The following is a 57,408-nucleotide window of genomic DNA, read 5'->3' as shown; positions in this document are numbered from 1 at the left end:
GCGTGGAGTGTCCGGGCGCCCGGGGCTTTTGGTGTGCCTTCAAGGCGGCGACACGCCGCACAGTCACCGCCGTGAGCGCACACTCAAAGCCGCTGCCGCACAGCAGAAGCGGCGCTCAGTCCGGTCTGCGAAAGCGCACGATGTCGTGCCATCGATTGCCGCTCGCTTGCACGAATTCGAAGTTCTCGGGCTCGACCAGATCGCGCAATTCCCGCACGCTCATTCGGTCGGGATCGCTAAACCCTTCGGCGAACACGAGTTGCCCTCCCGGCTTCAGCACCCGGCCCAGGGAACGTATGCAGGCCGGCTTGTCGGGCACCTCGCCGATCACCGCGGCCACGAACGCGACGTCGAAAGTGGCTTCCGGGTAGGGAAATCCGTCGCTCGCTTCCCCGGTCGTAAAGCCGACGTCATGGAATCCGGCCCGCTCGAGCTGCCGCCGCGCCTTGTCCAGCATCTCGGGTTGGAGGTCGAACAGGTCGAGTCGGCCGTAGGTGAGACGCCGGGCGATCTGCACGCTGTAGAAGCCCGGGCCAGGCCCGACTTCCAGCACGTGCTCGGTGCCGGTGAGGCCGATGCGGTCGACCCTGCGTGCCGGGTTGGACAGCGCCCTGCGGATCGGATTGTTGAGCAAGAATGCCGCCTGATGCGGATAGGGAGCGGCGCCTTGGTGGCGGAGCTTGTAGAGCAGAGGATCCATCCAGGTCGTCGACATCACGCCTCCTAACTCGTCGTCGAAGTTAGGGTACCCTAAGTAAACGGTCAGCACTAGCCCGTCTTCGGAGCCTCACAAGTCGATGTCAGGCGTCCGACTTCGGTCACGCCATGGATCCGCACCGTTCCACCCGTCGCGTGGTGCTGCTGTTGCCAATCGTTAATCGCTTGGTGCGCAGCGTAATCCAAGTAGCTCACCAGCAGATGCACGGTCACCGTGGTGCGCTCGGGGACCGATGCCAGCACGCGAGTCAGCCTGGGCAACGCGAGAAACGTGCACGCACCCTCGACAACGACCCGCCATTCGTCGCCCACGTACGTCGCCTCGACCTTGGTCCAGATCACCCGCCAGGCGGTCAAGACGATGGCCAGGGCGAGTCCGATCATCACGCCGTGCAGCAGGTTGAGGAACACGACCGCGACAATGGTCACCAGATAAACGGTCAAATGCCCTGTCCTCATGGCTGTTTCAATATGCGCCGGCTGCAGCAGCTGGATGCCGATGACGATGAGCAGGCCGGCGAGAGCCGCGGCCGGAATCTGCTCGACCAATTCCGCAAACGGGATCGCGAACAAAAGGATCCACAAGCCGTGCATGATCGCCGAGGCGCGCGTCTTGGCCCCCGCGTTGACATTGGCCGCGCTTCGCACGATGACACCGGCGATGGGAAGTCCGCCGGTCGCGCCGGACACGATGTTGGAGGCGCCCTGCCCGATCAGCTCGCGGTTGAAGTCGGTGCGTGGTCCGTGGTGCATCCGGTCGATCGATACCGCCGTCAGCAGGCTCTGCACACTGGTGATGAGTGTCACGGTAATGATGCCGACGACGACCGCACCCCAATTTCCATGCGGAATGGTCGGCAGCCGAAGCGCTTCGGCCACCGAGCCGTCCAGCTCGATCCGGGAGACCCGGAACGGGAAGATCAGCGAGACAGCGGTCACCAGCACGATGGCGACCAGCGGTCCGGGAACCGCGGTCACTTTGGGAGGAGCCCAGCGCCAGGCGATCAGGATGCCGATCACCAGCATTCCCAACAGGACTCCGGGCCGATGCGCGTTCACGATTTGTTGTGGCAACTCAACGACATTGCGCCAGGCCGTGCTTTTCGACTCACCGCCGAGCAATACATGGGCCTGCTGAAGTGCGATCGTGATGCCGATGCCAGCCAGCATCGCGTGCACGACGACGGGCGAGATTGCCAGGGCGGCACGCGCAACCCGGCTGAATCCCAACAGGACTTGCATGGCGCCGGCCACGGCGGTGATGAAGCACGTTATTCCCCAGCCGAATTCACCGATCAGGTCGGCCACCACGACAGTCAGCCCAGCGGCGGGGCCACTGACCTGCAGCGGCGAACCACCCATCGCACCGCCCACAATTCCACCCACGATCGCGGCGATCAACCCGGCCAATACTGGCGCATCGGATGCGATCGCGATGCCCAGGGACAGCGGCAGGGCGACCAAGAAGACCACGAGTGAGGACGACAAGTCGTGCCGAAGCACCGGGCGCAACCGGTCTCTGCGTGACGCAGCATGCTCGATAGTTCGTCCTTCGGCCTGTTCGATGAGTGGCATCGGTACCTCGCTGGTTGGGTTTGCGCGGGCGACGCTGCGGTACCGCTCCCACCTGCGATAGCTGACGTCGACGTAACAGGCTGATACACAGGCGATTACGCTCTGTCGCCAACTCCGTTGTTTGGCTGGGACCGCCTGGCTTGCATTTCGACGGTATGTGCGACGTCAGCGCGGGTCAACCGGACCAGCCGGTCGCATATGGAATGCAAATTTTTGGCTCGCGCTGTGACGAATTCGCGATTCACCGCAACAATGAGACTTCAGCTTGCACTAAAACGTGTGGCCTGCTGCATATTTCATATCGTTGATTCAGCAAGGGCCGCGGCCGTCACCTGCCAGCCTGAGCAGAAGTCGGGTTCCGCCCAGCGGGCTGGCGTGCAGGGAGGCGTTGCCGCCGTGCAATTCTGCTTGTTGGGCAACCAGCGCCAGCCCTAGCCCGGAACCCGACCGCGATGCCGTCGAGCCGCGGGAGAAGCGTTCGAATACCGCGGTACGTTCGGATTCCGGAACGCCCGTGCCGTTGTCGTCGATCGCGATTTCGACGCCTTCAGCCGAACTGCTCACGGTGAGTTGAATATTGGTGGCACCACCGTGCTTGACGGCGTTGGCAATCGCGTTGTCGATCACCAGCCGCAGACCCGTCGGCAACCCCACCATCAAGACGGTGGGCGACGGCACCAGCGAGACCTCCACGTCGGGGTAGATGCGCAGCGCATCGTGCGCGGCACGATCCAACAGCTCGGTGATGTCGAACGGCACAAAGTCGTCGACGGTGGTCAGCTGTCCCTGCGCGAGTCGCTCCAGCGCCGTCAGCGTTGCCTCGATGCGGCTCTGGGTTCGGATGACGTCGCCGATGATCTCCTCACGCTGCTCGGCGGGCAGCTCGAGAGTGGACAGGACCTCCAGGTTCGTGCGCATGGCGGTCAGCGGGGTGCGCAGCTCGTGTGAAGCGACCGCGGCGAAGTCGCGGGCAGACTCGAGTGCCGCCTTGGTGCGTTGCTGTTCGTTGCCGATGCGGTCCAGCATCTGCTCGACCGCATCGGCGATCTCGACGGCTTCCCGCACACCGCGGACCTGAACCTCGTCGGGACTGGACTGTGCGTTGATAGCGCGGGCTTGCCGGGCCAGTAGGACGAACGGGTTGACCATGATCAACGAGATCACCCACCCAACCAGCAGCGTCGCCGTGATTACGCCGGCGCAGATCAACAACACCCGCAGATGCTGCTGGTTGATCCGATGCTGCGCCTCGGCCAGTGGTGCGGCGAGCGCGATCGCGACCGGACCAGCGTTGAACGTGCGGACGCGGTATTGCACGCCGTTGATCGTGGTGTTCGCATAGCCGTTGGCGAGTTTGGGCAAGACGATGTCGCTGGGCACGGACACGGTCAACGCCCCGATGCGCGCGGTGCGCACCAGGTTGCCGTCCGGCGTGGGCCGATCGGGACTGTTTTGGTGCGGGCTGTTGAGCAGTGTGTTGATGTCACCGAGGCTGCTCACGGAGTCCAGCCTGCGGTCGAGCTGGCTGTATTGCTCGTTGGTGATACCAATCCAGACCCACGCGGCCAGGGCGAGGGCAAAGCCGATCACTCCCAATTGCGCAACGATGACGATGGTGCGCAACGACAAGACCCGCATCGGCAGTCGAATTTTTCTCAACGCGCGAATGGTGGGCTCCCTTACTGAGCTAGTACTGCTTCGCGACCATCATGGCCCATTGCTCGTTCGCCGGACCGCTCAACCGCGGGACACCGAAAGACAGGTTCCACCGTGCATCTGAAATATGCTGCAGCGCAACGCTACTCGATTCAGACCAGGTTCAATTCGCTCGGTAACCCCGCACTGCAAGCGGCCTCGGCGAGCAGCTCCCCGAGCAACGGCCCGAACTTCATCAGGTTGTTGCCGACGAAACCGACCACGCGGCCGCGGCGGACCGCCTTCCATCCATCTCCGCCCGCGTCGAGCCACGGCGCATGCACCGTGAAGCAATCCACCTGCCCCACTGGCGACAGCGACGGAAAGAGCGCACGCACCCCGGCCGCCTCCGGTATCGGCTGACCGAACGCCCACCGGCCGGTGCTGCCCAGTGGCAGCCCGTAGCCCTCGGGTGCCGCCAGGCAGGCGGCGCCGGTGGCGTCGGCGCCCTCGTACGTGTAGCGCGTGTGCGGGGTGAGCTCGACGTCGAGCGGGCCCAGCAGCTCCGGTGTCTGTGCTCCCACGCACACCAGAACCTCATCGCCCCGCGTCACGGTGCCATCCGCGAGACGGACCGAGCCGTCGTCGCCGAGCGAAACGACCTGGCCGCGCCTAATCTCCACCCGCGCCGCCAAGGCGCTCAGAGCACGGCGAGTGCGCAGGCTGCCACCGAGCGGATCGAAGATCCCGGCCCCCCAGGGCGGCGTGACAAACGGTATCCGGGCCTGGATCTGGTCGCGGTCGAGCCACGAGAATTCGGCGCCGGCCTCCGTCATCGCCGCGGCGGTCTGCTCGGGTGGGGCCGCCGCGACGAAGCCTTCGGAACCGAGCAGCCGCCCCACGCCGAGCTCGCTCTCCCACCGCTGCCAGCCGGCGCGGGCCCGGATGGCGAGCCGGCATAGCGCGGGGCGCTGATGGGCGATGCGGAAGATGCGCGCCAGACCCGCGGACAGTTCGGAGAACGGTTCGCCGCGTTCGAACACGACCGTCGGCTCTCCGCGCTTGGACAACTCGTAGGCAGCAGCGAGACCACATATGCCGGCACCAACCACAACGATCACGTAAACGCCTCCCCCACAATCGGATTCATCGCACCACCTCGCGATGGCCGGCGTCGAGCCGGCGGGTCCAGCCCCGCGCGTCGAGATGTTCCAGCAACGGGATCGCCACCCGTCGAGTGGTGTTGAGTGCTTGGCGCGCTTGGCTGGTGGTGAACGGCTGCGCCAACTGCGCCAACTCCCGCATCGCCAGGGCCGGCGCATTAGGCAGCAATACGACGCCGTCGCGCAGCCGCAGCACCCGCCCGGCGCGCTCGGCCGCCGCCAGCTCGCGGGCGGACAGCTGCAGCGCCGCCAGATCGTCGGCCTCCGGCGCATCGAAAGGCTCGGCCCGCAGTCGCGCTTCCAGTTTGCCCACGGCGGCCTCGGCCTGACCGAGGTCGTCGCGAGCGCCGGGCACCCGGATGTGGCCGCCCCGCTGCTCCAGTCCCGCGTCGCGGGTGACCCCGTCGAGCAGCGACTCGTCCGGCAGGGCCAGCAGGTCACGTGCTGCACCGCGAGATAGCCCTTCTGCCAACGGGTCTCGATCATGCAGTTCCTCGACCGCGGCGCGCAGCCGCTGCTGCCAGGCCTGGTACGTCGCGGCGTGCACCCACCAGCCGTCGAGCACCCGCACGCTCTCGGGTATCGCGGATGACACGAACCCCAGCCGGCTCAAGTGGCTCTCGCGCACCGCGCCGCGGCGGGCCACCTCGGCGCCGACGTCGCCGGCCGCGTCCATCGCGCTCAGCACCGCGGTCCGACGGGTGCCGTCGCCGCGCCGCCGCAGCACCGGAGGATCGGCGTCGAGCACCAGGGCGCCGCCCAGGACCCGCTGGCCGCCCGGGTCGCGCAGCACCAACCGGTCGCCGAGCACCAGCGGCAGTGGCCGGTCGAGCGTGAGCCGGCCATGGTCGTCGTCGAACGGCCGCAACCGCGCGGGCACCGCCGCGGTGCCGACGTGCACGACCAGCTGGGCCGCAGCCTCGGTCAGCGGGCCGCCGGTGGTGCGGCGAATATCGAGCGTGCCGGTGCTCGCCCACGCCCCAGGGGTGACCAGCGCGCTCCCCCGTTGGATGACGTCGCGCGGGACGCCACGCAGGTTCAGCGCGACCCGGGCCACCGGTCCCAACCGCGGGTAGGGCTCGCCGCGGCTCTGCAAACCGCGGATGACGACCGCTTGCGGCCGGTCCGCGCCGAGCACGTTCAACCGGTCGCCACGCGCCAGGGTGCCGGCCGCGAGCGTGCCGGTCACGACGGTGCCCGCGCCCGTGATCGTGAAGGACCGATCGACCCACAACCGCACCCGAGCGGTGGTCTCGGGTGCGGGCAGCTGCTCCACGACGCGGTCGAGGGTGGCACGCAGTTCGGTCAGCCCGGTCCCGTCGACCGCGGACACGACGACACCGGGGGCATCCCGCAGCCCGGTGCCGGCCAGTTCGTCGCGCGCCTGCGCCAGCACCCCGCTCGCACGGTCCGGCGCGCGGTCGGCACGGGTCACCACGATCAGGCCGTACCGGATGCCCAGCGCCGCGAGCGCGTCGCGGTGGTCACTGGACTGCGCCTGCCAGCCCTCGTCCGCGGCGACGACGAAGCAGACCACCGGCGTGGGACCCAGGCCCGCCAACGTGTTGGCCAGGAAGCGCTGGTGTCCGGGCACGTCGACAAAGGCCACCTCGCGGCCCGACGGCAGGGTGGTCCAGGCGAAGCCCAGGTCGATGGTCAGGCCGCGGCGTCGCTCCTCCTCCCACCGGTCGGGCTCCATGCCGGTCAGCGCACGGATGAGCGTGCTCTTGCCGTGATCGACGTGGCCGGCGGTGGCCAGGACGTGGGTGCTCAGCGGTCCGCCTCGGCCGTTTCGGTTAACGCGGCGCGTACCGCTGTCAGCAGACGATCGTCGTCGGATTCGGGGATGCAGCGCAGATCCAGCAGGCAGGCGCCGTCGTGCACCCTCGGCAGCACCGCGGGCTCACCCGCGCGCAGGGCAGCCGCCGCGGATTCGGGGAGGCGGACCGCCCAGCCGGGCAACGGGACGCCGGGGGCGCCGCCGCCACCGACTCGGCCGTCGTGCGCGACGACGGAGGCGCCGACCGCCTCGGCCAGACGCCGCGCGCGGGCCCGCAGTCGTTCGGGATCGGCGTGCAGGGCCTGGGTCACCGGAGAGGTGCCGGCCCGGACCGTCGCCTCCAGCGCGGCGAGGGTGAGCTTGTCGGCTCGCACGGCGCGCGCCAGCGGATGCCGCGCCATCCGGGCGACCACATCGCTGCGGCCGAGCACGATGCCCGCCTGCGGGCCGCCCAGCAGTTTGTCGCCGCTGGCGGTGATCACGTCGGCACCCTCGGCCAGCGCGGTGGCGGCGTCGGGCTCCTCGGGCAGCAGCGGATCGGGCGCCAGCAGCCCGCTGCCGAGGTCGACGACCAAGGACACGTGCTTCTCGTCGGCCAGCGCCCGCAGCTGCGACACCGCGACGGCGGAGGTGAACCCCTCCACCCGGAAATTGCTCTGGTGCACCTTGAGCACACATCCGGTGTGCGGCCCGATCGCGTCCGCGTAGTCCTTCAAGTGGGTGCGGTTGGTGGTCCCGACCTCACGCAGGCGGGCGCCGGTGGATGCGATCAGGTCGGGCAGCCGGAATCCGGCACCGATCTCGATCAGCTCGCCGCGACTCACCACGACCTCGCCGCCTGCTGCGAGCGCGGTGGTCGCCAGCACCAGCGCGGCGGCGCCGTTGTTGACCACCAGCGCGTCCTCGGCGACGGGGCAGACATCTAGCAGCGCCTGGCGAAGGGCGACCGCGCGCTTCGAGCGGGTGCCCGTCGCGAGGTCGAGTTCCACGTCGACGTAGCCGCTCGCGGACACCAGTGCCTCGATCGCGCTCGCGGCCAATGGCGCCCGGCCCAGGTTGGTGTGCACGACGACGCCGGTGGCGTTGAGCACCGGGCGCAGCTTCGTGTTGCGATGCGCGGCCAGCGACGCCAGCACCGCGTCTTGCACCTGTTCGGGCGCCAGGTCGCCGCGGCGGGCCCGGTCCTGAATGTCGCGCACCACGTCCCTGACCGCGTGCTCGCCCAGCCGGCTTCGCGCCTCCTGCACCGGCGGAAGCGAAAGCAACTGATCCGTGCGCGGAATCAGGCGGCGCGGGTCGACCTGTGTCACGTGCCTCCTCGCGTCCAGGGCTGGCGGAGGCGGACGGGAATCGAACCCGCCAGACCGAGATACTCGATCTCACCGGTTTTGAAGACCGGGGGGACCACCAGGAACCCAAACGCCTCCATGCACAAACTAGCGGGGTCAGCGCCGATACCGACGAGCCCGCCCGGGTTGCCCATCCGCCACGGTGGCCGCCGCCGGGTCCGGGGTCAAAGTGGCCACCGCCGTCGGCGGGGTCGAAGTGCCCGCCTCCGAGCGACAAAACCGCCGGGCGGCGTTGACTGTGCGGCGGTAGGAGTTGGGTGTGCGGATGCGGCGGCCTCACCCGGCGTGTCGCCGCCGTGGGCGCACATTCGACGCCAGGAACGCACCCGCGAGCATCAATGTGACGACGTTGATAGTTGTCGCTATGAGGCGGGCAGATGGTGAGCCCGCCCGCTCCTCGTAGGCTCGTGACATGACCCAGACGCAGACCCGGCTGACCGGTTATGCGCACGGCGGTGGCTGTGCCTGCAAGATCCCGCCCGGCGAGCTGGAAGAGGCGGTGCGCGGCCTGGCCGGACAGACTCACGGCAATGTTCTGGTCGGACTCGACGACGGCGACGACGCGGCCGCGGTCTTGGTCGGCGACATCGCGGTGCTGTCCACGGCGGACTTCTTCACGCCGGTCGTCGACGACGCCTACGACTGGGGTCGAATCGCCGCGGCCAACGCGCTCTCCGACGTCTACGCGATGGGCGGGCGCCCGGTCGTCGCCATCAACCTGGTCGGCTGGCCGCGCGATGTACTGCCACTGGAGCTGATGACCGAGGTGCTGCGCGGCGGGCTGGCGGTGGCCTCGGAGGCCGGCTGCCCGGTGATCGGCGGCCACTCCATCGACGATCCGGAGCCCAAGTACGGCATGGCGGTGACCGGCGTGGCCGACCCGAAGCGGTTGCTGCGCAACGACGCCGCCGAACCCGGGCTTCCGTTGACCCTGACCAAACCGCTCGGGGTCGGGCTGCTCAACAATCGGCACAAGCAGACCGGCGAGGTGTTCCCGGAAGCGATCGCGACGATGGCCCGGCTCAACCGCGACGCCGCCGAGACCGCGGTGGCAAACGGCGTGCACGCGGCCACGGATGTGACGGGCTTCGGGTTGCTCGGCCATCTGTACAAGATGTGCCGGGCCTCAAAGGTGGGCGCGGTCATCGACCGCGGCGCGGTGCCGGTACTCGATGCCGGCCGAGCGGCGCTGCGCGACGGGTTCGTCTCCGGCGGGTCTCGGCGCAACCTCGATTGGGTGCGGCCGCATCTGCGTCCCGGCCCCGGCGTGACCGAGGATGATCTCCTGCTGCTCGCCGACGCGCAGACTTCGGGTGGCCTGCTGGTGGTGGGCGAACTGCCCGGTCACCCGGTGATCGGGCATACCGTCGCCGGCGAAGGCATCGAGGTGCGCTAGTTAGCTTTAACGGGCGGAAGTGATCGAGTCGTCGGTGATGCCGGCGGCGCGGCGCGCGGCCAGTCGGCGCCGCTGCGGCTCCATCGTGTAGCGGGGGTCGCGAGCCGATTCCTTGCCCGCCTCGAAGAAGCCGAACCTCAACATCGCCGACGCCGTCAGCAGCGTCAAACCGGACAGCGCGGCGACATCGCGGCGGTGCCCGCCGAGCAATGCCCCCAAACCTCCTGCGGCGGCAAGTATTTCGCTTGTCTGTAGCAGCCAGCCGGGCCTGCCGTGGTGCAGCGGCTCTCTGGTCACCGGATCCATCCGGGACTCCGTGAACCTGGCCGAGATCAGATCGCCGACCGCACCGATGACCGCCAGCTTGCGCGCCGGCCCGGCCTCGGAGACCGGGGTGGTGATCATCGCCAATCCCGAGGCGGCCAGGCTCGCGGAGCTGACGAACACGAACGGCAGATCCCGGTATGCGGCATTCCACGTCGGGGTGGCCGTGTCGGTGAGCAGCACCGCGGTGTAGACGGCCAGTGGTGGCGACAGCACGGCTGCGCCCAGGCCGGCCGGTGCCTCCGCGGCGCGCAGCACGGACCGCAACGGGCCCAACGGAATTCGTTCGCCCGTCATCTGATCGATTTCGGCGACCGCCGCTATTCCGATGGCGGCGCTGAACGAGCTGAGGATCCACGAACCGATGCTCATCGGAGAGGTCAGCTTGACGGTCCGCAGCATGTTGACGAAACGCTCGGGCCGGCCCAGGTCCTTCACCAGCGCGACCGCCCCCAGCGACACCGCGATCAGCGCGGACAGTCTTGTGTTGCGGCGCAACTTCTTTCGACCGGTGAGCTGAGCACCGGCGGCGAGCAGGCCGGACCCACCCGCGACGCCGCCCAAGAACAGGTAGGCGGCCACTTCGTGGCCCCAGGGCGCGGGCTTGACCACCGGACGGCCGTAATACGAGGTGAATTCGGCCTCGGGGACCATCGGCATTTCGCGCGAGCCATCGGAACCACTGCCGCCTCCCCGACGGGCGCCACGTTCGCCTTTCCTACGCCGCTTGCCCCCCTCGGGTTCTGGCGGGCGGAAGCTGTCGAATTCCGAGGTGCTCACCGGCTACTCCAGAACGCCAGCACAGCCGCTCCGGCCATGCCGACCGCAGCCATCGTCGCCCGCTTGAACATTGTCGGCAGGTCGGCGGTGCACACCCGCGGATCCGGCGGCAGACCGTAGACCTCGGGTTCGTCGAGCAACAAGAAGACCGAACCGGTACCGCCGACACCGTCGTGCTCGTTGGCGCCGTAAAGCCTTGCCTCAGTGCGTCCTTCGGCATGCAACTGAGCTACCCGCTGCCGCGCTCGGTCCACCAGGTCGTCGTGATCGCCGAACTTGATCGACGTCGTCGGACAGGTTTGGGCGCAGGCGGGTATCTGGTCCTCGATCAGGCGGTCGTAGCACAGCGTGCACTTTTGGGCGACACCGGTGACGAACTCCTCCTGCGGACGGCCCGGCCGGTCCACCGGCGTCGCATACGTGCCGTCGCTACGGCGCTCGACCACGCCGAAAGGGCAACCCGCGACGCATGTTCCACAGCCGTTGCACACGTCGTGCTGGACCACCACGGTGCCGAACTCGGTGCGAAATAACGCCCCGGTGGGGCAGACGTCGAGACAGCCCGCGTGCGTGCAGTGCTTGCAGACATCGGAGGACATCAGCCAGCGAAACTCCGGGGTGTCAGGCGGTTTCGAGTCGGCCGGGACGTCCGCAGCACCCGGGACGGCGGGCATGCCCAGGCTCACCAACGCGCGGCCGGATTCGCGCGCCTCCTCGATGCGGTCGCGGCCCTGCTCGATGAACGCCACGTGCCGCCAGGTGCTCGCGCCCAGCGAGCCGGTGTTGTCGTAGGACGATCCCAGCAGCTCGAGGTCGCCGTCGCGCGGGTTGCGATTCCACTCCTTGCACGCCACTTCGCACGCCTTGCAACCGATGCAGATCGAGGTGTCGGTGAAAAAGCCCTTGCGCGGCTTGGCATCTCCCCACCCCGCATCGGCGGCGGGGTCACTCGGACCGATCAGCTGGCCCCTGAACTTCATTGGCCTCCCTTCCCGTCCTGCTCGCGCTCGATGCTCTCCCAGACAGCTTCGCTCACTCGGATATTGTCCGTCTCCACGGTGACGCCCGCGCGCGACTGGTACTCCTCGATCAACCGCAGCAGCTCCTCGCCCTGCGGCCGGCGGCCCGGCCTGATGTCGCAGGAGCCGGCCTTGGACTCCTGGATCTGCACGTTCGGATCCAGCGTCAAGCCGAGCAGATCGTTGGCGGCGTCGCCGCTGACCACCGCATCGCTGCCCACCCCCCAGTGGTACGGCAACCCGATCTGATGCACGATATGGCCGCCGATGACCAGCGGCTTCATCCGTTCGGTGACCAGCACCCGCGCCTCGATCGCAGCGCGCGGCGAGACCAGGGTGGCCCACCCGTAGGGCTCCAGGCCGCGTTCGGCGGCCAGCTCCGGGGACACCTCGCAGAACATCTCCGGTTGCAACTCCGACAGGTAGGGCAACCAGCGGCTCATACCGCCGGCGGTGTGGTGCTCGGTGAGCCGGTAGGTGGTGAACACGTACGGGTACACGTCGGCGCCGGGGTCGCCCGCGCTGGGTGCGCTCAGATTGTCCTTGCGCGGGAAGGTGATTCGCGAGGGGTTCTGCTGCTGCGGGTAGAGCGCGTTGGCCACCGGCGACTCCTGCGGCTCGTAGTGCGTGGGTAACGGCCCGTCCACCACACCCTTGGGCGCGAACAGCCACCCCTTGCCGTCGGCCTGCATGATGAACGGGTCATCGCCCGCGAGGGCGTCCGGGCCGCCGACGTCTGGGTCCGGCCGGCTGCCCGGCGCCCGGTCGGCCACGAAGTCGGGCACGTCGTGACCGACCCAGCGCTGCTGCTCGGGGTCCCACCAGATGTAGCGCTTGCGCTCGCTCCACGGCTTGCCGTCGGGGTCGGCCGAGGCGCGGTTGTACAGAATCCGCCGGTCGAGCGGCCACGCCCAGCCCCACTCCGACTGGCTGGGTCCGGTGCCGCCGTGCGGCACCCGCCGCGCGGCCTGGTTGACACCGTCCGCGTACACACCCGAGTAGATCCAACAGCCGCAGGACGTCGACCCGTCGGCAGCCAGTTCGGTGTACCCGGGCACCGGCTGGCCGGCTTTCGGCCCGGTCAAGTAACAGCCACTGATCTCGGCCAGCACGGCGGTCGAATCGGGCTCGCCATGCTCATCGGTGGGATAGTCCCAGGTCAGATCCAGCAGAGGCCGGTCGCGTTCATCGGTGGAGCCGGCCAGCCGCTGCCGGATCCGTTTGCCCAGCTCGAAAAAGAACTGCAACTCGCTCTGGCAGTCGCCGGGCGGGTCGACGGCCTTGTGCCGCCACTGCACAAGGCGTTGGGTCTGGGTGAAAGAACCGGCCTTCTCGACGTGCGTGGCCGCCGGGAAGAAGAACACCTCGGTTTCGATCTCCTCGGTTTTCAGCTCGCCGGAAGCGATCTCGGGGCCGTCCTTCCAGAAAGTGGCCGACTCGATCAGGTTGAGGTCGCGCACCACCAGCCATTTCAGGTGCGACATGCCCATGCGTTGCATCCGGCCATGCGCCGATCCGACGGCCGGGTTCTGTCCGAGCAGGAAGTACCCGTCGACCTCGTCTTCAAGCATCGACATGACCGTCTGATACGTGCCGTGCGGTCCGGACAGCCGCGGCAGGTAGTCGTAGGCCCAATCGTTGTCCTCGCGGGCCGCGTCGCCCCACCATGCCTTGAGCAGGCTGACGATGTAGGTGTCGGCGTTGGCCCAGAAGCCTTTTTGGTTCTTCGGCCCGACCGCTTCGATGTACTCAGCGAAGGTGTCGTGCACCCCGGCCTTCGGCATCGACAGGTAGCCGGGCAGCAGGTTGAACAGCGTCGGTATGTCGGTAGACCCTTGGATGGTGGCGTGGCCGCGCAGCGCCATGATGCCACTGCCGGGGCGCCCCACGTTGCCCAGCAGCAGCTGCAAAATCGTTGCGGTGCGGATGAATTGGGCGCCCAGCGTGTGCTGCGTCCAGCCGACGGCGTACGCGAAGCAGGTGGTGCGCTCTCGGCCCGAGTTGGCGACGAGCGTGCGTGCAAGGTAGTCGAAATCTTCGATGCCGATGCCGCAGACGTCGCGCACCATCTCCGGCGTGTACCGCGCGTAGTGCCGCTTGACGATTTGAAAAACCGTCCGCGGATGCTGCAGGGTCTCGTCGCGCAGCACGCGAGCGTGCGGTAACGGCGGACCGCCGCTGCCGTGTACGTCGCCGGCGGCGCGGGCTGAGGCGCTGGCGCCGTGCTCGTGGCGGCTTTCTTGCCCTTCCTGTCCGGCGTAGGCCCACGTCGACGGGTCGTACTGCCCGGTCTCGGGATCATAGCCGGAGAACAGACCGCCCAAATCCTCTGCGTCGCGGTAGTTTTCGTTGATCAGGGTGGCGGCGTTGGTGTAGGCCACCACATACTCCTTGAACCACTTGTCGTTGCTGATGACGTAGTTGATCAGCGCGCCGAGTAGCACCACATCCGAGCCCGCCCGAATCGGGATGTGTTTGTCCGACACGGCCGAGGTGCGCGTGAAGCGCGGATCAATGTGAATCAGCTTCGCGCCACGCGCCTTTGCCTCCTCGACCCACTGGAAGCCGACGGGATGGCATTCGGCCATGTTGGAGCCCTGGATGATGATGCAATCGGCGTTGGCCATGTCTTGCAGTGATTGGGTGGCGCCACCGCGCCCGAAGGAAGTCCCCAGACCGGGAACTGTGGAGCTGTGTCAAATACGAGCTTGGTTCTCGATCTGGATCGCGCCGGCGGCGGTGAAGAGCTTCTTGATGACGTAGTTCTCTTCGTTGTCCAGTGTGGCTCCGCCGAGCGCAGCGATCTTCATGGTGCGCCGCAGGGGATGACCCTTCTTGTCGATGTCCTGCCAGGCGTGCCGACGGGCCTCGACGAAGCGGTCGGCCACCATGTCGATGGCGGTGTCGAGATCGATCGACTGCCATTCGGTCGCGCGCGGGGCGCGGTAGAGCATCTTGGTCTGCCGCCTCGGCGAGTTGACCAGCTGCTCGCTGGCCGACCCCTTGGGACACAGCCGGCCACGCGAGATCGGTGAGTCCGGATCGCCCTCGATCTGGACGACCTTCTCGTCCTTGACGAAAACCTTTTGGCCGCAGCCGACCGCGCAGTACGGACACACGCTTTGCACGACGCGGTCGGCGGTCGTGGTGCGTGGGGCCAGCGCACGGGTGTGCTTGGAGGTCACCGCCGGCCCGCGGCCGAACGCGTCGGCCGAACGCAGCTGACGGATGACGGGCCATTCGAGAAAAATCTTCGGCGAGGGCAGCTTCGAAGCCATGACTTGAAGCGTAGTGGTGCACGCGATCGATTACCCGGCGGGAATCGGCGCGGTTTTGCACCGCGCCTCCTACGATGTTTGCTGTGATCAGCGACCACACCCGGGCTACCGACGCCGATCGCAACAACGCCTGCCAAGCGCTCGACGCGGCACTCGGCGACGGCCAGCTGTCGACAGAAGAACACCGCCAGCGGGTGAGCGCCGCAACCAAGGCCACCACCCTGACCGAATTGCAGTCGCTGCTTTCAGACTTGCAAATCCATCACACCCCGGTCGCACCGGCGGGCCCGACACCGAAAGTCGGTAGCCGGACCATCTGGATCGCGGGGGCGGCGGTCTCAGTGCTCTTACTGCTGGGCGCCGGTTTCGCCGTCATGCAGTGGAACAGGCCGTCGGGCACGTCTGCACCGAACGTGACCACGACGTCGCCCAGCATCGGCTCCGCGGGCAACTCCGCGAGTGCGGCACCGCAGCCGCAGCAATTGCTGAGCTTCGCCGGAATGACGGCCCTGCTGGCGCAGATGCGCACCCAGTTCGGCGACACGCTCGGCTACCAGCTGAACGTCTACCAAGACCAAGCGGTGGTGATGCGTCCGGACACCGCCAACGCACGCAAGGTGGTCACGTGGGTGTACCGCGACGGCAGTTGGATGAACCTCGGTCCCACTCCTGCCGCCTTGCCGGACTCGGCAGTGGGTGACCTTGCCAAGTTCGACGTCCAGGCCGTCCTCGCCGTCGTGCAGCAGGCACCGCAGACGCTGCACATCTACGACGCCAACCGCATCTATTTGACGGTGGAATCCCACCGGGACGGACCACTGAGCCTGCGCATCCACGCCTCCGACGGGCCGCTGGGCGGGACGATCGCGGTCGGCACCGACGGCAGCGTCACACAGGTCTCACCTCCGGCCCGTTGACCCAGGGTGCCCGCCTAGGTAATCGACGCCGCGTAGATCTGCGCGATGTTCGATCCGAGCTTCTCGTCGAATTCCGCGTCGCTCTGCTGAGCGGTCAGTCCCTCGGTCAACGCCCGCGAGAAGCTGGCGATCAGTCCGTGATTGCGGGCTAGGATCTCGCAGCTCTCGGTGAGGCTGTAGCCGCCGGATAGCGCGACCACCCGAAGCACCCGGGGGTGCTCGATCAGCGACGCGTAGAGGTTGTCCTCGTCGGGCAACGTCAGTTTGAGCATCACCTGCCGGTCGCCGGAGAGCTCGTCGAGTTTCGTGTGCAGCGCCGCCACCAGCAGACCGTCCGCCGTGGGCTTGTCCGGGCTTTTGATGCTGACCTCGGGCTCGACGATCGGCATCAATCCGCGCTCGGCGATCGTGGCGGCGTACTCGAATTGCTGGTCGACGATGGCGTTGATGCCCGCCTCGTTGGGCTCTTGGATGAACGAGCGCATCTTGGTGCCGAATATGCCCTTTTCCACGGCCCGATCCAGTAGTGAATCGAGTTTGGTCATCGGCTTCATCAGCTGGACACCGTTCTCGGCATCAGCGAGGCCCTGGTCGACCTTCACAAACGGCACGATGTGTTTCTGCTTCCACAGATAGGCCGCGGTGTCTTCGCCGTTGATGGCCCGGTCCATGGTCTGTTCGAACAGGATCGTGGCCAACACCTTGTCGCCGGAAAAACTGGGGCTGGCCATCAGCCGCTCACGCATCTCGTGGATGAGGTTGAACATCTGCTCGTCGTTGTCGTATGCGTCCTGCTCAATCCCATACAGCTTCAGAGCTTTTGGCGTACTGCCGCCGCTTTGGTCCAGCGCGGCGATAAAGCCACGCCCCGACGCCATCGCGTTGCGTTGTTCTTCGTTCACTGCGTTCCTTCCATCGTCGCCTGATCCGGGTCCGCGGCCCGCCGCTGGGAACCCCCAGGTCCCAGCATTGCGCACCGCAACCCCTGCGCCTACAGACACTTCGACTCCTGGCGGGACACCGCGCAGCGGCGATGTGAGCAGACCTGTTGACTGAGGCGATCGGCATATGTGACGATTTCGTCATAAACAGTCATACGAAAGAGCGGCCCGGCCGGCAGCGAGGAGATTCCCAATGAGCAAGGGGCGCAAAGATGTCGCTCCCACCTACCGGCATGACATCTACAGCCGCGCCGCCGTGCTCGACCCCTACCCGCACTACCGGCGACTGCGCGACGCCGGCCCGGTGGTCCGGCTGCACAGGCACCGGGTCTACGCACTGCCGCGCTACGCCGAGTGCAAAGCCACGCTGCGCAACGACTCGGCGTTCATCTCCGGACGCGGCGTCGCGCTCAACCCGTTCAGCAACCGACTATCGCGCGGCACCACACTCAACAGTGACGGCACAGAACACGATCAACGCCGGAAGCTTCTTGCTCACCGACTGCTGCCCAGGGCACTGCGCTCGGTTAGCGAAACCATCGAAAAGATGGCGGATACCGTGGTCGACGCGGCGATACGACGCGGCACCGTCGACGCTGTCGCCGATCTGGCGACGGCCCTGCCTCTTGCCATCGTCCCCGATCTCGTCGGCTGGCCCCGCGATCAACGTCAGCATCTGATCGAATGGGCCGGCGCCACATTCGATGTCCTCGGCCCACTCAATTGGCAAGCCGCGAAAGCGATTCCACGCAGCCTGCAGATGTTGCTGTTCGCCCGTCGAGTGGTGCGGCACCGCAACGTCCTGAACGGAAGCATGGCGCATGAACTGCTCTGCGCCGCCGACGCCGGCCAGCTCAGCTACGACGATTGCTCAGCACTGATGATCGATTACATCGCCCCATCCCTGGACACGACGATCAGCGCCATCTCCAACGCCCTGTATCTGTTCGGTACACACTCCGATCAGTGGCGCCTGGCGAAAGAGGACCCCGGGCTGATCCCCAATGCCGTCAACGAAGTGATCCGCTACGAATCGCCGCTGCGCGCCTTCGCCCGCCAGGTACGCCACGACACCGAGATCGCCGGCACGCCGATACCTGCCGGATCACGAGTTCTGGTCATGTACGCCTCAGCCAACCGTGACGAGAACGAATGGGACAGACCCGAAATCTTCGACATCCGCCGCGACGCCGGCCGCCACATCGGTTTCGGCCACGGAACCCACGCCTGCGCTGGTCAGGGACTCTCCCGGATGGAGACCGCTGCCATTCTGCGCGCCCTGGTGGAACGGGTGGACCGTATCGAAGTCGTCGGACAACCCGTCTGGGCAGTAAACAACATCATCCGCCGGCATCGACACCTTCCGCTCAAGCTGATACCGGCCTGAACATTTCGGGCCGCCGGATCGACACCTCGACCGGGTAACGGTCGTGGTGCATGCGACCGGAAACGCGTTTGCCATCGTTGTGGTGAGTGAGTACTCTCTCACCATGCCCGATTCGGGACGCGATCGACTGCTGGCGGAGGCGCTGAAGCTCTTCGCCGCCAAGGGCTACGCCGCGACGTCTGTCGCCGACATCCAGCGGGCGTCCGGCCTCGCCCCCGGATCGGGAGCGTTGTACAAGCACTTCGCCTCCAAGCGCGAACTGCTGGAGGCGGCGGTGACCCAACGGATCGACAGCATCGTCGCCGCCCGAGAGCAGTTCGACGCCGGGCAGCCGGGCAGCGTCGAGCAGGCGGTGCGTACCGCCGGGCAACTGATCTGGAGCAACCTGAACCAGAGCGAGGATTTGCTCAAGGTCATGCTGCGCGAACCCGAGGAGCTCGGCGATCTCGACGAGAAGACCTGGCAGGTCATCACCGACAACGCCTATCAGCGGTTCGCCGACGAGCTGGCCGCGTCCAATCGCTCCGGCCGTACCAGCATTCCGGATCCCGAGGCCGCGGCGGCCGTGGCGATCGCTTCCCTGTCACACGCGGCGACGCTGCAGGCGCTGTCCGGACGGTTGCCGGGCAACGTCGACGTGGATCGCTATTTCGAAGCCTGGGTCAACCAGACCGTCAGCGTCCTCGCCCAACACACCAACCCCAGAAAAACCTGAAAATCCAAGCATGTCAACCTCTTCCAGGAGTAGAACCATGACTTTCTCACTGCAACTGAGCGACGACGTCATCGAGGTGCGCGATTGGGTGCACCAGTTCGCGGCCGAAACCATCCGCCCCGCCGCGGCCGAGTGGGATGAACGGGAGGAAACCCCGTGGCCGGTGATCCAGGAGGCCGCGAAGGTGGGCCTCTATTCCCCCGACTTCTTCGCGCAGCAGGCCGCCGAACCCACCGGCCTGGGCTTCCTCACCGCGTTCGAGGAGATGTTCTGGGGTGACGCCGGCATCGCGCTGTCCATCATGGGGACCGGCCTGGCCGCAGCGGCGTTGGCGGGCAACGGAACTCCTGAGCAGCTCGGACAGTATTTGCCCGAAATGTTCGGTACGCCCGGCGACCCCAAGCTCGGTGCGTTCTGTTCGTCGGAGCCCGACGCGGGTTCCGACGTCGGCGCCATCCGCACCCGGGCCCGGTTCGACGAGGCGACGAACGAGTGGGTGCTCAACGGCACCAAGACGTGGGCAACCAACGGCGGTATCGCCAACGTGCACATCGTGGTGGCGTCGGTCTATCCGGAGCTGGGCACCCGCGGACAGGTGTCGTTCGTGATCCCGCCGGGGACCAAGGGGCTGTCGCAGGGGCAGAAATTCAAAAAGCACGGCATCCGCGCATCGCACACCGCCGAAGTGGTCCTCGACAATGTCCGGTTGCCCGAGGACTGCATTCTCGGCGGCCGCGAGAAATTCGAGGCCCGGATCGCGCGGGTCAAATCCGGCGCCTCGGCGGGTGGCCAGGCGGCGCTGAAGACCTTTGAGCGTACCCGGCCGACTGTCGGCGCGATGGCCGTCGGCGTCGCCCGCGCCGCCTACGAGTACGCACTCGAATACGCCTGCCAGCGTGAGCAATTCGGCCGCAAGATCGGCGAGTTCCAGGCGGTGGCATTCAAGCTCGCCGACATGAAGAGCCGGGTCGACGCCGCCCGCCTACTGGTGTGGCGGGCCGGCTGGATGGCCCGCAACAACCAGAACTTCGACTCCGCCGAAGGCTCGATGGCCAAGCTGGTCGCGAGCGAGGCCGCGGTCTACGTCACCGACGAGGCCATCCAGATCCTGGGCGGCAACGGGTACACCCGCGACTACCCAGTGGAGCGGATGCACCGCGACGCGAAGATCTTCACGATCTTCGAGGGGACCAGCGAGATCCAGCGCCTGGTGATTTCGCGGGCCTTGACGGGGCTGCCGATCCGTTAGGTTTGACAGCATGAAACGTGCGGTCGCGCTTATCGGATATCTCGTCGTTGGCTGGTGCGTGGGAGTGCCCGTGGCCGCCGCGGACAATCCCGTCTGCACGGCGTCGCTGTGCGCGTTCTTGTCTCCGTCGCGCAACATCAGCTGCGAGGTCAACTACAAGCGCGACCCCGGTCTCCCCGACGAGGTGTATTGCCAGACCTTCTCGCCGGAGCAGTCGGCGCACCTGTCCCCCGGCGGGGTCGTCACCAGCTGTAAGGGCGTTTCGTGTGTCGGCAATCCGGGGGAGAACACGCCGACCCTTGCCTACGATCAGACCGCGAGTGTCGGTCCCTTCAGTTGCACGTCCAAACCGGACGGAGTGACCTGCACGGTCTCCGGTGGCAAAGGGTTCACGATCTCCAATGCGGGCATCACGTCCATCGGCTGACCGTGTGCGCTTTTCGTCCTTTCTTCGCCCCGAATTGTCCTGACTCGAACGACCTCCGTCACCGGCTCCGTAATCCTTTCCGACAGTGATTTCGACGGAAGGGCCACAGTCATGCCCCGTGGGGTGTCGACCAGAGTCGGGCTTTACTTCGGAGGGCTACAGCTCGTTTTCGGGCTGACGTGGGTGGGATACGTCATCTATCTGCCGCAGCTGGCCGCGCAAGCCGGCATCGGTGCCGGCGTGGTCGGCTGGCTGCTGGTCTTCGACCAGATCATCTTCGCGTGCTGCGACTGGGCGGCCGGTGTCGCCGTCGACCGGGTGAGCGGGGTGGTGGGCCGGGCGGGCAAGGCCATCGCGGTGGTGACGGCCGTCTCGGCACTGGCCTTCCTGCTTCTGCCCCTTGTGTCACGTTCTGGCGCTTATACATTCGTTGCGTTGATCGTGGTGTGGGCGATTAGCTCCTCGGCTCTGCGCGCGCCGCCGCTGGCTCTGCTGGGCCGCTACACACCCGAGGGGCGGCAGCCCTGGGTCACGTCAGTGTTCGTGGTGGGGGCCGGCCTGGCCACGGCGTCGACACCGTTTCTTGCCGGACGGATCGCGGCGTACGACCCGCGGATCCTCTTCGGCGCAGCGGCCGTCTCCGTCTTCGCGGTCACCTTGTCGATCGTTTGGGCGGAAAAGAACCTCATCCGAGACGCCGCGCCCGTCAAGGATGCACCCGCCGAATTCCGAGTCGGCACCCTGCTTGCGTTCTTGACCGCGGTGCTCGCGGCGCAACTGGGATTCCAGGTCCACTCCTCGCTGAACGCCGCGCGCCTCTTCGCTAAATACGCTGACCCCAGCGCACTTCCAAACTTGTTGTCGCTGTTCTGGATCGGGTTCGCGTTGTCAGCTCCGCTGGCGTCATTACTGGCCAAGCACCTCGGCGGGGTGGTCGCCATGATGGGCGGCACGCTGGTGGCCGCCGAATGCGCCGCTGCCAGCGCAGTGGCCACCGACGTGGTCTCACTGGCCGTAGCCCAATTCGTCTGCGGCGCAGCCTGGGCCGTCGTGATGGTCAGCGCGGTTGTCGCGGGCTTCGCGATCGGCCGCCGTGGTCGCGAGGGCACCGCGGCCGGTGCCCTGTTCTCGGTGATAGCGGTCGCCACGATCGCGCGCATCGCGCTGGTGACGGCACATTGGGATCGCGGTGCGGCGGTGGCGTCCGCGTTGCCGTGGTTGCCCACCCTGTCGTGGCTGGCCGCGGCGGTGCTCATGCTGCCGGTGCTGCGGCGGATGCGGCGGCCGGTTGGGCCTGCGACGCAGGCCCACGCCATGATGGCGGAGTGACCACCGAGCTCCGGGTCCTTGACAGCGAGGACGACCTCATCGCTGCGCTTAACGTCTTTCGCGTCGCGATGGTCGGTTTTCCACCGATATCCGATCTGCCCCCCGGCCAGATCACCAAGATGATCGACCCCGGACGGATGGTCGGGGCGTTCGTCGGTGGACAACTGGTCGGCACCGCATACGCCGTGACGAACAGGTTGACCCTGCCCGGCGGAGCTGCCGTAAGCCATGCCGCGGTGACCGATGTCGGGGTGTTGCCGTCGTTTACCCGGCGGGGCATCGCCACCGACCTGATGCGTCACCAGCTAACCGACTTCACCTCGCGAGGTGAAGTGGTCGCATCGTTGCGCGCGTCGGAGGCCACGATCTACGGGCGGTATGGCTACGGCGTGGCCAGCGCGATGCAGAGCACGCAGGTCCAGACCGCACGGGCGGCGTTTCGTCCCGGAGTCGCGACCGGTGGCCCGGTGCGACTTGTCGGCGCCGCCGAGGCCTGGGAAATACTGCCTCGCATATACGACACGAATCGCCCATCCCGGGCGGGGACCATCGACCGGCCCGGAGTGTGGTGGGAGGGCGTGCGGCTGCGCACCGAATTATCCTCTGGCGCTTGGTATGTCGCCGTACACGGCGAGCCGGGCGACGAGTCGGGTTTCGCCCGCTACCGTCCCGTCGACACCGACAGGTGGTTTGTCAGCGAGCAGCGCACCATCATGGTCGAGGATTTCTTCGCGCCCACCGCCGAGGCCTACCTGGGACTGCTGCGCTTCCTACTCGGGCTGGATCTGATTGACCGGGTGACGTTTTGGATGCTGCCGCTCGATGATCCGCTGCCGTCGCTGTTGGTCGATCGCCGGGCGGTCAAGGTGACCGCGGTGCATGACGAAACATGGCTGCGAGTCGTCGACGCGGAACGTGCGCTGGCGGCGCGCTCCTACGCCGGTGACGGCGCCGTCACCATCGCCGTCAATGACCCCCTGCTGCCGAAGAATTCGGCCAACTACACCATCACCGGCGGTGGGGCCGAGGCCACGACCCGGGCCGCCGATCTACACGTCGGGATCGAGGGGCTGGGTGCGGTGCTGTTGGGTGGCACGACCTGGCGCAGTCTTGCCGTGGCGGGGCTGGCGCGGGCCGAGGATCCGGCGCTGCTGGCCGTGGCCGACCGGTTGTTCGCCGTTCCCGAAGCACCCCATGCGGGAACGTTTTTCTGATCAGTCTTGGAAAACCGTGACCGGGTAGAGGTTGTGGCTGCCCTGGAAGCCTTTCAATTCGGTCTCGTACGGTGCGCCGAGCTCGATACCGGGTGCGCCCTCGATCGCGTCGCGCACCGACTCGCTGACCAGGATCTCCCCGCCATCGGCCTGTCCGGCGACCCGCGCCGCCATCGCGACGTTGCGCCCGAAAAGATCGTCGCCGCGCCGGACCGACGGTCCGAGGTGCATGCCGATCCGGACGCGAATGCCTTCGGTGTCTACGAGCAGGGCGCGTTGCACACCGATGCCGCACAACACGGCCTGGCCGGGATCGGCGAAGGCGATCATGAATCCGTCGCCCTGATTTTTCACCACATGACCGCCGTGGTCGTCGACGAATTTGTGGATGAGCCTGTGGTGTTGTTGCAGCACCCGCACCCATTCGCGGTCGCCCAGGGCCTCGTTGTGGGCGGTCGAATCCTCGATATCGGAGAAGGCGATCACGACGTCACCGTCGGCGGTGAGCCGGGCGAGGTCGGGCCGTTCCACCTGCGCCCAGCCGGCCAGGTCTTCGACCGAGTTGCGGACCGTCGCGCCGACGCCTTTGGTCAGTAGCGAATCTGCCGTCTTGAACGCGGTCCTGATCGCCAAGGGCGCGACGCCGCGTCGGCGTCGACGGCGACCGCTGCTGCGCCGGCTGCGTTCGATCGCGGCGCGTGCGCCGCTGAGCTGGCGTCGCGACACGATGAGCAGCACGCCGAGCGTGATCAGGCCGCCGAGTTCGGCCACCGCGACCACTGCCAGCACCACCGTCATTGGGCCGAGTATGCCGCAGCGCTTCGTCAGCGGTTTTCGGCTGACCTCTGGATCACCAGACGAACGCCGGCCACCACCAGGTCGGGCTGGTGGATTTGGATGAAGTGGTCGCTGTCGGTCGCGATCAGGTGCGGTGTCTGCGGCCGCAGCGCGATCAGATCCGACGCGCCGTCTCGCCAGGCCCGCTCCAGGGTGGCGCTCTGCTCATCCGAGACGCTGCCGGGAACCGCGAACGGCTCGGTCCTCGTCAGCACGACGGTGGGCACCGGCGGGAAGGGACGGGCGTCGGCGACCTGCGCAACGCTCTTGTCGATATCGATCACCTCGAACGAATCCACATTCGCGAACGCTGCCAACGGATGATCCAACTGTTGGCGGTAGATCGGCCAGTCCGATCCCATCAGGCCCGGGATCTCGACGGCGAAGGCATCGACGAACGCGCATGCCCGCACCTGGTCGGGATAGGTCTGCGCGTACAGGCGGATGAACAGGCCACCGAGCGAGTGCCCGACCAGAATGTAGGGACCCGGCAGATGTGCGGCGGCCAGCAAGGCATGCAGATCTTGGACGACGTCTTGGGCGGTTCGCGGCATCGCAACCGGTGAACTGCGGTCGCTGATGCTGGGCGGGTCGGGATAGCGCAAGGTGCCGGGCCGGTCGTAGGCGCACACGCGGTGGTCGTCGGCCAGGGCGGGCAGCACGCCCGGACCGGCGGCTGGGGCGACCACCTCGGACTGATTCCACGGATCCGACGAATTGTGATAGCCAGATTCCAAAATGATTGTCGGACTGCCCCTTCCGTGACACTCCAGATAGAGGTGGCGGCCGTTGCCGATCTCGATCGGACCGGCAAAGTCGCCGCCGCCGCCCGACCCTGATGCAGCGTGGTCCTTTGCGCCGCATCCCACCAGCGCGACCAGCACTACGATGGCCGACAGGAATCTATGGGCGCGATCTGCGATCTGCATCGCGCCATTGTGCAGCTAAGCCGGCCGTCCATAGCGGAATTCCGGGCAAGATCCTGCGCGGCGTTTCGCGCCCTAGGTGCCGGCGATGCTGACCCGGATGACCTGGGAGATGATGCATAGGTGACGGTCGAGAAGACGAGCGACGTGCTGCGTATCGGCGACAGCTTCGAGCCCACCTTCGAACAAGAGCTGGCGGCCCGCTACGAAATTCCCTTACTCCCAAGCGGACCGCAGCGCGCCGAGTTCCTAGCGCGACATGCGACGCAGATTCGCGTGGTGGTGACGTCCGGCCGCTACGGCGTCGACGCCGAAACCATCGCAGCCCTGCCCAATCTGGAGGTGATAGTCAACAACGGCGCAGGAGTGGATTTGATCGACCTGGCTGCGGCCGGGCAACGGGGTATCGGCGTGAGCAATACTCCGGATGTGCTGTCGGACACCGTTGCCGATACCGCGCTGGGCCTGATCCTGATGACACTGCGGCGATTCGGCGCGGCCGACCGCTACGTGCGAGCGGGCCGGTGGGCGAGCGAGGGACAATTCCCATACGCCAGAGACGTCAGTGGCCTTGCGATCGGCATCTTGGGATTGGGCCGCATCGGATCGGCCATCGCTACCCGGTTGCTCGGATTCGACTGTGCCATCGCTTATCACAACCGGCACCGAGTTGACGGATCGCCGTATCGTTATGCTCAGTCGCCGCTCGAATTGGCCGAATCGGTCGACGTGCTAGTCGTGGCCACGACGGGCGACGACCAGGCTCGTCATCTCGTCGACCGCTGCGTCCTTAAGGCGTTGGGTCCCGAGGGCTATCTGATCAACATTGCTCGCGGAAGCGTCGTGGACCAGGACGCGCTAGTGGAGTTGGTCACCGCCGGCGCGCTGGGCGGAGCGGGCTTGGATGTGTTTGCCGATGAGCCCAATGTTCCTGCGGCGCTTTATGATTTGGACAATGTGGTGCTGTTCCCGCATATCGGTAGTGCGACAGCCCGCACCCGACGGGCCATGGCGCTGCTGACGATCCGCAACCTCGAGACCTACCTGGACACCGGCGAGCTGGTGACACCGGTATTGCGCCGCCGCGGATGACCCACTAGCGCCGCCGCACCAGCCGCTTCTCCACCGCGGCCAAGGCACCGTCGGTCAATTTGCCCAGCGCGGCCAGCAGGACGATGGCCAACAACATCACGTCGGTGCGGCCGGTGTTTTGGCTGTCCAGCAGCAGGAACCCGAGGCCCTTTGAGGACGCGATCAGTTCGGCGGCGACCACGAACAGCCACGCGTTGGCCAGGCCCAATCGCAGCCCATTCACCAATTCCGGTGCCGCGGCGGGCAACATCACCGTGGCCAGCAGTGCCGTGCCACGCCGACCGTAGGCCCGTCCAACTTCGAGTAGGTGCGGGTCGACGTGGGAGAGCGCGGATGCCGTCGTCGTGTAGACGGGAAAAAACGCACCGATGGCGACCATCAGAATCTTCGGCGTCTCATCGATGCCAAACCACAAGAGCAGCAACGGAACCCAGGCCAGCGAAGGCACGGTTCGGAACGCCGCGACAGTCGGCGCCAGCAATCGGCGCACGATTGCCGACAGCCCGACCAGGGAACCCAGCGTGAGCCCCGCGGCAGCGCCCGCAAAATAGCCGAGCAGCACCCGAGAACCGCTGGCCTGCAAGTGAGTCCACAGTTCGCCACGCCGCAGCAGTCCGCCCAGTGCCGACACCACGTCACCGGGAGGAGGAAGCTGGCTAGGCGAGAAGAACCCCGTGACCGCGGTGGCGAGCTGCCAGATCACCAGCAGCAGCACCGGGACAATCAGTCCCACTAGCGCCAGCGGCAACCTCGCCAGCCGGCCGGATCGCGACGTTAGTGCGCTTGCTGAGCGAATTTCGGCTCGATCAGCGTGCTCAGCGCGTTGCGGCCCGCGTCGTCGGACTTGATATCGGAGTCGGCTACCGCCAGCGGCTCCACCCGCGTCAGTACCGCGCGCACCTGATCCCCCGGCACCGAGTCGATATCCACCAGTGTCCGGGTCAGCTCCTCCTGCGCCACGCTCAGCGCTATGTTCGCCTGCGAGGCCAACAATGCCGCCAATTGATCGGGGTGTGCTTTCGCCCACTTCCGGGCCTCCTCATAGCTGTTGACGACCGCCTGGAGCGCTTCGGGGTGATCGGCGATGAAATCCTCGCGAGCGTCCAAGACGCCGTAGGTGTTGAAACTCGGGTTGCGGTAGATGAAGCGCGAGCCCTGTTGCTGGCTGGTCTGCGCGATGAACGGATCCAATCCGGACCACGCGTCGACGTTGCCGCGTTCCAACGCGGTCTTGCCGTCGGCATGCTGCAGATTGACGATCTCGATATCGCTCGGTGAAAGTCCCGCTGTGGCAAGCGATTGCAACAGGAAGAAATACGGGTCGGTGCCCTTGGTGACGGCCACCTTCTTGCCCTTGAGATCGGCCACCGAATGAATCGGCGAATCCTTGGTGACGACCAGGCCCGTCCACTCACCGCCGGCGTAGAGGTCGACAACCTTGATCGGCGACCCATTGGCCCGCGCGACCAATGCGGCGGACCCAGCGGTGGATCCGATGTCCAGCGCTTTAGACCGCAGCCCCTCGTTGGCCTTGTTGCTGCCGGCCGAAAGCACCCACGTGACGTTGTAACCGCGGTTTTCCAGCAGGTGCTGGTCACGCACCACCAGACTCAACGGGTTGTAGTAGGCGTAATCCAGATGGATGTCTCTCGACGCGCTAGGACCCGCGTTCGAACCGCAGCCCGCCACCGCGATGACGCCGGCGATCACCGAAATCGAGCTCAGGTAACGACCTTTCATCATGCCTTTGCCTCACTGCTTCGTCGGGGTACACCGAGCTCGTCCAACAATTGCTCCCGCAACGCGGCGACCCGCGGATCCCCGCGGTCGCGCGGTTTGGGTATGGCGACGTCATGCGTCGCGGCAATACGGGCACCGCCCGAGTCGTCGGCGCGCAGAATCAGCACTCGGTCGGCGAGGATCACGGCCTCGTCCACATCGTGGGTCACCAACACCGTTGTCGTGCCTGCCTCTTGCTGCACCGCATCGAGTAGGTCCTGCATCCGCAGTCGCGTCAGCGCATCGAGGGCGGCCAGCGGCTCGTCCAGTAAGAGAACGCGCGGGCGTCGCGCCAGAGCCCTCGCGAGGCCGGTGCGCTGCGCCATACCGCCGGAGACTTGTCGCGGATAGTGTTTGCCAAACTCGCGCAGCCCGACTACCTCGAGCCAGTGTTGTACTGCACCAATACCTTTCGCACGTGCCGTGCCTGGCGGCAGCCCATACGCCACGTTTGCGGCCAAGGATCGCCAGGGCAGCAGCCGCGGCTCCTGAAACACCACCGCGCAGCGTGGGTCGATGCCGCGCACCGCTTCGCCGTCGATCTCGATCCGTCCCCCGGTAGGACGGTCGAGGCCGGCGATGAGCCGCAAAAGTGTCGACTTGCCGCTGCCCGACGAGCCGAGCAGCGCGACCACCTCGCCCGGCTCGATTTCGATGTCGACCTGGTGCAGCACGGTATGGGCTCCGAACGTGCGGTCGACACCACGAAGGGACACCCGGGCCGGCACCGGATCGGTCGACATCACCCGCGCAGCCTAGGAATCGCTGTGACAGACCACCAGGTTTGCTTCGGGCATGATTCAAACCCCGCCCCGCTGGGCAGTCTGCGGGTTGACAACTGTCGTTGTATCGCAAGTCGGAATAACCGCTCGAGCGGCGCCGTCTGTGGACGAGGTGCAGCGCTAATTTTCGCGGCGCGCTTCAAAAGCAGAACGCTGTGGCCGATATCACCGCGACACAGTTCGTCCATCATCCGAGTGCACAGACTGGGGAGGAATTCGTGTGCAGGTCAAATGTGGCAGTGCCGCGCCGGGTGCACCACGCGACGGTCGAACCGCATGACGAACGCGGTGAATCCAGTGGATCCGCACCATTGTTCGCCTCGGTGCTGGTGGTCCTGCTGGCAACGGGGTGGGCGGCCAACCATTTCGCCGGGTTGATCCCCGCGCTGAGCGATCACCAGCATCTCCATCGGACCACGCTCGACGCGATCTTCGGGATCTACGCGGTCGGACTGCTGCCCGGCCTACTCATCGGCGGCCGGCTCTCCGATGTGCTGGGACGCCAGCCGGTGGCGTGGGCGGGGTCGGTCACCACGCTGGCCGGCACGGTCGCGATGCTGCTGTCGCTGCATTCCCCGGTCTTACTCGGGGGCCGTCTGGTGGTCGGGGCCGGAGTCGGGCTGGTAGTCAGCTCGTGCACCGCCTGGGCTTCGGACATGAGGGGGCCGGCGGGCGCCGCGGTTGCCGGCGCCGTCCTGACGGCCGGTTTCGCGGTGGGCCCGTTCGCATCTGGCGTGATGGCCTCGGTGGGGCCATCCGGGCTTTGGGAGTCGTTCGGATTCGCCGCCGCGCTGGTCGTGCTCGCCACGGTCGTCGCGGTGGTGTCAGCCCAGCGCGCGAATGTCGCCGCACCGGTAGCGGTGTCCGGCCAGGATCAGACCGCGTCGGCACGCCCCGATATCGCGCGAGCGTTGAGCTGGGCGCTACCCCTGTCGCCATGGGTGTACTCCTCGGCGACTCTGGCCTTCGTCACCGTCCCCACCCATGTGCACACCGGGCTCGCCGCCCCGCTGGCCGCGGGAACCGCCGCGCTGATCACCAACGGCGTCAGCGGCACCACTCAGCTGATCGCCCGTGCAAGGCAGTGGGGCCCACAAGCCGGCACCGTCGGCGCCGTGCTGGCCGCGCTCGGCTACGCAGTGACCGCTGCGGCACCGTCGACCATGCCGCTGGCCGTGGCGTTGTCGCTACTGGTGGTGCTGGGCTGCGCGTCCGGCCTGCTGCTCCGCGAGGGCCTGATCGACTTGGAAGCCGCCGCACCGCAACACTTGCGCGGTGCCCTCACCGGAACGTTCTACACGGTCAGCTACATCGGCTTCGGCCTGCCGATGCTGCTGAGCACCATCGGGTCCGCGAAGGCCGCCGCGACCATCCTGACGGTGATGGCGGTGCTGGCGTTGGCGACCGCCGCGGCACGGGGAGTGCGGCTGCGCCGAAACAGCCATCGGCAGAACAATTTTCGCCCTGTGTGATCACTACAGTGCCAGCGCTTGGCGCAGCACCGCGATCTTCTCCACCTGTTCGCGCTTCGATATCGCCGCGTCCTGGATCAACATCGATCCGTGGAAAGTTCCTGGGAATAAATGTAATTCGATGCTCACCCCGGCCGCCAGCATGGTCGCCGCGTAGGCGACGCCTTCGTCACGAAGCGGGTCGAAGTGCATAACCGCGACATACGCCGGCGGCAGACCGGCCAGGTCGGTGGCACGAGCCGGCGCGGCATAGATCGGCACGTCGTCGGTTCCGGCGCGACCCACGCCCAAATAGCAGTCCCAGCTGACGATCGCGCGCGGGCGGCTCCACAGCGGGGTGTCGATGAAGTCGGTCATGCTCGACGTGGCGAGCCGGTCATCGAGTTCGGGCACCGACAGGAACTGGAACGCGATGTGCGGGCCGCCGCGGTCGCGCGCCAACAGCGCCAGCGCCGCACAGAGTCCGCCTCCGGCACTCACCCCGTGGATGGCGATGCGTTGCGCGTCGATGCCCAATTCGTCCGCGTTTTCGGCCATCCAGACCAGCCCGGCGTACACGTCCTCCAGGCCGCCGGGGAACGGCGTTTCGGGTGCGAGCCGGTAGTCGACAGACACCACGACGACGCCGAGTTCGCGGGCAAGGAAGACGTTCGAGCCGTGTTCGGTGTCGAGGTCGCCGGCGATGAACCCGCCCCCGTGCACGCTGTACACCGCGGCCGGGGCGCTGCGTTGATCGGGCCAATAGATGCGGATCGGAACCGCGGGATCGCCGTCGCGACCCGGGATTTCCCGGTCCTCGACCCGCAGTCCGGTGGTGTCCGGCACCGGAAGCGCTGCGATCAGGTCCGACATCGCCGCCCGAATGGCCAACGGGTCGTCACCCGGCAGGTCGGGCAGATACGGAAGCGCCGCAGCAATTTCCGGGTCGAACGCATACGTCGTCATGGGCACTCCTGAATCGATCGACGACAATGTCGTTCGTTAGTTTGACCCGCCGATCGGCATCTGGCTAGATCGCTTGCGCGCTCGTGGGCAAGCTGTGTATCTCGGCGCGCGCTACCTCGCCGCCCGAATGGAATGAAGTCGAGGACCGAGCGGTTCGTACATATCAATGAAGTTTCTGCTGATTACGCTGATCACGCATGTGCCGGACCCGGTCTCAGGTGAGAAGAAGAGCCCGGCGGCTCGGTTGCGCGATGTGCTCGACAAGGCGGTGCTGGCCGAGGAGCTGGGTTTCGACGGCTTTGCGGTAGGCGAGCGCCACGAAGACCCGTTCATCTCCTCATCGCCGCCAGTCGTGCTCAGTAACATCGCGGCGCGGACCTCTAAAATCGGCCTTTTTACCGGGGTTACCACGTTGAGCCTGCTCGACCCGGTTCGCGCATTCGAGGACTACTCGACGCTCGACAACCTGTCCGGCGGGCGCCTGGAGCTGATCATCGGCAAGGGCAACGGGACGGCACAGGCCCAGTTGTTTCACGTTACGGCCGAGGACCAGTGGGACCGCAACCGCGAAGGCTATGAGCTGTTTCGCCTGCTGTGGGAGCGCGAGAACGTGACATGGTCGGGCAGGTTCCGGCCGCCGCTCGTCAACGCCAAGACCCTTCCCCGGCCGCTGCAGAACCGGATTCGGATCTGGCACGGCAGCGCCACCAGCAAGGACTCCGTCGACCTCGCGGCTCGTCACGGCGATCCGATTTTCTCCGCCAATGTCGTCAACCCCGTCGAGCCCTACGCGGAGCTGGTGTGCCATTACCGGCAGCGATGGGAGTTCTACGGACACCGGCCGGAGGATGCCCTGGTGGGCGCGGGGACCGCGGGGTTCTACGTCACCCGAACCTCGCAGGAAGCAGTGGCGGCCTACCGGCCGATGTTCGAGGCCCGCCTGGCATTCGCGCGCCGCGCGGGGGTACCGGTGGTGTTCGACTCCATCGAGGATTTCGTCGAACGAAGCTCGGCATTGGTGGGCAGCCCCCAGCAGGTGATCGACAAGGTCGGCAGATACCACGAGCAGCTCGGGCACGAAGTGATGCACCTGTCCGCCGACACCGATGGGGTGACGGCTAGCCAGCAGCGTCGTAGCCTTGAGCTGTTTGTGTCCGACGTCGCTCCGGTTCTCCGCGAGCGGATTCCCAGTCGGCCACTGGCGGCCCAAACGGCTACGAATGTAGTTGTCGGATAACTACTTCCACGCGAAGACCGGCTGCTCCAGCCCGTCGACACGGTCATCCCGGCCTTCCAGGCCCAGCCAGCGCAGCTGCAGCAGCACAGCCCCGGTAGGCGCGTGGATCAGGTCGTTGCCCAGCGGGATCTGCACGACCGGTCGCGGACTTTCCGGAATGGTGATGAACCGCGGCGAGTCCTCGCGCTGCAGTTGGTGCAGGCCCACGCGGTAGACCGCCACCACCTCGTCGGGCGCCGGATGAAGGTCGAGCCGGCCACCGCCCCAAATCACCACCGGCGTGATGACATATCCGGAACGAGTCGGGTAGTCGTCGAGTAGTCCCAGCACGGTCGAGTCCGGCAGGTCGATCCCGACTTCCTCTTGCAGCTCACGCAGCGCCGCGTCGACCACCGTCTCCCCGGGATCGAGTCGGCCACCGGGAAGCGCCCATTGCGCCGCATGCGAGCTGAGGCGAGAAGTTCTGCGGCACAGCAGGAATGACGCACCACCGGACACGTCGACCATGCGGCCGTCCAGATCGGCGGACGGCATCGGGCGGCCGGCGTTCCAGTCCTGGACGGACACCGGGTCGACCCGGTCCTCGCCGACCTCCGAATCGACCAACACCACGGCGACGGCGGCGTGCCGCTTGCTCGGGTCCGTCACGATGCGACGATCGTGGCCCGCGACGTTGCGGCGAACCCGTTCGCGCAGTGTCTCGTCATAAGGAATGGTCACGTCCGCAGCCTAAGCCGAGAGGTTTCTCACATCCGACGGCCGGTGCTGCAAGGTATAGTCTGCTATATCCAGCATTCGGCGGTGCCCGTCGACAATCACCTTATCCGCGAGGCGGCCTTGACGACGCAGTTCTCGACCACTCGAGCGACCGCGACGGTGGTCGTGGTTTCCGCTGCGTCGTTTTTGGCCAGCCTGGACCTGTTCATCGTCAACATCGCCTTCCCCGAGATCCGTGGGGCTTTCGGTACGTCCGATCTCGGTGCGATGTCCTGGATCCTGAACGCCTACACCCTCGTCTTCGCGGCGTTCCTGAACCCCGCCGGCCGCCTGGGAGACCGATACGGCCATCGCCGAATCTTCTTGTGCGGGCTGGCCGTATTCACGGTGGGATCGGCCGCCTGCGGGCTGGCCGGATCGTTCGCCCTTTTGGTGGCATTCCGCGTGGTGCAAGCGTTCGGCGCCGCGATGCTGATGCCGAGTTCGCTCGCGCTGCTGATGGCCGCTGTGCCCGCGGCACGGCGGGCTGTTGCGGTCAGCACATGGTCGGCGGTGGCCGCCATGGCCGCGGCGCTGGGTCCGCCGATCGGGGGTCTGCTGGTCGAATCATCTTGGCGTTGGATATTTTTCGTCAACCTGCCGGTGGCGGTGCTGGCCCTGGTGGCCGGTCTGCGGATTCTCACGGAAACCGCTGCGACAGGTAGCGGGATGCCTGACCTGTTCGGCGCGCTGAGCCTGGTGTTCAGCGTCGGGGCCTTGGTGTGGGCCCTGATCGAGCTGCCCGTACCCGGTTCCAGCACCGGCAAGGTCGCGATCGCGGTCGCCGGCGCCGGATGCGCGTTGGCACTGGCGATCTGGCGCTCGCTGCGTCATCCCTCGCCGGCATTGGATCTGGGTGCCGTCCGTGTGGTCCCCATGTGGTCGAGTTGCCTGGCGCTGTTGCTGTTCGCCGCGGCGTTCGGTGCGATGCTGCTGGGCAGCGTCATGCTGCTCACCACGGTGTGGGGCAAGGCACCCGCCGCCGCCGGCTGGTGTTTGTCACCCGGTCCCGTGGTCGTGGTGCTTGTCTCGCTGACGTTCGCCGGCCGGCTGATCGGCAGGTTCGGCATCGGCGCGGTCGCCGCGACAGGCGCCGCGCTGTATACGGTCGGCATCGCCGTCTGGCTTTGCCGGGTGGGTCCCGAGCCGCACTACCTCGCGGATTTCCTTCCGGGCCAATTGTTTACCGGGGCAGGTGTCGGCCTGGTCATGCCCAGCCTTTCCGCCGTCAGCGGTCTGGCCCTGCCGTCACACCGATGGGGTGCCGGGTCGGCACTGACGAATACCGCTCGGCAGTTGGGCACGGTGTTCGGCACCGCCATCCTGACGATGATCTACCAGCCCGGCATCGATCTGGCCGCCATCCGGCGCGGCTGGGTGTTCATGGTCGCCGCCGCCGGCGCTTCGGCGCTGATCGCCGTCGCGCTGGCAGTCTGGTGGAAGACCGAAAGCGACGGCTTGACGGCTGCCGCCGACGTCGGACACCATGACCGCGAGGCGCAGAAGGCGGGAAGTTGCAATGGCTGACATCACCATGTTGATCCTCGACGACCACGACTGGTTCCGCGAACAATTCGCCAAGCTGGACGAGCTGCAAGCCCAGACGCCGCCCAACCTGCGCGCACTCGCGCGAGTCTGGCGCCCACTGGCCGACAAGCTCGACGTGCATGCCTATCTCGAAGAGAAGATCTTTTATCCGCAACTGCTCCGACGCGGAGGCGACGACCCCGAAGGCGAGACGCTGGATGCCATCGGTGATCACAACGACATTCGGGGCGGCGTGCGCGACGCCAACGCCGCGTCGGTGGGCACCGAATCGTGGTGGGCCGCGGTGGGCCGCACCCGAGTCGCCAACGACGACCACATGGCCGAGGAGGAACGCGAAGGCCTGGCGGACTTTCGCCGCAATGCCCCGATCGGACTGCGCGAAGCGCTCGGGCGGCAATACAGCGAATTCATGACCCGGCACCCCACCACCAAGGGAATCGAAATCGTCGACCGTGACCCCGAGGCCTATGTCGAGGGCATTGACGATGCCCAGCCGGCGAAGCCACAAGACTTCTCATTGCGCATCGGCAGTTTGAAAGGGCAATAGGCGCAGCGATTTCAGTTCTGCCGGCCCGCTAGCTCGGCGACGAATCGATCGACGAAGCCCTCCACCGACCATGCGCCGGCGGGACGAATGACGAATTTCGTCAACCCCGCATCCAGATAGCCGTCGAGTTGGCGGTGCAGCTGATCCCACTGCGTTGCGATCAGGTCGGCGGGATCGACGTCGGGACGACGCCGGCGAGCCGCCGCGACCAACTCCGGCGACAACTCGCCATCGGCCACACCCAATGAGATGCCGAAGTGATCTGGCTCGATCTGGCGGCCCGCCTGCTCGGCGGCCCGCTCGATCGCTTCGCGTCCCGCCCGCGCCTCGGCGGGGGTGAGAAAGCTGCCCAACCAGCCATCCGCCAGGGTACCGATGCGGCGATATGCCGCCGGCGCCGAACCGCCCAACCAAATGTCCAGTGGTGGAACCGGTTTCGGCATGATCGCCGCCCCGCTGACGGTGAAGTACTGGCCGTGATAGCTCGCCGGGTTGTCGGACAGCGCCCAGCGCAGCACCCGCAGTGACTCGTCGAATACCGCCGCGCGCTCTCCGTCCGGGACCGCGAACAGCTCACGCTCGGCCGGAATCGCCGAGCGCAGCCCGAAGACCGGAAGAACCCGCTTGGGCGCGATAGCCGCCAACGATGCGAGTTGTTTGGCCACCAGCACCGGATGGCGGCCCGGCAGCACCGCGACCGAAGTGCCCACCTTCAGCTCAGTGGTGCGGGCGAGCGCATAGGCCATCCCCACCATCGGATCCACCGTGGGGGCATAGACAAGTTCGGAGAACCACAGCGAGTCGACGCCGCTGCTCTCCACATGATCGACAATGCCGGCGAGTTGATCCGGCGGACTGTCCGCGCCAAGTCCGACCCCGAAGCGAATCTTCACCCGCGCCTCCCTGCGCTCTTGGCCCACATGCGTATCGCAACGCGGCGACGCCGCGGTTTGTGCCCTCACCGGGCCTCGGCGGTCCTGAGATAACGCCGCTGTCAGGCGGTGGCAAACTTCTCGGCCAGCTGGACAGCCTCCTGTTGGATCCGCCCGAACTGGGCGGCCATCGCCTCGGACAGCGCCGTCGCACCGGACAGCGGACGCACCATCACCATGAAGTCGTCGATCAGGCCGTCCTCGTCGAAATGCAGGAAGTCGCAGCCGGTGATCTTGACGCCGGGCACGCCGCGAAGGCCGGTCTCGAAGATCAGCGCATGGTCGCGGCCGTCAGCGCCCGCGATCTCGCGGACGTAGTGGAAGTCCTCGAAGATCCGCAGCACGCCCCGCAGAATCGCCGCCGTGATCGGCTTGCCGACATAGGGCTTGAACGCCACCGGGCTGGTGAAGACCACGTTGTCGGACAGCAATGCCTGGATGGCTGCCTCGTCGCGGTCTTCGACCGCCCTCCGGAAGGGATGCATCAGATCATGGTGCCGGATTCACCAGGTAATGCACGAACACGGGTCGCAGCCATTCGATGAGCCTGGTGTCGTCCATGCCGGCCAGCGACGGCATGCACAGTATGTAGCGGGCTGTCGCGAGGCCGAGAAGTTGCGATCCCAGCAGGGCGGCGCGCTCGGGAGCGCGATCGGGGACCACCGCCGATAGCGCCGGGGCGACCTGATCGACGAACATCGCGAGCAGCGCGTCCGCGGCGGTGCGGTTGGTCGCCGCCGCGCGCAGCAGTGGCAGCAGCGGCCCGTCCGGTCCCCAGACGCCGATGAATAGCGGCAGCAGCAGATCGGCGATGCGCTCGGGGGCAATGCCAGTGAGGTCGGGAAACTTGACGTCGAATCGGGAGGCGGCCGCGAAAAGCTCTGCCTTGCTGCCGAAGTAGTGCATGACGAGCGCCGGATCGACCCCCGCCTCCGACGCCACCGATCGGATGGTGGTTCGTTCGAAACCGTGGTTCCCGAATTGCGAACGCGCCGTCGTCAGGATCGTCGATCGGGTGGCCTCTGCATCGCGGGTTCTGGGCGCCATGGGGAAAGTGTATTCAACAACTGTTGACATAGCACGCGCCCCGGCCTAACGTTTGACTTCAACAACTGTTGAACGGGGGTGCGGCCATGGCCGTCACAGCAATACAGATCGGACTCGATCCCGACCTCATCGACTACTCCTCACCCGACTTCGCGCAATTCCCAGGCCTGACGCGGGAGAAGCTGCGCGCCGCAAACAACGACAACGTGACCGCCCTGCGCGACGCGGGCTACGAAGTCGACAACTGCCTGATCGACTTCGGCGATGCCGGTGCCGACAAAGCCCGCGCCTGGCTCGAGGCCAAGCGGTACGACGCCGTGCTCATCGGTGCCGGCGTGCGGTTGATCGCCAACAACACGCTGCTGTTCGAGTCGATCGTCAACGCCGCACACATCACGGCGCCCGGCTGCCGCTTCGTCTTCAATCGCGCAGCCGTTGCGACGCCCGACGACATCCGCCGCTGGTACCCGCACCCGGAAGCAGTGGCGCGATGACCGTCCACCAGGTCGATGTGCTCGTCGTCGGCGCCGGACCGACTGGACTGACCGCCGCCGGTGATCTCGCTCGCGCAGGCCGTTCGGTCACCGTGCTGGAGCGGTGGCCCACGATCAACCCGTCCAGCCGGGCCTTCGCCACGATGGCCCGCACGCTGGAGGTCCTCGACGCCCGGGGGGTCGCCGCGGATCTCCTCGCGCGTTCGCATCAGGCACCGGGCGTCACGATTTTCGGCGGTGCCCGCATCGACCTCACCCACCTCGACTCGGCGTATCAATTCGCGATGATCACGCCGCAGACCAATGTCGACCGGGCGCTGGCCGACTACGCCGTCGCGCAGGGCGCCGAGGTTCAACGGGGTGTCGAAGTCATCGGCCTCGAGCAGGACGATGACGGCGTAACGGTGACCGTGCGACCGCACGGCGACGATGAAGGTCCGCATATCCGTTGGCGGGCAAAGTATTTGATCGGTGCCGACGGCGCACACAGCACGGTGCGCACATTGGTCGATGCGGACTTTCCCGGGCGCACGATCCTGTCGTCGATCGTCCTCGCCGACGTATTGCTCGCACACGGGCCCGCCGGGCGCGGCCTGACGCTGGGCAGTACTCGCAACGAGTTCGCGTTTCTGGCCCCCTACGACGATCGCGATGCCGGTGGTGCGTGGTACCGCGCGATGGTCTGGGATCGCAAGAATCAGCAACCCGACAACGTGCCCGTCGACTCATCCGAGATCGGCGGCATCCTGGCCCGGGCGATAGAACCCGACCCTGGCTTGCTCGACGTGGGCTGGAAGTCCCGATTCCATTGCGACGAACGCCAAGTCGCGCAGTATCGGCATGGACGAGTGTTCCTGGCCGGCGACGCGGCACACGTGCACTCCCCGATGGGCGGTCAGGGCATGAACACCGGCATCCAGGACGCGGCCAACCTCGCGTGGAAGATCGACGCGGTGCTCGCCGGCGCGGACGACGCCGTGCTGGATACCTACCACGAGGAGCGCCATCCGATCGGCAAACGAGTCCTGTTGCAGTCCGGCTTGATGGCCCGCGGCATCAAGCTCCGCCAGCCGGTCGCACGCGCGATGCGAAACCTATTGGCGCCCAAGGTTCTTAGCATTCCACGCGTGCGTGACGCGATCGCCGGGAGCTTCGCCGGAACCACGTTGCGGTATCCACGCCAGAAAGGCGAAAGTTCGTTGGTGGGCAGCCGCGCCACGCAGATTCCGTTGCGGCACGGCAGGCTCACCGAGCTGCAACGCCTACCCGGGTTCGTCTTCATTCGCGAGCGGGGTGCGGACCCGGTCGACGCTGCCGGACTCGCACAGGTCGAGCGGGCCGACGACGGGCCTGCGGTATTGGTGCGCCCCGACGGCTACATCGCCTGGGCGGGTTCCTCGGCCGACCGGACCGCGGGCGCCGAGGCGCTCGCCCGTTGGACGGGCCGTGAACTAGTTGGCCGTCAGTCGATTCCGGCGACCCCCACCAGTTCTGCCAGCTGCTCGGCCGAATAGAGTCCGGGGCCCTGGCCGCGCAGCACCGTGGCCCGGGCCGCGCGGGCTATGGCGGCGTTCAACGGCGCTTCGATCCCGTGCTGATGAGCGAGCCGAACGATCTCGCCGTTGAGGAAGTCGGTCTCCAGGTTGCCGGTCTGGCGGCTCAGCGATTGCCAGGTGGAATTGCTCGGTCCGCTGTTCGATCCGGGCACCGGCCGTATCATCGGCCCGTCTGCCCGGGTGGCCGTCGAGACCTCGAACGAGATGGATTCGATTCCCGCATGCCGCAATACGTTTTCGCCTTCGCGCCGCAGCGCGGCCACCACCTCGCCGGCCGCGTCGACGGTGAGTGCGCCCACGGCGTTGCCGAGGTTGCTCAGCAGCTTGTTGTACTTCCAAGGGGCGACGTCGTCGGGCGTGCGGACCCGGATCCCCGCCGCGGTCCAGCATTCCGCAAGGGCCGCCAGTAGGTCGGTGTCCTGCTGCGTGCGCAACGTCGCGGGCCACCGCGCGATGTGGAACTGCCCGACCACCGGCCACGCTCGCACGATGACCACACCCGGTTCGAGGTGCACGGCCGGCAGCCACACGCAGATTCCGAATACCCGGCGAAAGTAGCGCAGCGCTTTCTCTTCTGCGGCAACGCCGTTGAGCGCGGTCATCGCCGGCAGTCGCTCACCCGCGGTGCCACCGCCCGCGCCATGGACGGGTTGGTCGACCCATTCCTGCAGTGCCGCATCGAGTTGCTGGGTCTTGGTGGCGAACACCAGGACATCACCGTCGGTCAACCGAATGTCCTCGGGTCGTCGCGCCGTGCTGACCACGGTAGGGAAAGTGCCGTCGGGCGTCTTGAGGGTGATGCCCTCGGCGGCCAAGACCTCGGCATGCCGGCCGCGCGCGACCAACACCGTGGGGATACCGGCGCGGGCCAGCACCCCACCCACGGTGCCACCGATCGCGCCGGCGCCGACGATCACGTATCGGCGGTCGACTTCCGCAGACAATTGGCCCCCCCCTTCCGTCGGCTCCCTGTTTTCCTGCGCGAGGTTACGTCGGCTTGCTGGGAGCCGGGTGAGCATACGAGAGCGGGCCTCCGCCGGAGGTTGTTGGCACCCCGCGACCAACAACCTCTGAAGAAGGCCCGCTCCCTCTTTCCCTCAGTGGTCTGCAGCATCCTTCGGTCGGCGGCGGCCGAGGATGGCCTCGGTCCAGGCGCGGTTCTCGCAGTAGATCGACGCGTCGGCCTGCCGGCGTTTGCCCTTGCCGGCCTGTTGTCCGTGACCATGCGCCCCTAACGGCGGCACGCCCATGCCGCCTGCGCCCACCGCGCCTCCCCCACCCGGCATCCCGCGGCCCAGTGCGGTGGGCGGAAGTGCTGCCGGCGCCGGCCGGAGGCCCCCTCCTCCTTCGGCCGGCGCCTGCAGTGGCATCGAGGGGACCGATCGCAGCGGCGGTATGCCGGCGCCACCGGACGACGCGGGTTTCACGCCTGCCGGTTTCGACGGGTCCGGCACCGTGGTCGGTGCACTGCCCAGGGTCGCGCCGGTCGGCGTCGCGGCCGTTCCAGCAGACGGCATGCCACCCAGCTCCGGCAGGGTCTCGCCCTGCGGAAGGTCCCCGTAGGGAGATTCGGGATAGGGCGTTTCGGTGCCAGGACCGGCGTCGTAGGCCCCGGGGTCGATCGGCGGCACGACGGCACAGGCTGCGGGAGCCATCGGCGGACTGATCGGCGGCAGCGGCAAGGCGGCCCGCTGCTGGTATTCGGACAGCACCTGTTCGGACTTCTCCTGCAGCGCCGCGTACTCCTCTTCCAGCACGGGCTTGAGGTCCGACCACTGCATCTTCCAGGGATAGGTGGTCTGCCACTGATACCAGAGGTAGTCGAGGTCCTCGACCTGCTGCACCGTGGGATGCTCCGGAAGTGCCCAGCCCTGCGTCGATACGACACCACGAGCCTGGGTCGCCATCAGCCCGCACAGATCCGCCATTTGGTACAGCCACGCTCGCTGCTGGTCGAAATTCGCCTCGACCGCGTAGCGCGCGTCGCCTTCCCAGGATTCGAAGGGCCGGAATCGATACGCGGCCTCCAACAGCGCCCGCTGATACGCGGTCCACGCATCGGCGAAGCTGGTGAACGCCACGCCCTGATCGGGTTCGCCGATCTCCTGGGCCGCCTCTTTGACGTCGCGGTACGGCGCTGTTTCGCCCGCTGCCGCGATCTGTGTGTCGGACAGCGGTGGCGGCGCGATGCTTTTCATCTGGGTCCCGGTCGTCGCCGCCGACACGGACTCATCGCCGCTGTCGACGGCTGCCGCGGCACTGGTATCGACCTCTTCATAGGCCTTGGCGGCATTGCGCAGGGATGCGGCCAGAGCTTCCCACTCTCGTTGGCCGGCTTCCAGGTAGATCCGCATGTTGTCGGCGGACAGTGCGAGTTGAGCCGCGGCTGTGATCACCATCGGTAGGACGCACGGGGCCTGGGGGTTGTCGGTGGGCAGGCCCGGGATCGGGGCCTGCAGCTCGTCGGCTCGGGCCGTCAGCTCCTCGTACTCCACGTTCAGCGTCTGCGGCTGTGTCATGGCAGATGGTCCCCTCGGAGTTTCGCTTTGGTGTAGTCAAGTGACTACGATGATAGTGTAGACATATGACTACACGCGGCGCAAGCCCCGATGCAGCTCCCGTTCCGACCGGCCGTGCGGAGGTGACAGCCGCGATCCTGGACAGCGCGGCAGAGATGTTCGCCGAGCGTGGACCCGGGGCTGCGTCGATTCGCGACATCGCAGCCAGGGCCCACGTCAACCACGGCTTGGTGTTTCGCCATTTCGGGACAAAAGAGAAACTCGTCGCTGCCGTGCTCGATCACCTGGCCGCGAAACTGGCCACCCTGACCGACGGCGAGGCGACCCCGGAGGAGAGGGAGGCGGCCACCTCGATCCACTTGCGGGTCATCGCGCGCGCCCTGCTCGACGGGTTTCCTGCGGGCAAACTGCAGTCCAGCTTTCCCGCCGCCGCCCGGCTGCTCGAAGGCATTCGACCCGAGCACGAGAGCGAAGAGAGCGCCCGGCTCGGCGCTTCACACGCGATCGCCCTGCTGCTGGGTTGGCAGTTGTTCGAGCCGTTCGTGCGCGCGGCCACCGGACTGCAGGATCTGTCTCGCGAGGAGTTGCGCGAATCGATGTTCGCCGAGATGGCCAGGCTGGCCGAACCACACTGAGGCCCGCGGCACCGTCGTCTCGAGATTCGGCAACGGGGGATGCTCGGTAGGCTGAGTGGGCGTCGAAAGCCCCGAGGAGGCGCCGATGTTCCGCACCGTTTGGGCGAGTTGACATGAGTCAGACAACGCCGGCCGCGACCGATCGGCTCGCGCAGCTGCCGCTACCACCTGGCCCACGGGTGCCCGGCGTGGTGCAGACCGCACTGTTCTCCCATCGGGATCGCATCACGCCGTGGCTGCGCAAGCACTACGGCGACGTCATCGCGGTCTCCGTCCTGGGCCGGCCATCCGTCCTGGTGTGCAGTCCGGAGCTCAATCGGTCCGTGCTGAGCGGCGAGCCGACGACCTTCCACGCGGGCGAAGGAAGAATTCAGGGGATTCGGAACGTGATGGGCGAGGGCTCGGTGGTCACCACCGACGAAGCCGCTCACCAACGGCTACGCAAACTGCTGGTGCCACCCTTCAACGGCGCCGCGCTGCGCGGCTACCGGGACATGATGAACGAGCTGGCCGCCCGGGAAATGAGCCGGTGGCCGGTCGGCACCCCGTTCGCCGCGCAGCCGCGGATGAACGCCGTGACGCTGGAGATGATGCTGCGCGTGGTCTTGGGCCTGCGGGAGGGGCCCCAACTGGATGCGCTTCGTGTCCCGTTCTCGCGACTCGTCTCCGCATCCATGGCCGTATACGCCGGCGAGGTGGTCCCGCAGTTGCAGCGGTTCGGGCCCTGGAAGCGATTCCGTCAACTGCGGGAGCGCATCGACGAGGCGCTCTACGCGGAGATCCGCGAGCGCCGCAGCGCCGGCAACACCTCCGAACGCGGTGACGTGCTATCCCAATTGATCGCCACGCAAGTAGACGGAGACCGGCTCTCCGATGCCGAGCTGCGCGACCAGATGGTGACCCTGCTGCTGGCCGGCCACGAAACCACCGCCATCACGCTGTCGTGGACCCTGCACGACCTCGCGCATGATCAAGCGCTGCAGGACAAGGCCATTGCGGCCGTCGACACCGGCGACGACAAATACTTCGAGGCGGTGATCAAAGAGTCGATGCGGCTGCATCCCGTGTTCTACGCCGTCGCACGACGCCTGACCCACGACATCGAACTGGGCGGCTACCGCGTCCCCGCCGGATACACCGTTTTCGCTGGTATCGGCCCGGTCCAGTCCGACCCCGGACAGCACGCCGATCCGCACGCCTTCCGGCCCGAACGGTTCTTCGACGGCTCTGCCACCGCCTGGAACTGGTTGCCGTTCGGCGCCGGTGTACGCCGTTGTCTCGGTGGCGGGTTCGCGATGATGGAATCCACCGCGATTCTTCGTGAGGTCCTGCTCAACTTCCGCCTCACACCCGGCCGCAACCGGCCCGAGACAGCCCGCGCGCGTCACGTCGTCTACATCCCTTCCCACGGCGCCCGCATCATCGCGCAACGGCGCGCGAAATAGGCTGTCCAAGTAGCGAATTGATCATCGATCCGCCATCGTTGTCGACCTGCGTAGTGGCATTGTCGTTCTGCCGGAAGTCGATGAAGGCCGACTGGCCAGTCGAGGTATTCAGCAGCTCGTTGAACGTGCCGATGACAGGAATCGGCCCCTGCGGACCTGACACGTCCGCGGTGTAGTTGATAAATGCCTCTTGCTGAAATTTGTTGCCCTGCACCGCTCTCGTGATCGGCGCGTCCAAGTTCTTGACGTTGCTCAAGCCGGCCGCCGGCGTGCCGGTCAACTGGTTGATGTCAGCCTGCAGCATGCCGACGAGATCGGCTCCTCCGGCGGGTTTGACCGCCACCTGCAACTGCGCGCTGGAATCGTTGTTGGACAGCGCCACCCAGTTGGGACCGCGATCCGCGATCGTCCAACCTGGAGCCGGTGTGATCGAGACGCCACTCACGATGGCGACCGAGTCGATCGAAGCCAGCCGCACCGACTGCCTGTTGCCGGTAGCAATCATGACGACCCCCGCGGCCACGACACCGGCGATGACGAGCATCCACAACCGCCGCCCGAGTCCGCGGGCCTGGTAATGCACGCTGGGGGACGACGTGGTCATGCTCTCGCTCCTGACGCTAGTTGGGCGATTGCTTAACTCGCCCTTTGAACTTCAGCGTCGTCCGACGGTGCGGAGCTTGTCCAAGATCGGGTTGCTATGGCTCGATACAAGCCGGTTATGAAGCCTTTACGCGGCGGTGGCGGGGGCAGCCGATACGGCGGTTACCTCGCAGTGCACATGGCCGCAGCTACCACAGCACACCTCGTATTTGAGTTTGTTGTCGCCGAGTTCGAGGAACCGGTACTCAGCGAACGCCGCGCACCGCGGACACCGCGTGCGACCGTGCTCAACCATAGTCATCTCGGCCCCCTTCTCATGTATAGCTTTGTGAAAATACCCGCTCGCTACCTGGTCAAACCATCGATTTTCGGCGCTCGTCCGATTTGCCGACCTATTGACCGTATTGAACACATATCGATAATGTGTTCAAGTGCCCGTCGATGCCGCGCGAGACACGAAGCCGGTGCCGAACGCGTTGTTGACCGCCGCCTCCGACACGCTGCGCCAGCTCGGGCCAAGACGCTTCAGCCTGACGGCGGTGGCCGAAGCCGCCGGCGTATCGCGCGGCACCGTTCACAATCTGTTGGGCACCCGCGACGACGCGATTGCCACCGCACTGAATCAATTGGCCGCCGGGTTCATCGACACCATGGCCGTCGCGATCGCCGAGGAAGCCACCCTGACCAAGCAGGCGGCCGCGGTCGCGGTGCTGATATGTGCGCATCGTCAACGCTCGCAATCGATACCGCGCGGCCTGGATCGCGGCATCCTGGTCCTGCTGTTGGATCACGGCGGCGACGAGTTGATGCGTCGCGCGATCGAATTGTGGAAGCCCTTGGTGCAAGCCGCTCAGCGCAACGGAGAGGTCGGTCCGACGGTCGACGCGGCGCGCGCTAGCGAGTGGATCGTGCGAATGTTGTTCAGTTTCGAGCTGATTCCTCCGATCGCGGTGAACCTCGACAATCCCCGTGCCGTGCGCCGGTACGTCTGCGAGCACATCGTCGCCGGCCTGACCGGGGCCGACCGTGGCTGAACCTGACTACGAAGTGGCGATCATCGGCGCCGGGCCGGGCGGGATTGCCGCAGCAAAGTTGTTGTGCGACAAGGGTATCAACGACTTCGTCATTTTGGAGCGCGGGCCCGACTTCGGCGGCACCTGGCGGGACAACCACTACCCCGGTCTGGCTGTCGACATCCCGGTGCTCTGGTACCAGTTGTCCTTCGCGCCCAACCCCAACTGGACGCGGTTCTTCGCGCCGGGACCGGAGATCTACCAGTATCTGCGCGACACCGCGGCGCGCTTCAAGCTCTACAAGCATCTGCACGCCAATGCCGAAGTCATCCAACAGAAATGGGATGCAGCAGGTGGCCGGTGGCACCTTTCGATCAAGGATCAGCCGCCGGTGTCGGCACGCTTCGTGATCAACTCGGTGGGCGGCTATGTCAACGCCAAGGACGTCACCGGCATCGACGGCGTCGACGACTTCACCGGCACCATCCTGCGGCCCAATGCCTGGGACGACGGCTATGACACTGCGGGCAAACGCATCGCCATCATCGGCACCGGTTCCAGTGGAGTCCAGATTGCCGGCGCTCTGTCGAACCAGGCCGCCAGTCTCGTGGTTTATCAGCGCACTCCAGCGTGGGTGTTGCCCAAGGTCGACTTCGACATCGCGCCCTGGATGCGCCGGCTGTTGCGGCTGCCCGGCGTGGTCGGTGCCGTCAATGCCATGGGGCGGGCAAGCATGGACGCCTTCATGCTCGTGCCGCTGATGCATCTGCTGCCGCTGCTGCCCGGGCGGGTACTCACCCGCCTCATGCCGGTCTACGACGCCTGGTGCCGACTGCTGTACCGGTTGCTGCTACGCGCAGTGGTCGAGGATCCGCGGACGCGCCGCGCGCTGGTACCCCGCTATGGCCTGCTCGCCAAGCGTCCGGTCATCTCCAGCAGCTTCCTGCCCGTGTTCAACCACGTGGGTACGCAGTTGGTCACCACCCCGATCGAGCGCATCACCCGTACCGGCATCCGCACCACCGACGGCACCGATCGCCCCGCTGATCTGATCGTGTTGGCCACCGGCTACGAGCTGTGGACCGATCCTGAGACGTATCGTCCCGGAACGGTTCTGGGAGACAACGGCTTTGACCTTGCGCAGTATTACCGCGCCCAGGGGTTGCGCAGCTATTCGGGGACGGCGCATCCGCGGCTGCCCAACCGGTGGGAGATCGTCGGACCGCTGGGCTTCGTCGGATTCGCCTGGCCCGACTTCGTCGAGACGATGGCGGCCCACGCCGTGCGTATGATCGACGAGGTACGACAGCGCGGCGCGACTTCCGTCGCGGTCAGCCAATCCGCGTTCGACCGCTGGAACGAGCGGATGCACCGGCAGGGCAGGGCCGTTCACCTCTACCTGACGGCCTGCAACCCGGGCCTTTCCACCTACTTTGTGAACTCTCAGCGCGACACCGTCTACCACCGCCCGCAGACGATCACCGCTTCGCGGCGGTTCAGCCGGCGATCGCCGTTGACGGACTACGAGTTTCGCACCCAACCCACCATCGAGCCGCAACCGGCACCGCCAGCAGAGGAGCTATCGGCATGACCGAAACCGCCACCCCGCTAGTCGGAAAAGTCGCCTTCGTGACCGGAGCGGCCCGCGGACAGGGTCGCTCACACTGCGTCCGGTTGGCCCGAGCCGGAGCCGACGTTGTCGCGATCGACGCGTGTGCGCCGGTCGCCGAGCACAACGGCTATCCCCCGGCCACACCCGAAGACCTCGCTGAGACGGTCAACCTGGTCGAGAGTGAGGGCCGCAAGATCCTTGCCGAGGAGGTCGACGTTCGCGACCTGGCCGGCCAGCAGCGCGTCGTGTCGAATGCGATCGAACAGTTCGGACGGCTCGACATCGTTGTGGCCAATGCCGGGGTGCTGAATTGGGGCCGGGTGTGGGAGATTTCGGCCCAACAGTGGCAGGAAACGCTCGACACCAATCTCACCGGGCTGTGGAACACCATGAAGTCCGCGGTGCCGGCAATGATCGACGCCGGTAATGGCGGATCGATCATCAACATCAGCTCCGCCGCGGGAATCAAGGCCGTGCCGGGCTGCGGACATTACTGCGCAACCAAATTCGGTGTCGTCGGCCTCACCAACTCGCTGGCGGTCGAACTCGGCGAGTTCGGCATCCGCGTCAACTCGGTGCACCCCTATGGCACCGACACCCCGATGGGCAACGACCTATCGATGTACCAGGTCTTTCAAGACCACCCGCACTACATCCACAGCTTCTCGCCGGGCGCACTGCCTACCGAGTCGCTGGCTGCCCCGGACCTGATCTCCGACATCGTCGTCTGGCTGGCCAGCGACGCGTCGTCGTTGGTCACCGCCGCCCAGATCCCGGCCGACAAGGGCTATCTCAAGATCTGAGGATCTGCGGCCACGTTAGCGTGGTCGACATGCGTTTGAAGTGGGTACTGGCGTTGGTCTGCCTGCTGCTGGTCTGCCTGCTGTTGGTGGCGGAGTGCTCGACGAGCCCGGATGTGGAGGCCCACGATTCCGACAACGGTGGGCATGTCACGATCCACAAGGGCGACATTTTCGACATCGTCTTGGCCGACGACTACCAAACGTCGCATTGCCAATGGCGCGAAGAGGGTTCACCCGATACGGCGATCCTCAAATACCTCGGGTCCCGATATCAGTGGGATACCAAAGCGCCCACCGCGCCCGGCATTCATACCAGCAGATACATGGCCGCGGGCGCCGGCACGGTCCATGTCGCGCTCGTGCAGGAAGACAATGCGCACCATGTCGCGAGGCGTTATGGGCTGGATGTGACTGTGCAGAAAAGGATCATCGATTTAGGAGCGGCCTGAGGTCGTCGAGACGGTCGAACAGGTGCCAGACGTAGTTCGACGATCCGTCCTCGCGATGCGGATGTAGATCGGCGAGTTCCGGGTCGCTGCAGTAATTGTCGAAGGCTTCCCGCGATTCCCACTCCACGAGGATCAGCACCTGACGCGGTTCGATGTCGCCGAGAACCGCCTCCTGAAATTTTCCGAGCGCAACGACGCGACCACCGTGCTTGGCAACCTCGGCAGGGGACCGTCGTGAGTAGGCGCGGTACTCGTCGGCGTCGGCGATGTCGAAGAGGTTCAAGGCGTAGACGCTCATGTCAAAGACGTTACGTGCGCCAGCGATTCGCCGCTACGAGCCGCTGCCAAGCAGACGCGGGTCAACCCCACCAGAACGCTGCGGCAATGATCCCGTAGAGGACGACGAGGGTGGCGCCTTCGAGCCACGTCGATTCGCCGTCGAACGAGATGAACGCGGTGAGGATGACGGCGAGCAGCAACGCCACGACCAACATCGGGCTGAAGACCAAGGTCAGCCCGGCCATGCCGGTGGCCTGCGAGATGAGCACCAACGCTGGCCCCAGCACCAGCGAGATCTGCAGTGGCGAATTGAGGACGACCGAGAACGCGTACGCGGATTGCCCTTTGGCGGCAAGCTGGATGCCGACGAAGTTCTCCACCGCGTTGCCGGCGATCGCGACCACGACCAAACCCGCGAACACCTCGGAGATGTTGAGTGCGTGCATGGCCGGTTGCAGCGCGTCGACGAACCACTCCGACACGAAAGCCGCCAGTACCCCGGCGCCGGCGAGCATGCCGATCGCGAGCCAGACCGGCCAGCGCGGGTGCTCGTGGATTCCGGTCGGCTGGGCCTCGTCGTCGTGGCGGCGTAGCGAGGCCGGCAGGGACAGCAGGAACAGGCCCAGCAGCAGCACCGAAACGACGATCGACAGGGCGTCCTCGTGGTGGGAGGCCGGGGTGTGGATCCAGTAAGCCACCGATGGGATCGACAACGCCGTTACCGACAGCAACATCAGCACCGTCACGGTGCGTGCGCGGTTCGATCCGAGTTGCTGAGTTCCGTGACGCAGTCCGCCCGCCACGAAAGCGAGACCCAACACGAGCAGCAGGTTGGCCAAGATGGATCCGACCAAAGCCGCGCGGACCACGTCGACCAGGCCGTGCCGCAGGCTGAACAGGCAGATGAACAGCTCGGGAAGATTGCCGAGCGCCGATTGAAGCACCCCGGTGGCGCCGGCTCCAAAGCGGTCGCCGAGCTGATCCACGCTGTGGCCGACGAGTGCTGCGAGCACACCCACCGCCGCGGCGGCGACCAGGAAGGTCAGCACCGAGTTCCAGCCGCCGAAGTGGGCGAACCCGGCGCACAGCACCAACACCGCCGACAGGATCAACAGGATTCGATCGGACCGGACCAAGACGGGCGTGGCGGCGGCGTCCGGCATGGATCAACCTTAGTGCCAGCCGACACCGCGCCGCGACGCGGCAATGATGGCGGTGGGCAGGGTGCCACTTCAGCGCCGCCGGCAACGTTGGCCAGGTGGTCCGGATGGTCGCACGCACGGCGCGATAGCTAGCGCGAGTAGGGCGGTTCCTACCCCAGGCTGACGAGCTGCTCGACGGAGTCCTTCGGCAATTCACCGTCGACGACGGCGGTGACGGTCATGCTTTGCAGGTTGATGGCACCGCCATGGTTGTCCAGGAACGCGGTGTCGGCGGCATCACGGCCCGTGGCAATACGGACCATGGACTGGCGCGGCGCCAGGCAGGTGGCGTCGACGACCTGCCAGACCCCGTCGATCAACGCCTCGGCCACGGCATGAAAATCCATCGGCTGGCAGCCCGGCGCGTACACCGCGACCAGCCGGGCCGGGACGTGGACCGCGCGCAGCAGCGCGATCACCAGGTGGGCATAGTCGCGGCATACGCCCGCACCCGCGAGCAAGGTATCGGCGGCCCCGTCGATCGGATCACTAGAGCCGGGAACATAATTCAGCCGGGTACCGACCCACGACGAGACCTTCTCGAGCAGGGTCACCGAGGTGCCGTACTGCTGGAATTCGGTTGCGGCGAAACCGAAGAACTTGTCGGCTTCGGCATATCTGCTCGGGCGCAGATAGGTGATGGCCTCTATGTCGGTGACGGGTTCGGGGTCCGCGTGACCGACGACCGTCGCCTCGTACGACGCGGTGACTGTTCCCTTGTCGGCGGGCAAGACATGGATTCGGGTCTGATGCGCGCCGATGATCTCGCGCGGTTCAACGGTCTTGCCGTTGTGCTTGATGGTCAGCGATTCGCTCACCTCCAGGCCCGGTTGACGACTCACCGCGATCTGGAAATCCAGCACCGTGGGCTCGGTCACCTCGACTGCCAATTCCGCGCCGACGCTGCGGCGAAAGCCGGTCGTGCTGCTGTCCTCTGTCACGCCGCGGCGTCTCCATGCGGGCATACGATCAAGCCTCTCTTCAAAAGCGAGCCGAATCCCGCGCGCTTCTTGGCAGGGCTTTCGTTTACGCACTTTCTACCGCACAACGCCTCCGACCGCTCGTCGGCAGCCAGCGACTCAAGGCGCCTAAAGCCGGTGGTCGCCACGACGGGCAGGTCAAGACGCGACCACAAACGAGATGGCGATCTCGATCAGACACCCAGTCGGCCGGACAGCCGGTTGAGGCGCTCGAGACTGGCGCCGTCCAGACCGCTGATCCGTACGGTCTTGCCGCGCACCTGGTATTTATTCCGGATGGCGTCGAGAGTGGCGACCGCGGAGGCGTCCCATATGTCGGTGTCGGACATGTCGATGAGGACGTCCTTGGGATCGTTCACATAGTCGAATTGATGCACGAGATCGTTGCTGGAGGCGAAGAACAGTTCGCCTCGCACCCGGTAGATGCGGGTTCCGGAGTCGTCCGCCGTATGGGGGCCGTCGGATTCCACGATCGTGAGGTGGGCGACGCGGCGGGCGAACGCCACCATGGCGGTGAGCACGCCCAGCGTCACCCCGATGGCCAGATTTCCGGTGGCCACCGTCGCCGCCACGGTAATGATCATGGTGACGGTTTCACTGCGCGGCAACACTTGCAGCGTGCGCGGCGCCACGCTGTGCCAATCGAACGTGGCGGCGGAGACGACGATCATGACGGCGGCCAGCGCGACCATGGGAATCCGCCCAACCAGGTCGCCCAGGGACACGATCAGTAGCAACAGGAATGCTCCGGTCGCCAACGTCGAGACCCGGGTGCGCCCGCCGGCGACCTTGACGTTCATCATGGTCTGGCCGACGACGGCGCAGCCGCCCATGCCGCCGAAGACGCCGGTGATCATGTTGGCCAAGCCCTGGCCGCACGCTTCGCGGGTCTTGTTCGACGGAGTCTCGGTCATGTCGTCGACAAGTTTGGCCGTCATCAGCGATTCCAGCAGTCCCACCAACGCCACGCCTATCGCGTAGGGACCTATGAGCTGCAGCGTCCGCCACGTCAACGGCACCTGCGGGATCGACGGTGACGGCAGTGAATGAGGCAGTGCGCCTTGGGATCCGACGTCGGGAACGTGCCAACCGAAGATCACCACCGTCGCCGTCAACACCAACACCACCACCAGCGGCGGCGGGACGGCGGTAGTCAGTTTCGGCAGCGCGACCATGATCGCGATGCCGGCGGTGGCGAGCGGATACACCAGCCATGGAACGCCCACCAAGTGCCGTAGCTGCGAGACGAACACCAAGATGGCGAGCGCGTTGACGAATCCGATCATCACGCTGCGTGGGATGAACCGCATCAGCCTCGCGACTGCGGCCAGGCCCAGGAGCACCTGGATGACGCCGGCCAGCACGATCGTCGCGATCAAATAGTTGACCCCGTGCTCGTGGCCGATCGGCGCGACGACGAGGGCCACGGCGGCGGTTGCCGCGGAGATCAATGCGGGCCGGCCACCCGCCACTGCGATGGTCAGGGCCATAGTGACCGAAGAGAACAGGCCGACTCGCGGGTCGACTCCGGCGATCACCGAAAAGGCGATCGCTTCCGGGATCAGCGCCAGCGCCACCACCAATCCGGCGAGTGCTTCGGTGCGCAACCGTGCGGGGCTGCGCAGCGCGCCAAGCACGGAGTTGTCTATACCCGGCGCAGCCGTGCGGGTGCCCGAGGTTTTCGGACTCATGAGCACGGAAACCGCTTTTCCAGTGCCTCGAGAAGTTGGCGGACTTCTCGCATCCGGGCTTGCAACCACAGCATCTGATCGGGAGGGCACGGGGCAGCGCGCCCGCGTCCGCCGAGTCCCGCGGTTGCTGCCAGTTCGGCATGCTCTGCCCGCAACAGGTCGGCGAATAGACGTGCCTGCGCCACGTCGGCGTAATGCCTGGGGGCCGTGGGGCACTGGTGGCTCGTCGACCGGAGGCCCTCGCCGGGAGGGTACGGGATATGTTCGCGCACCGAGACGTAGGGCACGTGGTAGCGACCACGGTGCGCGTTGGCGCTGAGATCTCGCGGTGTCCTCAGGTCACTTTCTGTCGTCACTGTCCGTCACCACCCGCGTTGTGGTGGCACGCCGGCGCCGGCCCTTCCGCTCGGTCCTGCGGGTCGTGCCCCAGAAATCGCAGGATGTCGTAACGGCGGCGTTGATAGGCTTCGGTGAATTGTGCTGCCGGAGAACGTGGTTCGTCCATCGTGATGATATCCGCGACGGTCGCGGGCCGGTGGCTCAGCAATACGATGCGGTCGGCGAGCAACAGAGCCTCGTCCACGTCGTGGGTGACGAACAGGATGGTCATCTTCTGCTGCTCCCACACCGTCATCAACAACCGCTGCATGTCCAGCCGAGTCTGAGCGTCCAGCGCACCGAACGGTTCGTCCATCAGCATCACCTTCGGCTCACACGCCAGGGTGCGGGCGAGTTGAACGCGCTGTCGCATACCCCCCGACAGCTGGCTGGGCAGATGATCGGCATAGGCTCCCAGACCCACCTGGTCCAGCCGGTCTTGCGCCGCAACCCTTGCATCCTTGCCACGGATGCCGCGCAGCCGAATCGGGTACATCACGTTCTTGAGCGCATTGCGCCACGGGAGCAGCGCATCCTCCTGAAAGACCATCGCGCACTGCGCTGCATTCCCCGTCACGGCTGCTCCGTCGACGGTGGCGTGCCCACTCAGCGGGGCGAGAAGCCCTGCCAGTGCTCGCAGGATCGTCGACTTGCCGCAGCCTGAGGGACCAAGAAAGACGACGACTTCACCGGGGTTGATGTCCAGGGTGACGTCGGCCGCGACAACTCCGTTGAACCCGAGTTTCAGTCCTTCGAGGCGAACCGCGCCGGCGCTCATTGGCCGGCCCGCGGCAGCCAGCGGTTCACTCGGCGGCCGACGCGTTCCACCGCCCAGGCCGTCATCAGACCCAGTGCTCCGATCGAGATCATGCCGACGACCACTCCGGGGTAATCCAGCAGGCCATAGGACTGCCAGGTGTAGTACCCGATGCCGAACTGCCCGGAGATCATTTCTGCGCTCACCACACAAATCCACGCCACCCCCATCGCGACCGACAGGCCCGCGAAGATGCCGGGCAGGGCACCCGGCAAGACCACGTGCCACAACAGCGAAAGTCGGCCTGCTCCCATGGTTTTGGCGGCCTCTTCCCACACCTTGGGCAGTGACTCCATGGCATGGATGGTGCTGACGACGACGGGGAAGAACGCGGCGAAGAAGGTGATGAATACGATGCCCTGCTCGCTGGAGGGAAACAGCAGGATGGTCAGCGGGACCAGGGCGATCGCCGGGATCGGCCGCACGATCTCGATGAACGGCCGCAGCGTCATCCGGGCCGTCTGCGAGCGTCCGATCAGGGTTCCCAGTGCAATGCCGACTACCGCGGCGAGCCCGAACCCGAGCAGAATCCGCTGCAGACTGGCCAGCAGGTCGTCGTAGTAGCCACCGGAGCTGATCCGCGACGCCAGCGCGTCGACCACTTGCGTCGGGGCCGGCATCCGATTGAATCGCAGCCAAGCCACGACGTTGTGAGCGGTGAGCAGCTGCCACAGTGCGACGAAGACGACGATGGGGATCAGCGGCAGCAGCAATGCCGCGACGCGGCGTTGCAGATCCTGCGGGATGCGGCTGGTGATCCGTCGCCTCGGGCGCAGTCGCGACGCCGAACCCGGCAGGGCCGGTACGGCATCGACGGCCACTTGGTAGGGGGTCAGTGTGGTTGTCACAGGGATTCCTTCCTCTTGAGGATCAGTTCTCGGCTATCCCAGCGATCGGGACTGCGCTACGGCTGCCGGGTAGGTGAGCGGTGTGCTGGCCGGGTGCTGCGCGTGGTAGACGTCGGCGGCGGCCTGGGTGGCGAACGGTTTGTACCGCTGCATCGGTGGAGCGTTCGGATCGTCCAGCCACACAGCATGATTCGCGAACAACCTGGTGCCGGTGAGGGTGTCTGGCACGTAGGCGGCCCGCACCGCGGCGGTGGCGGCGACCCGGCGCAGCAGACAGGTCGGCGTCGCCGCGACGGTGGTGGCCCCGACACCCTGGGCCCACAACTCGGATGCCTCCGACGCATCGCTTACGGGCAGCCCGCACAGATTGTCGTATCCCGTGAGCAAGCTCGGGTTGGCGACGTCGGCGCGTCGCCGTTCGTAGTCACCGCCGAACAGCTGCCGCAGATATTCGTCGTCCATGAACGACGCGACGTCGAAATCTTTGCTCACCGATTTCCGGGCGACCAAGAACGTCTTGACCTTGTCGACGGTGAGGACAAACTGGCTCTTCAACGTCATGTCAAAGGACACCAACCCATTAGGGCCGTTGTAGAGGTACACCACCTCAGGCTCGATGCCGGTGAGCTGGCTCACCCGCAACGCGGCGGGCAGCGGATTGGCGACGATGTACTCGGTGGTCGCCTTCATCGCCTGCATGAACGCGGCCATCACCTCACCGTTGGCGGCAGCGAACTGTTTGCGGACGACGACGCCGTGGAAGGTGGGCACGTTGTTGTCGCCGCCGTCGTAGAGCAACCTGCCTTGGTTGCGAAAGATCACCAGCTGCGGCCACGGCACGAACTGCGCCAGCGCGTCGACCTGTCCACCGTCGATCGCCGATGCGCCGATCGACGGATCCTGGTTGACCGTGTGCACGGAGTGTGCGTCGATCCCGTTGTGCTGCAACGCGGTTGAGAACATACCGTCACCGGCCGAACCGAGGCTGGTCGACACCCGTTTGCCGGCGAGGTCGGTTAGTGTTCGGGCCGCGGAACCGGTCGGGACCACTACCTGGTTGAGCGAGCCACGCAGGCTGTAGCCGGTGGTGGCGATCAGTTCGGTTTCCGAATCGCTGTATCTCTTGGTCTTGGATCCGTTGGCGACCAACGGGTAATCGCCCATCGACCCGATGTCGACGTGGGTGGCGATCATCTGCGCGGTGAGGGGTGCGCCGGAGGCGAAGTCCTGCCACACCACCCGGTACTTCTTGCCGGTGGACTTGCCGAGTTGGCCGAGCGCCTTTTCGAAGTCACCACGATCACGCATCAAGGTGCCGGCGTTGACGGTGTTGATGGTCTTGGACTGATAGCCGACGTTGACCACCACAGCGTTCTCGGTGAGCAGGCCGCAGCCGCTGAGCAGCTGCCCGGCGGGCATCACGAGTGCGGCGACCACCACCCGCGCACGCCGCCAACGCGACCATGAGGCCCACCCGGTGCGTCGGCACCGATCGGTCTGTCTTACCTCATCCACGCAATCCAGCGTCGGGGCTGTCTATTACCGCTCGATCACTGGACGTTGCGCCACCGTTACGCCATCTGGCGTTTTCGAGCCGCGAAGGTCACGGTGTCGCGGTTTCGCGTCCGGGCGAGGTTCGCCACGGCATGGCATGGCCGTCTTCGGCGCCGGCAACCGAGCAAATGACACTTGAGTTACGCCACCTCCGCCGCTCTGGCGCCGGACTACGGCCACCGAAAGACTAGATGATTGTGGAATCTACAAGCTCGTCAACCACATTGGACGCCAACGGTGCAGCATCGACCGCCGCCGCTGTCGAACCGGACTATCGATTCACACTGGCAAACGAGCGGACATTTCTGGCATGGCAGCGCACCGCGCTGGGCTTGCTTGCCGCGGCGGTCGGTGTCGTCCAGTTCCTGCCGGAATTGGCCGTCCCGGGGCTGCGGCACATCCTTGGCGGCGCGGTCGGTACCGTGGCGATGCTGACTTCGGCTGCTGGCCTGCATCGTTGGAGTCAGGTCGACCACGCGATGCGCCTTGATCAACCCTTGCCCCGGCCGTCCACTCCGATCTACTTGGCGGTGGCCCTGATCACGGTCGGCCTGGTGACAGTCGCCCTGGCACTGGCCGCGTCCGGCGTCAGCCGATGACCCACTCGGCAGCTACGTCGCCGGACCGCGGCCTGCAGCCCGAACGCACGGCGCTGTCCTGGACGCGTACGTCACTGTCCGTCGTCGCATCCGGGGTGTTGATTGTTCTCAAGGATCACACCGTGACCGACCCGAGCGGGAGCGCTGTCCGACTCGGTATCGGCAGTGCGGCAGCATTACTCGCGCTCACGGTGTTCGCCGTGGGTATCCTCCGGCGCCGCACCCTCGCGGTCCGCCCGCTGTCTCGGCAACTATGCGCTCGCGCCGCGGTACCTATTGTCGCCGTCTTGGTCGTGGCGTTGACGGTCGTCGTGGTCGCCTATCTAGTACTCGGGGTGTGATTCGGAGATCGATCAGACGTCTAGGAAGCGAACGTCTTTGGCGTTGCGGGTGATGAAGCTGCGGCGTGCGTCGACGTCCTCGCCCATCAGGATAGAAAACAGCTCGTCGGCCGCGGCGGCGTCGTCGAGGGTGATCTGGCGCAGCACCCGCACGGTCGGGTCCATCGTGGTCTCCCACAACTCCTTGGCGTCCATCTCGCCCAGACCCTTATAGCGCTGGATCCCGTCGTCTTTGTTGATCTTCTTGCCGGCCTTCTGCCCGGCCTCGAGCAGACCATCCCGCTCACGATCGGAGTAAGCGAACTCCGGCTCGCTGCGCTGCCACTTCAACTTGTACAACGGTGGCTGCGCCAAAAACACATGCCCATGCTCGATCAGCGGGCGCATGAACCGGAACAACAACGTCAGCAACAACGTCGAAATATGCTGGCCGTCCACATCGGCATCAGCCATCAGCACGATCTTGTGATAGCGCAGTTTGGTGATGTCGAACTC

At 66.4% G+C, this 57,408-nt stretch carries 55 protein-coding genes and 1 tRNA gene; 23 read left to right on the top strand and 33 right to left on the bottom strand.

The window, feature by feature from the left end:
• Positions 1-115: 115 nt before the first annotated feature.
• From ACAG21_RS10515 to ACAG21_RS10485, 7 genes are all read right to left on the bottom strand, one after another.
• On the bottom strand, positions 116-700 hold the full coding sequence (locus tag ACAG21_RS10515; protein ID WP_370496303.1) for a class I SAM-dependent methyltransferase: 585 nt from the start codon (positions 698-700) through the stop codon (positions 116-118).
• A 68-nt stretch (positions 701-768) separates the two neighbouring features.
• Positions 769-2,292 carry a SulP family inorganic anion transporter gene (locus tag ACAG21_RS10510; protein WP_370495974.1) on the bottom strand — a complete coding sequence of 508 codons (1,524 nt, stop codon included), beginning with the start codon at positions 2,290-2,292 and terminating at the stop codon, positions 769-771.
• A gap of 309 nt (positions 2,293-2,601) precedes the next feature.
• Positions 2,602-3,930, bottom strand: a complete 1,329-nt coding sequence (locus ACAG21_RS10505) for a sensor histidine kinase (protein ID WP_370496302.1) — start codon at positions 3,928-3,930, stop codon at positions 2,602-2,604.
• Between the two features lie 170 nt (positions 3,931-4,100).
• A complete protein-coding gene (locus ACAG21_RS10500) occupies positions 4,101-5,048 on the bottom strand; it encodes an NAD(P)/FAD-dependent oxidoreductase (protein ID WP_370495973.1) in 948 nt (315 codons plus the stop codon).
• Between the two features lie 25 nt (positions 5,049-5,073).
• Positions 5,074-6,864 (bottom strand): selenocysteine-specific translation elongation factor, encoded by a 1,791-nt coding sequence (gene selB, locus ACAG21_RS10495; protein ID WP_370496301.1) that lies wholly within the window; start codon positions 6,862-6,864, stop codon positions 5,074-5,076.
• Positions 6,861-8,180 carry an L-seryl-tRNA(Sec) selenium transferase gene (selA, locus tag ACAG21_RS10490; protein ID WP_370495972.1) on the bottom strand — a complete coding sequence of 440 codons (1,320 nt, stop codon included), beginning with the start codon at positions 8,178-8,180 and terminating at the stop codon, positions 6,861-6,863. The genes selB and selA overlap by 4 nt, the downstream gene beginning before the upstream one ends.
• 21 nt (positions 8,181-8,201) lie before the next feature.
• Positions 8,202-8,297: transfer RNA gene (locus tag ACAG21_RS10485), tRNA-Sec, on the bottom strand.
• Positions 8,298-8,631: 334 nt separating this feature from the next.
• Between ACAG21_RS10485 and selD the strand changes: the two genes are divergently transcribed.
• Complete coding sequence (gene selD, locus ACAG21_RS10480) at positions 8,632-9,615, top strand: selenide, water dikinase SelD (RefSeq protein ID WP_370495971.1); 984 nt, start codon at positions 8,632-8,634, stop codon at positions 9,613-9,615.
• 6 nt (positions 9,616-9,621) lie between these two features.
• On the opposite strand, the gene nrfD is transcribed toward selD, so the two are convergent.
• Genes nrfD through fdh form a run of 3 tightly spaced genes read right to left on the bottom strand, consistent with a single transcriptional unit; the run spans position 9,622 to position 15,016 of the window.
• A complete protein-coding gene (nrfD, locus tag ACAG21_RS10475; protein WP_370495970.1) occupies positions 9,622-10,719 on the bottom strand; it encodes an NrfD/PsrC family molybdoenzyme membrane anchor subunit in 1,098 nt (365 codons plus the stop codon).
• Positions 10,716-11,699: a 4Fe-4S dicluster domain-containing protein gene (locus tag ACAG21_RS10470; RefSeq protein WP_370495969.1), complete on the bottom strand. Its 984-nt coding sequence runs from the start codon at positions 11,697-11,699 to the stop codon at positions 10,716-10,718. The genes nrfD and ACAG21_RS10470 overlap by 4 nt, the downstream gene beginning before the upstream one ends.
• Entirely contained in the window at positions 11,696-15,016 is a 3,321-nt protein-coding gene (gene fdh, locus ACAG21_RS10465) for a formate dehydrogenase (protein ID WP_370495968.1), read from the bottom strand. The genes ACAG21_RS10470 and fdh overlap by 4 nt, the downstream gene beginning before the upstream one ends.
• Before the next feature lie 83 nt (positions 15,017-15,099).
• Here fdh and ACAG21_RS10460 point away from each other — a divergent pair, with 83 nt between their 5' ends.
• Positions 15,100-15,933 carry a DUF1707 domain-containing protein gene (locus ACAG21_RS10460; RefSeq protein ID WP_370495967.1) on the top strand — a complete coding sequence of 278 codons (834 nt, stop codon included), beginning with the start codon at positions 15,100-15,102 and terminating at the stop codon, positions 15,931-15,933.
• Between the two features lie 14 nt (positions 15,934-15,947).
• Here the strand turns inward: ACAG21_RS10460 and ACAG21_RS10455 are convergent, their stop codons facing one another.
• Positions 15,948-16,835, bottom strand: a complete 888-nt coding sequence (locus ACAG21_RS10455; protein WP_370495965.1) for a fructose bisphosphate aldolase — start codon at positions 16,833-16,835, stop codon at positions 15,948-15,950.
• Between the two features lie 232 nt (positions 16,836-17,067).
• On the opposite strand from ACAG21_RS10455, the gene ACAG21_RS10450 reads away from it, so the two are divergent.
• From ACAG21_RS10450 to ACAG21_RS10425, 6 genes are all read left to right on the top strand, one after another.
• Entirely contained in the window at positions 17,068-18,261 is a 1,194-nt protein-coding gene (locus tag ACAG21_RS10450; protein WP_370495964.1) for a cytochrome P450, read from the top strand.
• A 103-nt stretch (positions 18,262-18,364) separates the two neighbouring features.
• Complete coding sequence (locus ACAG21_RS10445; RefSeq protein ID WP_370495963.1) at positions 18,365-18,976, top strand: TetR/AcrR family transcriptional regulator; 612 nt, start codon at positions 18,365-18,367, stop codon at positions 18,974-18,976.
• 37 nt (positions 18,977-19,013) lie between these two features.
• Positions 19,014-20,225 carry an acyl-CoA dehydrogenase family protein gene (locus ACAG21_RS10440; RefSeq protein ID WP_370495962.1) on the top strand — a complete coding sequence of 404 codons (1,212 nt, stop codon included), beginning with the start codon at positions 19,014-19,016 and terminating at the stop codon, positions 20,223-20,225.
• A gap of 10 nt (positions 20,226-20,235) precedes the next feature.
• A complete protein-coding gene (locus tag ACAG21_RS10435; protein ID WP_370495961.1) occupies positions 20,236-20,652 on the top strand; it encodes a hypothetical protein in 417 nt (138 codons plus the stop codon).
• A gap of 123 nt (positions 20,653-20,775) precedes the next feature.
• Complete coding sequence (locus ACAG21_RS10430; protein ID WP_370495960.1) at positions 20,776-21,981, top strand: MFS transporter; 1,206 nt, start codon at positions 20,776-20,778, stop codon at positions 21,979-21,981.
• Positions 21,978-23,195 (top strand): GNAT family N-acetyltransferase, encoded by a 1,218-nt coding sequence (locus ACAG21_RS10425; protein WP_370495959.1) that lies wholly within the window; start codon positions 21,978-21,980, stop codon positions 23,193-23,195. Before ACAG21_RS10430 ends, ACAG21_RS10425 begins: the two co-directional genes overlap by 4 nt.
• Here the strand turns inward: ACAG21_RS10425 and ACAG21_RS10420 are convergent, their stop codons facing one another.
• Complete coding sequence (locus ACAG21_RS10420; protein WP_370495958.1) at positions 23,196-23,993, bottom strand: adenylate/guanylate cyclase domain-containing protein; 798 nt, start codon at positions 23,991-23,993, stop codon at positions 23,196-23,198.
• A 26-nt stretch (positions 23,994-24,019) separates the two neighbouring features.
• Positions 24,020-24,961 (bottom strand): alpha/beta fold hydrolase, encoded by a 942-nt coding sequence (locus tag ACAG21_RS10415; RefSeq protein ID WP_370495957.1) that lies wholly within the window; start codon positions 24,959-24,961, stop codon positions 24,020-24,022.
• Between the two features lie 120 nt (positions 24,962-25,081).
• On the opposite strand from ACAG21_RS10415, the gene ACAG21_RS10410 reads away from it, so the two are divergent.
• The gene (locus tag ACAG21_RS10410; RefSeq protein WP_370495956.1) at positions 25,082-26,050 is read left to right on the top strand and encodes a 2-hydroxyacid dehydrogenase; all 969 of its coding nucleotides are present in this window, start codon (positions 25,082-25,084) and stop codon (positions 26,048-26,050) included.
• Positions 26,051-26,054: 4 nt separating this feature from the next.
• Here the strand turns inward: ACAG21_RS10410 and ACAG21_RS10405 are convergent, their stop codons facing one another.
• The 3 genes from ACAG21_RS10405 to ACAG21_RS10395 form a co-directional block, all read right to left on the bottom strand.
• Positions 26,055-26,753: an ABC transporter permease gene (locus ACAG21_RS10405; RefSeq protein WP_370496300.1), complete on the bottom strand. Its 699-nt coding sequence runs from the start codon at positions 26,751-26,753 to the stop codon at positions 26,055-26,057.
• A 71-nt stretch (positions 26,754-26,824) separates the two neighbouring features.
• Complete coding sequence (locus tag ACAG21_RS10400; protein ID WP_370496299.1) at positions 26,825-27,790, bottom strand: aliphatic sulfonate ABC transporter substrate-binding protein; 966 nt, start codon at positions 27,788-27,790, stop codon at positions 26,825-26,827.
• Positions 27,790-28,545 carry an ABC transporter ATP-binding protein gene (locus ACAG21_RS10395; protein WP_370496298.1) on the bottom strand — a complete coding sequence of 252 codons (756 nt, stop codon included), beginning with the start codon at positions 28,543-28,545 and terminating at the stop codon, positions 27,790-27,792. The genes ACAG21_RS10400 and ACAG21_RS10395 overlap by 1 nt, the downstream gene beginning before the upstream one ends.
• A 317-nt stretch (positions 28,546-28,862) precedes the next feature.
• Between ACAG21_RS10395 and ACAG21_RS10390 the strand changes: the two genes are divergently transcribed.
• Entirely contained in the window at positions 28,863-30,083 is a 1,221-nt protein-coding gene (locus ACAG21_RS10390; protein ID WP_370496297.1) for an MFS transporter, read from the top strand.
• A 3-nt stretch (positions 30,084-30,086) separates the two neighbouring features.
• Here ACAG21_RS10390 and ACAG21_RS10385 read toward each other — a convergent pair whose 3' ends face one another.
• Complete coding sequence (locus ACAG21_RS10385) at positions 30,087-31,028, bottom strand: alpha/beta hydrolase (protein WP_370495955.1); 942 nt, start codon at positions 31,026-31,028, stop codon at positions 30,087-30,089.
• Positions 31,029-31,194: 166 nt separating this feature from the next.
• Between ACAG21_RS10385 and ACAG21_RS10380 the strand changes: the two genes are divergently transcribed.
• Positions 31,195-32,265 (top strand): LLM class flavin-dependent oxidoreductase, encoded by a 1,071-nt coding sequence (locus tag ACAG21_RS10380; RefSeq protein WP_370495954.1) that lies wholly within the window; start codon positions 31,195-31,197, stop codon positions 32,263-32,265.
• Here the strand turns inward: ACAG21_RS10380 and ACAG21_RS10375 are convergent, their stop codons facing one another.
• Positions 32,266-32,985 (bottom strand): CoA pyrophosphatase, encoded by a 720-nt coding sequence (locus tag ACAG21_RS10375; protein WP_370495952.1) that lies wholly within the window; start codon positions 32,983-32,985, stop codon positions 32,266-32,268.
• A gap of 81 nt (positions 32,986-33,066) precedes the next feature.
• On the opposite strand from ACAG21_RS10375, the gene ACAG21_RS10370 reads away from it, so the two are divergent.
• Positions 33,067-34,548: an MFS transporter gene (locus ACAG21_RS10370; protein ID WP_370495951.1), complete on the top strand. Its 1,482-nt coding sequence runs from the start codon at positions 33,067-33,069 to the stop codon at positions 34,546-34,548.
• Positions 34,541-35,116: a hemerythrin domain-containing protein gene (locus ACAG21_RS10365; protein WP_370495950.1), complete on the top strand. Its 576-nt coding sequence runs from the start codon at positions 34,541-34,543 to the stop codon at positions 35,114-35,116. The genes ACAG21_RS10370 and ACAG21_RS10365 overlap by 8 nt, the downstream gene beginning before the upstream one ends.
• A gap of 11 nt (positions 35,117-35,127) precedes the next feature.
• On the opposite strand, the gene ACAG21_RS10360 is transcribed toward ACAG21_RS10365, so the two are convergent.
• From ACAG21_RS10360 to ACAG21_RS10350, 3 genes are all read right to left on the bottom strand, one after another.
• Positions 35,128-36,009, bottom strand: a complete 882-nt coding sequence (locus ACAG21_RS10360) for a TIGR03854 family LLM class F420-dependent oxidoreductase (RefSeq protein ID WP_370495949.1) — start codon at positions 36,007-36,009, stop codon at positions 35,128-35,130.
• Between the two features lie 101 nt (positions 36,010-36,110).
• Positions 36,111-36,533, bottom strand: a complete 423-nt coding sequence (locus ACAG21_RS10355) for a nuclear transport factor 2 family protein (protein ID WP_370495948.1) — start codon at positions 36,531-36,533, stop codon at positions 36,111-36,113.
• 4 nt (positions 36,534-36,537) lie between these two features.
• Entirely contained in the window at positions 36,538-37,095 is a 558-nt protein-coding gene (locus ACAG21_RS10350) for a TetR family transcriptional regulator (protein ID WP_370495947.1), read from the bottom strand.
• Between the two features lie 86 nt (positions 37,096-37,181).
• Between ACAG21_RS10350 and ACAG21_RS10345 the strand changes: the two genes are divergently transcribed.
• Both ACAG21_RS10345 and ACAG21_RS10340 read left to right on the top strand, forming a co-directional pair.
• The gene (locus ACAG21_RS10345; RefSeq protein WP_370495946.1) at positions 37,182-37,589 is read left to right on the top strand and encodes a hypothetical protein; all 408 of its coding nucleotides are present in this window, start codon (positions 37,182-37,184) and stop codon (positions 37,587-37,589) included.
• A complete protein-coding gene (locus tag ACAG21_RS10340; protein ID WP_370495945.1) occupies positions 37,586-39,103 on the top strand; it encodes an FAD-dependent oxidoreductase in 1,518 nt (505 codons plus the stop codon). Before ACAG21_RS10345 ends, ACAG21_RS10340 begins: the two co-directional genes overlap by 4 nt.
• Here the strand turns inward: ACAG21_RS10340 and ACAG21_RS10335 are convergent.
• Positions 39,052-40,089: a ketopantoate reductase family protein gene (locus tag ACAG21_RS10335; RefSeq protein ID WP_370495944.1), complete on the bottom strand. Its 1,038-nt coding sequence runs from the start codon at positions 40,087-40,089 to the stop codon at positions 39,052-39,054. The two genes, ACAG21_RS10340 and ACAG21_RS10335, sit on opposite strands and share 52 nt — an antisense overlap.
• Before the next feature lie 153 nt (positions 40,090-40,242).
• Positions 40,243-41,664: a secretion protein EspB gene (locus tag ACAG21_RS10330; RefSeq protein ID WP_370495942.1), complete on the bottom strand. Its 1,422-nt coding sequence runs from the start codon at positions 41,662-41,664 to the stop codon at positions 40,243-40,245.
• Between the two features lie 65 nt (positions 41,665-41,729).
• On the opposite strand from ACAG21_RS10330, the gene ACAG21_RS10325 reads away from it, so the two are divergent.
• Both ACAG21_RS10325 and ACAG21_RS10320 read left to right on the top strand, forming a co-directional pair.
• Positions 41,730-42,299, top strand: a complete 570-nt coding sequence (locus ACAG21_RS10325) for a helix-turn-helix domain-containing protein (protein ID WP_370495941.1) — start codon at positions 41,730-41,732, stop codon at positions 42,297-42,299.
• Between the two features lie 113 nt (positions 42,300-42,412).
• Positions 42,413-43,744, top strand: coding sequence for a cytochrome P450 (locus ACAG21_RS10320; protein ID WP_370495940.1), 1,332 nt, complete (start codon positions 42,413-42,415; stop codon positions 43,742-43,744).
• Here the strand turns inward: ACAG21_RS10320 and ACAG21_RS10315 are convergent.
• Positions 43,719-44,222 carry a hypothetical protein gene (locus ACAG21_RS10315; protein WP_370496296.1) on the bottom strand — a complete coding sequence of 168 codons (504 nt, stop codon included), beginning with the start codon at positions 44,220-44,222 and terminating at the stop codon, positions 43,719-43,721. The genes ACAG21_RS10320 and ACAG21_RS10315 overlap by 26 nt on opposite strands.
• 556 nt (positions 44,223-44,778) lie before the next feature.
• Between ACAG21_RS10315 and ACAG21_RS10310 the strand changes: the two genes are divergently transcribed.
• From ACAG21_RS10310 to ACAG21_RS10295, 4 genes are read left to right on the top strand one after another with little or no spacing between them, the layout of a single operon-like run.
• Positions 44,779-45,381, top strand: a complete 603-nt coding sequence (locus ACAG21_RS10310) for a TetR/AcrR family transcriptional regulator (protein WP_370495939.1) — start codon at positions 44,779-44,781, stop codon at positions 45,379-45,381.
• The gene (locus ACAG21_RS10305) at positions 45,374-46,951 is read left to right on the top strand and encodes a flavin-containing monooxygenase (RefSeq protein WP_370495937.1); all 1,578 of its coding nucleotides are present in this window, start codon (positions 45,374-45,376) and stop codon (positions 46,949-46,951) included. The genes ACAG21_RS10310 and ACAG21_RS10305 overlap by 8 nt, the downstream gene beginning before the upstream one ends.
• Positions 46,948-47,775: a mycofactocin-coupled SDR family oxidoreductase gene (locus ACAG21_RS10300; protein WP_370495936.1), complete on the top strand. Its 828-nt coding sequence runs from the start codon at positions 46,948-46,950 to the stop codon at positions 47,773-47,775. The genes ACAG21_RS10305 and ACAG21_RS10300 overlap by 4 nt, the downstream gene beginning before the upstream one ends.
• 29 nt (positions 47,776-47,804) lie before the next feature.
• On the top strand, positions 47,805-48,224 hold the full coding sequence (locus ACAG21_RS10295; protein WP_370495935.1) for a hypothetical protein: 420 nt from the start codon (positions 47,805-47,807) through the stop codon (positions 48,222-48,224).
• Here the strand turns inward: ACAG21_RS10295 and ACAG21_RS10290 are convergent.
• The 8 genes from ACAG21_RS10290 to ACAG21_RS10255 form a co-directional block, all read right to left on the bottom strand.
• Positions 48,202-48,522, bottom strand: coding sequence for a DUF1330 domain-containing protein (locus ACAG21_RS10290; protein ID WP_370495933.1), 321 nt, complete (start codon positions 48,520-48,522; stop codon positions 48,202-48,204). The two genes, ACAG21_RS10295 and ACAG21_RS10290, sit on opposite strands and share 23 nt — an antisense overlap.
• Before the next feature lie 61 nt (positions 48,523-48,583).
• The gene (cax, locus tag ACAG21_RS10285) at positions 48,584-49,666 is read right to left on the bottom strand and encodes a calcium/proton exchanger (protein WP_370495932.1); all 1,083 of its coding nucleotides are present in this window, start codon (positions 49,664-49,666) and stop codon (positions 48,584-48,586) included.
• A 149-nt stretch (positions 49,667-49,815) separates the two neighbouring features.
• The gene (locus tag ACAG21_RS10280; RefSeq protein ID WP_370495931.1) at positions 49,816-50,670 is read right to left on the bottom strand and encodes a transglutaminase family protein; all 855 of its coding nucleotides are present in this window, start codon (positions 50,668-50,670) and stop codon (positions 49,816-49,818) included.
• A 188-nt stretch (positions 50,671-50,858) separates the two neighbouring features.
• Entirely contained in the window at positions 50,859-52,376 is a 1,518-nt protein-coding gene (locus tag ACAG21_RS10275; protein ID WP_370495930.1) for a SulP family inorganic anion transporter, read from the bottom strand.
• Positions 52,373-52,732 (bottom strand): hypothetical protein, encoded by a 360-nt coding sequence (locus ACAG21_RS10270; RefSeq protein ID WP_370495929.1) that lies wholly within the window; start codon positions 52,730-52,732, stop codon positions 52,373-52,375. Before ACAG21_RS10270 ends, ACAG21_RS10275 begins: the two co-directional genes overlap by 4 nt.
• Positions 52,729-53,532 carry an ABC transporter ATP-binding protein gene (locus ACAG21_RS10265; RefSeq protein ID WP_370495928.1) on the bottom strand — a complete coding sequence of 268 codons (804 nt, stop codon included), beginning with the start codon at positions 53,530-53,532 and terminating at the stop codon, positions 52,729-52,731. The genes ACAG21_RS10270 and ACAG21_RS10265 overlap by 4 nt, the downstream gene beginning before the upstream one ends.
• Positions 53,529-54,407, bottom strand: coding sequence for an ABC transporter permease (locus ACAG21_RS10260; RefSeq protein ID WP_370496295.1), 879 nt, complete (start codon positions 54,405-54,407; stop codon positions 53,529-53,531). The genes ACAG21_RS10265 and ACAG21_RS10260 overlap by 4 nt, the downstream gene beginning before the upstream one ends.
• Before the next feature lie 45 nt (positions 54,408-54,452).
• Complete coding sequence (locus ACAG21_RS10255) at positions 54,453-55,934, bottom strand: ABC transporter substrate-binding protein (RefSeq protein ID WP_370495927.1); 1,482 nt, start codon at positions 55,932-55,934, stop codon at positions 54,453-54,455.
• A gap of 263 nt (positions 55,935-56,197) precedes the next feature.
• Here ACAG21_RS10255 and ACAG21_RS10250 point away from each other — a divergent pair, with 263 nt between their 5' ends.
• Both ACAG21_RS10250 and ACAG21_RS10245 read left to right on the top strand, forming a co-directional pair.
• Positions 56,198-56,572 (top strand): YidH family protein, encoded by a 375-nt coding sequence (locus tag ACAG21_RS10250; protein WP_370496293.1) that lies wholly within the window; start codon positions 56,198-56,200, stop codon positions 56,570-56,572.
• The gene (locus tag ACAG21_RS10245; protein WP_370495926.1) at positions 56,569-56,913 is read left to right on the top strand and encodes a DUF202 domain-containing protein; all 345 of its coding nucleotides are present in this window, start codon (positions 56,569-56,571) and stop codon (positions 56,911-56,913) included. Before ACAG21_RS10250 ends, ACAG21_RS10245 begins: the two co-directional genes overlap by 4 nt.
• Before the next feature lie 12 nt (positions 56,914-56,925).
• On the opposite strand, the gene ACAG21_RS10240 is transcribed toward ACAG21_RS10245, so the two are convergent.
• A partial coding sequence (locus ACAG21_RS10240; protein ID WP_370495924.1) for a toprim domain-containing protein occupies positions 56,926-57,408 on the bottom strand: 483 nt, incomplete at its 5' end.

Source organism: Mycobacterium sp. pR1184 (assembly GCF_041287235.1).
In the GTDB taxonomy this organism is placed as follows: domain Bacteria; phylum Actinomycetota; class Actinomycetes; order Mycobacteriales; family Mycobacteriaceae; genus Mycobacterium.
The sequence above is the reverse complement of the archived record's forward strand: the minus strand, read 5'-3'. Positions and strand labels throughout refer to the sequence as shown.

Coding starts and splice junctions, on each gene's coding strand:
- ACAG21_RS10295 (WP_370495935.1), top strand. CDS start 47,805: ATGCGTTTGAAGTGGGTACTGGCGTTGGTCTGCCTGCTGCTGGTCTGC.
- ACAG21_RS10470 (WP_370495969.1), bottom strand. CDS start 11,699: ATGAAGTTCAGGGGCCAGCTGATCGGTCCGAGTGACCCCGCCGCCGAT.
- ACAG21_RS10350 (WP_370495947.1), bottom strand. CDS start 37,095: ATGGCGCCCAGAACCCGCGATGCAGAGGCCACCCGATCGACGATCCTG.
- ACAG21_RS10510 (WP_370495974.1), bottom strand. CDS start 2,292: ATGCCACTCATCGAACAGGCCGAAGGACGAACTATCGAGCATGCTGCG.
- ACAG21_RS10365 (WP_370495950.1), top strand. CDS start 34,541: ATGGCTGACATCACCATGTTGATCCTCGACGACCACGACTGGTTCCGC.
- ACAG21_RS10280 (WP_370495931.1), bottom strand. CDS start 50,670: ATGCCCGCATGGAGACGCCGCGGCGTGACAGAGGACAGCAGCACGACC.
- ACAG21_RS10265 (WP_370495928.1), bottom strand. CDS start 53,532: ATGAGCGCCGGCGCGGTTCGCCTCGAAGGACTGAAACTCGGGTTCAAC.
- ACAG21_RS10420 (WP_370495958.1), bottom strand. CDS start 23,993: ATGACGGTGGTGCTGGCAGTGGTCGCGGTGGCCGAACTCGGCGGCCTG.
- ACAG21_RS10380 (WP_370495954.1), top strand. CDS start 31,195: ATGAAGTTTCTGCTGATTACGCTGATCACGCATGTGCCGGACCCGGTC.
- ACAG21_RS10330 (WP_370495942.1), bottom strand. CDS start 41,664: ATGACACAGCCGCAGACGCTGAACGTGGAGTACGAGGAGCTGACGGCC.
- ACAG21_RS10385 (WP_370495955.1), bottom strand. CDS start 31,028: ATGACGACGTATGCGTTCGACCCGGAAATTGCTGCGGCGCTTCCGTAT.
- ACAG21_RS10445 (WP_370495963.1), top strand. CDS start 18,365: ATGCCCGATTCGGGACGCGATCGACTGCTGGCGGAGGCGCTGAAGCTC.
- ACAG21_RS10320 (WP_370495940.1), top strand. CDS start 42,413: ATGAGTCAGACAACGCCGGCCGCGACCGATCGGCTCGCGCAGCTGCCG.
- selD (WP_370495971.1), top strand. CDS start 8,632: ATGACCCAGACGCAGACCCGGCTGACCGGTTATGCGCACGGCGGTGGC.
- ACAG21_RS10345 (WP_370495946.1), top strand. CDS start 37,182: ATGGCCGTCACAGCAATACAGATCGGACTCGATCCCGACCTCATCGAC.
- ACAG21_RS10450 (WP_370495964.1), top strand. CDS start 17,068: ATGAGCAAGGGGCGCAAAGATGTCGCTCCCACCTACCGGCATGACATC.
- cax (WP_370495932.1), bottom strand. CDS start 49,666: ATGCCGGACGCCGCCGCCACGCCCGTCTTGGTCCGGTCCGATCGAATC.
- ACAG21_RS10340 (WP_370495945.1), top strand. CDS start 37,586: ATGACCGTCCACCAGGTCGATGTGCTCGTCGTCGGCGCCGGACCGACT.
- ACAG21_RS10300 (WP_370495936.1), top strand. CDS start 46,948: ATGACCGAAACCGCCACCCCGCTAGTCGGAAAAGTCGCCTTCGTGACC.
- ACAG21_RS10275 (WP_370495930.1), bottom strand. CDS start 52,376: ATGAGTCCGAAAACCTCGGGCACCCGCACGGCTGCGCCGGGTATAGAC.
- ACAG21_RS10515 (WP_370496303.1), bottom strand. CDS start 700: ATGGATCCTCTGCTCTACAAGCTCCGCCACCAAGGCGCCGCTCCCTAT.
- ACAG21_RS10355 (WP_370495948.1), bottom strand. CDS start 36,533: ATGCATCCCTTCCGGAGGGCGGTCGAAGACCGCGACGAGGCAGCCATC.
- ACAG21_RS10415 (WP_370495957.1), bottom strand. CDS start 24,961: ATGCAGATCGCAGATCGCGCCCATAGATTCCTGTCGGCCATCGTAGTG.
- ACAG21_RS10325 (WP_370495941.1), top strand. CDS start 41,730: ATGACTACACGCGGCGCAAGCCCCGATGCAGCTCCCGTTCCGACCGGC.
- ACAG21_RS10400 (WP_370496299.1), bottom strand. CDS start 27,790: ATGAAAGGTCGTTACCTGAGCTCGATTTCGGTGATCGCCGGCGTCATC.
- ACAG21_RS10435 (WP_370495961.1), top strand. CDS start 20,236: ATGAAACGTGCGGTCGCGCTTATCGGATATCTCGTCGTTGGCTGGTGC.
- ACAG21_RS10245 (WP_370495926.1), top strand. CDS start 56,569: ATGACCCACTCGGCAGCTACGTCGCCGGACCGCGGCCTGCAGCCCGAA.
- ACAG21_RS10440 (WP_370495962.1), top strand. CDS start 19,014: ATGACTTTCTCACTGCAACTGAGCGACGACGTCATCGAGGTGCGCGAT.
- ACAG21_RS10505 (WP_370496302.1), bottom strand. CDS start 3,930: ATGCGGGTCTTGTCGTTGCGCACCATCGTCATCGTTGCGCAATTGGGA.
- ACAG21_RS10290 (WP_370495933.1), bottom strand. CDS start 48,522: ATGAGCGTCTACGCCTTGAACCTCTTCGACATCGCCGACGCCGACGAG.